This is a genomic window from Sulfitobacter sabulilitoris, assembly GCF_005887615.1.
GTDB classification, from domain to species: domain Bacteria; phylum Pseudomonadota; class Alphaproteobacteria; order Rhodobacterales; family Rhodobacteraceae; genus Sulfitobacter_E; species Sulfitobacter_E sabulilitoris.
This window is the reverse complement of record NZ_VANS01000002.1, coordinates 391808-449478: the sequence shown is the minus strand read 5'-3', so window position 1 is coordinate 449478 and position 57671 is coordinate 391808. Positions and strand designations below refer to the sequence as shown.

53 protein-coding genes and 1 tRNA gene (1 of these 54 cut by a window edge) are annotated in these 57671 nt (G+C 61.4%); 32 read left to right on the top strand and 22 right to left on the bottom strand.

Going from position 1 to position 57671, the window contains the following annotated elements; all coding sequences use genetic code 11:
• Nucleotides 1-47: 47 nt before the first annotated feature.
• On the bottom strand, nucleotides 48-791 hold the full coding sequence (gene mtgA / locus FDT80_RS10495) for a monofunctional biosynthetic peptidoglycan transglycosylase (RefSeq protein ID WP_138662230.1): 744 nt from the start codon (nucleotides 789-791) through the stop codon (nucleotides 48-50).
• A 123-nt stretch (nucleotides 792-914) separates the two neighbouring features.
• Between mtgA and FDT80_RS10490 the strand changes: the two genes are divergently transcribed.
• On the top strand, nucleotides 915-1430 hold the full coding sequence (locus FDT80_RS10490; protein WP_138662229.1) for a hydrolase: 516 nt from the start codon (nucleotides 915-917) through the stop codon (nucleotides 1428-1430).
• Nucleotides 1427-1876: a pyridoxamine 5'-phosphate oxidase family protein gene (locus tag FDT80_RS10485; protein WP_138662228.1), complete on the top strand. Its 450-nt coding sequence runs from the start codon at nucleotides 1427-1429 to the stop codon at nucleotides 1874-1876. Before FDT80_RS10490 ends, FDT80_RS10485 begins: the two co-directional genes overlap by 4 nt.
• Before the next feature lie 80 nt (nucleotides 1877-1956).
• On the opposite strand, the gene gltB is transcribed toward FDT80_RS10485, so the two are convergent.
• The 5 genes from gltB to FDT80_RS10460 all read right to left on the bottom strand — a co-directional run bounded on the left by gltB (nucleotide 1957) and on the right by FDT80_RS10460 (nucleotide 9543).
• Nucleotides 1957-6489, bottom strand: coding sequence for a glutamate synthase large subunit (gene gltB, locus FDT80_RS10480; protein WP_138662227.1), 4533 nt, complete (start codon nucleotides 6487-6489; stop codon nucleotides 1957-1959).
• Nucleotides 6489-6920: a GFA family protein gene (locus FDT80_RS10475; RefSeq protein ID WP_138662226.1), complete on the bottom strand. Its 432-nt coding sequence runs from the start codon at nucleotides 6918-6920 to the stop codon at nucleotides 6489-6491. The genes gltB and FDT80_RS10475 overlap by 1 nt, the downstream gene beginning before the upstream one ends.
• Nucleotides 6917-7351, bottom strand: a complete 435-nt coding sequence (locus FDT80_RS10470; RefSeq protein WP_138662225.1) for a GFA family protein — start codon at nucleotides 7349-7351, stop codon at nucleotides 6917-6919. Before FDT80_RS10470 ends, FDT80_RS10475 begins: the two co-directional genes overlap by 4 nt.
• Nucleotides 7344-8009 carry a hypothetical protein gene (locus tag FDT80_RS10465; RefSeq protein ID WP_138662224.1) on the bottom strand — a complete coding sequence of 222 codons (666 nt, stop codon included), beginning with the start codon at nucleotides 8007-8009 and terminating at the stop codon, nucleotides 7344-7346. Before FDT80_RS10465 ends, FDT80_RS10470 begins: the two co-directional genes overlap by 8 nt.
• Before the next feature lie 97 nt (nucleotides 8010-8106).
• Complete coding sequence (locus FDT80_RS10460) at nucleotides 8107-9543, bottom strand: NAD(P)-dependent oxidoreductase (protein ID WP_138662223.1); 1437 nt, start codon at nucleotides 9541-9543, stop codon at nucleotides 8107-8109.
• Nucleotides 9544-9771: 228 nt separating this feature from the next.
• Here FDT80_RS10460 and FDT80_RS10455 point away from each other — a divergent pair, with 228 nt between their 5' ends.
• Nucleotides 9772-10578 carry an undecaprenyl-diphosphate phosphatase gene (locus tag FDT80_RS10455; RefSeq protein WP_138662222.1) on the top strand — a complete coding sequence of 269 codons (807 nt, stop codon included), beginning with the start codon at nucleotides 9772-9774 and terminating at the stop codon, nucleotides 10576-10578.
• 3 nt (nucleotides 10579-10581) lie between these two features.
• On the opposite strand, the gene FDT80_RS10450 is transcribed toward FDT80_RS10455, so the two are convergent.
• Nucleotides 10582-11565 carry a complex I NDUFA9 subunit family protein gene (locus FDT80_RS10450; protein ID WP_138662221.1) on the bottom strand — a complete coding sequence of 328 codons (984 nt, stop codon included), beginning with the start codon at nucleotides 11563-11565 and terminating at the stop codon, nucleotides 10582-10584.
• 286 nt (nucleotides 11566-11851) lie between these two features.
• On the opposite strand from FDT80_RS10450, the gene FDT80_RS10445 reads away from it, so the two are divergent.
• From FDT80_RS10445 to wecB (FDT80_RS10435), 3 genes are all read left to right on the top strand, one after another.
• Nucleotides 11852-11937 (top strand) — tRNA-Leu (locus FDT80_RS10445).
• Nucleotides 11938-12670: 733 nt separating this feature from the next.
• On the top strand, nucleotides 12671-13708 hold the full coding sequence (locus FDT80_RS10440; RefSeq protein WP_138662220.1) for an NAD-dependent epimerase/dehydratase family protein: 1038 nt from the start codon (nucleotides 12671-12673) through the stop codon (nucleotides 13706-13708).
• Nucleotides 13709-13977: 269 nt separating this feature from the next.
• Nucleotides 13978-15072: a non-hydrolyzing UDP-N-acetylglucosamine 2-epimerase gene (wecB, locus tag FDT80_RS10435; RefSeq protein ID WP_138662219.1), complete on the top strand. Its 1095-nt coding sequence runs from the start codon at nucleotides 13978-13980 to the stop codon at nucleotides 15070-15072.
• A 60-nt stretch (nucleotides 15073-15132) separates the two neighbouring features.
• Here the strand turns inward: wecB (FDT80_RS10435) and glmM are convergent, their stop codons facing one another.
• Nucleotides 15133-16473 carry a phosphoglucosamine mutase gene (gene glmM / locus FDT80_RS10430; protein WP_138662218.1) on the bottom strand — a complete coding sequence of 447 codons (1341 nt, stop codon included), beginning with the start codon at nucleotides 16471-16473 and terminating at the stop codon, nucleotides 15133-15135.
• 373 nt (nucleotides 16474-16846) lie between these two features.
• Between glmM and wecB (FDT80_RS10425) the strand changes: the two genes are divergently transcribed.
• The 18 genes from wecB (FDT80_RS10425) to FDT80_RS10340 all read left to right on the top strand — a co-directional run bounded on the left by wecB (FDT80_RS10425) (nucleotide 16847) and on the right by FDT80_RS10340 (nucleotide 32911).
• On the top strand, nucleotides 16847-17992 hold the full coding sequence (gene wecB, locus FDT80_RS10425) for a non-hydrolyzing UDP-N-acetylglucosamine 2-epimerase (protein WP_342777646.1): 1146 nt from the start codon (nucleotides 16847-16849) through the stop codon (nucleotides 17990-17992).
• 51 nt (nucleotides 17993-18043) lie between these two features.
• Nucleotides 18044-19300 carry a UDP-N-acetyl-D-mannosamine dehydrogenase gene (wecC, locus tag FDT80_RS10420; protein ID WP_138662216.1) on the top strand — a complete coding sequence of 419 codons (1257 nt, stop codon included), beginning with the start codon at nucleotides 18044-18046 and terminating at the stop codon, nucleotides 19298-19300.
• 224 nt (nucleotides 19301-19524) lie between these two features.
• Entirely contained in the window at nucleotides 19525-20289 is a 765-nt protein-coding gene (locus FDT80_RS10415) for a hypothetical protein (RefSeq protein WP_138662215.1), read from the top strand.
• Nucleotides 20290-20403: 114 nt separating this feature from the next.
• Nucleotides 20404-21606: a 3-oxoadipyl-CoA thiolase gene (gene pcaF / locus FDT80_RS10410; protein WP_138662214.1), complete on the top strand. Its 1203-nt coding sequence runs from the start codon at nucleotides 20404-20406 to the stop codon at nucleotides 21604-21606.
• Nucleotides 21607-21619: 13 nt separating this feature from the next.
• On the top strand, nucleotides 21620-22618 hold the full coding sequence (gene paaA, locus FDT80_RS10405; protein WP_138662213.1) for a 1,2-phenylacetyl-CoA epoxidase subunit PaaA: 999 nt from the start codon (nucleotides 21620-21622) through the stop codon (nucleotides 22616-22618).
• Between the two features lie 5 nt (nucleotides 22619-22623).
• On the top strand, nucleotides 22624-22968 hold the full coding sequence (gene paaB, locus FDT80_RS10400; RefSeq protein WP_138662212.1) for a 1,2-phenylacetyl-CoA epoxidase subunit PaaB: 345 nt from the start codon (nucleotides 22624-22626) through the stop codon (nucleotides 22966-22968).
• Entirely contained in the window at nucleotides 22965-23720 is a 756-nt protein-coding gene (gene paaC, locus FDT80_RS10395) for a 1,2-phenylacetyl-CoA epoxidase subunit PaaC (RefSeq protein WP_138662211.1), read from the top strand. The genes paaB and paaC overlap by 4 nt, the downstream gene beginning before the upstream one ends.
• Complete coding sequence (gene paaD / locus FDT80_RS10390; RefSeq protein WP_138662210.1) at nucleotides 23714-24181, top strand: 1,2-phenylacetyl-CoA epoxidase subunit PaaD; 468 nt, start codon at nucleotides 23714-23716, stop codon at nucleotides 24179-24181. Before paaC ends, paaD begins: the two co-directional genes overlap by 7 nt.
• Nucleotides 24182-24184: 3 nt before the next feature.
• Nucleotides 24185-25249, top strand: coding sequence for a 2Fe-2S iron-sulfur cluster-binding protein (locus FDT80_RS10385; protein WP_138662209.1), 1065 nt, complete (start codon nucleotides 24185-24187; stop codon nucleotides 25247-25249).
• Between the two features lie 23 nt (nucleotides 25250-25272).
• A complete protein-coding gene (gene paaZ / locus FDT80_RS10380; protein ID WP_138662208.1) occupies nucleotides 25273-27315 on the top strand; it encodes a phenylacetic acid degradation bifunctional protein PaaZ in 2043 nt (680 codons plus the stop codon).
• Nucleotides 27305-28084, top strand: a complete 780-nt coding sequence (locus tag FDT80_RS10375; RefSeq protein ID WP_138662207.1) for a PaaX family transcriptional regulator C-terminal domain-containing protein — start codon at nucleotides 27305-27307, stop codon at nucleotides 28082-28084. The genes paaZ and FDT80_RS10375 overlap by 11 nt, the downstream gene beginning before the upstream one ends.
• Nucleotides 28085-28140: 56 nt before the next feature.
• Nucleotides 28141-28755, top strand: a complete 615-nt coding sequence (locus FDT80_RS10370) for a ribonuclease D (protein WP_138662206.1) — start codon at nucleotides 28141-28143, stop codon at nucleotides 28753-28755.
• Nucleotides 28752-29714, top strand: coding sequence for a KpsF/GutQ family sugar-phosphate isomerase (locus tag FDT80_RS10365; RefSeq protein ID WP_138662205.1), 963 nt, complete (start codon nucleotides 28752-28754; stop codon nucleotides 29712-29714). The genes FDT80_RS10370 and FDT80_RS10365 overlap by 4 nt, the downstream gene beginning before the upstream one ends.
• Nucleotides 29715-29720: 6 nt before the next feature.
• Nucleotides 29721-30329, top strand: coding sequence for an LPS export ABC transporter periplasmic protein LptC (lptC, locus tag FDT80_RS10360; RefSeq protein WP_138662204.1), 609 nt, complete (start codon nucleotides 29721-29723; stop codon nucleotides 30327-30329).
• A 24-nt stretch (nucleotides 30330-30353) separates the two neighbouring features.
• Entirely contained in the window at nucleotides 30354-30824 is a 471-nt protein-coding gene (lptA, locus tag FDT80_RS10355; RefSeq protein ID WP_138662578.1) for a lipopolysaccharide transport periplasmic protein LptA, read from the top strand.
• Nucleotides 30824-31582 (top strand): LPS export ABC transporter ATP-binding protein, encoded by a 759-nt coding sequence (gene lptB / locus FDT80_RS10350; protein ID WP_138662203.1) that lies wholly within the window; start codon nucleotides 30824-30826, stop codon nucleotides 31580-31582. Before lptA ends, lptB begins: the two co-directional genes overlap by 1 nt.
• A 252-nt stretch (nucleotides 31583-31834) precedes the next feature.
• Entirely contained in the window at nucleotides 31835-32401 is a 567-nt protein-coding gene (hpf, locus tag FDT80_RS10345; RefSeq protein WP_138662202.1) for a ribosome hibernation-promoting factor, HPF/YfiA family, read from the top strand.
• A gap of 45 nt (nucleotides 32402-32446) precedes the next feature.
• Nucleotides 32447-32911 (top strand): PTS sugar transporter subunit IIA, encoded by a 465-nt coding sequence (locus FDT80_RS10340; RefSeq protein WP_138662201.1) that lies wholly within the window; start codon nucleotides 32447-32449, stop codon nucleotides 32909-32911.
• An 8-nt stretch (nucleotides 32912-32919) separates the two neighbouring features.
• Here the strand turns inward: FDT80_RS10340 and FDT80_RS10335 are convergent, their stop codons facing one another.
• The 9 genes from FDT80_RS10335 to cysQ all read right to left on the bottom strand — a co-directional run bounded on the left by FDT80_RS10335 (nucleotide 32920) and on the right by cysQ (nucleotide 43173).
• Complete coding sequence (locus FDT80_RS10335) at nucleotides 32920-34347, bottom strand: nodulation protein NodH (RefSeq protein ID WP_138662200.1); 1428 nt, start codon at nucleotides 34345-34347, stop codon at nucleotides 32920-32922.
• 3 nt (nucleotides 34348-34350) lie between these two features.
• Nucleotides 34351-36048: a DUF5927 domain-containing protein gene (locus FDT80_RS10330; RefSeq protein WP_138662199.1), complete on the bottom strand. Its 1698-nt coding sequence runs from the start codon at nucleotides 36046-36048 to the stop codon at nucleotides 34351-34353.
• The gene (locus FDT80_RS10325) at nucleotides 36045-37055 is read right to left on the bottom strand and encodes a glycosyltransferase family 2 protein (RefSeq protein ID WP_138662198.1); all 1011 of its coding nucleotides are present in this window, start codon (nucleotides 37053-37055) and stop codon (nucleotides 36045-36047) included. Before FDT80_RS10325 ends, FDT80_RS10330 begins: the two co-directional genes overlap by 4 nt.
• A 43-nt stretch (nucleotides 37056-37098) precedes the next feature.
• Entirely contained in the window at nucleotides 37099-37965 is an 867-nt protein-coding gene (locus FDT80_RS10320; RefSeq protein ID WP_246039920.1) for a glycosyltransferase family 4 protein, read from the bottom strand.
• A 334-nt stretch (nucleotides 37966-38299) separates the two neighbouring features.
• Nucleotides 38300-39283, bottom strand: a complete 984-nt coding sequence (galE, locus tag FDT80_RS10315) for a UDP-glucose 4-epimerase GalE (RefSeq protein ID WP_138662196.1) — start codon at nucleotides 39281-39283, stop codon at nucleotides 38300-38302.
• Nucleotides 39284-39304: 21 nt separating this feature from the next.
• Complete coding sequence (gene galU, locus FDT80_RS10310) at nucleotides 39305-40198, bottom strand: UTP--glucose-1-phosphate uridylyltransferase GalU (RefSeq protein ID WP_138662577.1); 894 nt, start codon at nucleotides 40196-40198, stop codon at nucleotides 39305-39307.
• A gap of 148 nt (nucleotides 40199-40346) precedes the next feature.
• Entirely contained in the window at nucleotides 40347-41579 is a 1233-nt protein-coding gene (locus tag FDT80_RS10305; RefSeq protein ID WP_138662195.1) for a glycosyltransferase family 2 protein, read from the bottom strand.
• On the bottom strand, nucleotides 41576-42376 hold the full coding sequence (locus FDT80_RS10300; RefSeq protein WP_138662194.1) for a 3-deoxy-manno-octulosonate cytidylyltransferase: 801 nt from the start codon (nucleotides 42374-42376) through the stop codon (nucleotides 41576-41578). The genes FDT80_RS10305 and FDT80_RS10300 overlap by 4 nt, the downstream gene beginning before the upstream one ends.
• A complete protein-coding gene (cysQ, locus tag FDT80_RS10295; RefSeq protein WP_138662193.1) occupies nucleotides 42376-43173 on the bottom strand; it encodes a 3'(2'),5'-bisphosphate nucleotidase CysQ in 798 nt (265 codons plus the stop codon). The genes FDT80_RS10300 and cysQ overlap by 1 nt, the downstream gene beginning before the upstream one ends.
• Before the next feature lie 113 nt (nucleotides 43174-43286).
• Between cysQ and FDT80_RS10290 the strand changes: the two genes are divergently transcribed.
• Entirely contained in the window at nucleotides 43287-44111 is an 825-nt protein-coding gene (locus tag FDT80_RS10290) for an ABC transporter permease (RefSeq protein ID WP_138662192.1), read from the top strand.
• Between the two features lie 53 nt (nucleotides 44112-44164).
• Here FDT80_RS10290 and FDT80_RS10285 read toward each other — a convergent pair whose 3' ends face one another.
• Nucleotides 44165-44767 (bottom strand): alpha-ketoglutarate-dependent dioxygenase AlkB family protein, encoded by a 603-nt coding sequence (locus FDT80_RS10285; RefSeq protein WP_138662191.1) that lies wholly within the window; start codon nucleotides 44765-44767, stop codon nucleotides 44165-44167.
• 210 nt (nucleotides 44768-44977) lie between these two features.
• Between FDT80_RS10285 and dnaK the strand changes: the two genes are divergently transcribed.
• The 3 genes from dnaK to radC all read left to right on the top strand — a co-directional run bounded on the left by dnaK (nucleotide 44978) and on the right by radC (nucleotide 48987).
• Nucleotides 44978-46888 carry a molecular chaperone DnaK gene (gene dnaK / locus FDT80_RS10280; RefSeq protein WP_138662190.1) on the top strand — a complete coding sequence of 637 codons (1911 nt, stop codon included), beginning with the start codon at nucleotides 44978-44980 and terminating at the stop codon, nucleotides 46886-46888.
• Between the two features lie 74 nt (nucleotides 46889-46962).
• Entirely contained in the window at nucleotides 46963-48111 is a 1149-nt protein-coding gene (gene dnaJ / locus FDT80_RS10275) for a molecular chaperone DnaJ (protein ID WP_138662189.1), read from the top strand.
• A gap of 114 nt (nucleotides 48112-48225) precedes the next feature.
• A complete protein-coding gene (radC, locus tag FDT80_RS10270) occupies nucleotides 48226-48987 on the top strand; it encodes a RadC family protein (protein ID WP_138662188.1) in 762 nt (253 codons plus the stop codon).
• Here the strand turns inward: radC and FDT80_RS10265 are convergent.
• The 3 genes from FDT80_RS10265 to secA form a co-directional block, all read right to left on the bottom strand.
• Entirely contained in the window at nucleotides 48984-50543 is a 1560-nt protein-coding gene (locus tag FDT80_RS10265) for a substrate-binding domain-containing protein (protein WP_138662187.1), read from the bottom strand. The two genes, radC and FDT80_RS10265, sit on opposite strands and share 4 nt — an antisense overlap.
• A gap of 20 nt (nucleotides 50544-50563) precedes the next feature.
• The gene (locus tag FDT80_RS10260; protein WP_138662186.1) at nucleotides 50564-51556 is read right to left on the bottom strand and encodes a hypothetical protein; all 993 of its coding nucleotides are present in this window, start codon (nucleotides 51554-51556) and stop codon (nucleotides 50564-50566) included.
• A 251-nt stretch (nucleotides 51557-51807) separates the two neighbouring features.
• Nucleotides 51808-54504, bottom strand: coding sequence for a preprotein translocase subunit SecA (gene secA, locus FDT80_RS10255; RefSeq protein ID WP_138662185.1), 2697 nt, complete (start codon nucleotides 54502-54504; stop codon nucleotides 51808-51810).
• A gap of 172 nt (nucleotides 54505-54676) precedes the next feature.
• On the opposite strand from secA, the gene FDT80_RS10250 reads away from it, so the two are divergent.
• The 4 genes from FDT80_RS10250 (at nucleotide 54677) to FDT80_RS18885 (ending at nucleotide 57440) form a co-directional block, all read left to right on the top strand.
• The gene (locus FDT80_RS10250) at nucleotides 54677-55528 is read left to right on the top strand and encodes a peptidylprolyl isomerase (protein WP_138662184.1); all 852 of its coding nucleotides are present in this window, start codon (nucleotides 54677-54679) and stop codon (nucleotides 55526-55528) included.
• Nucleotides 55529-55533: 5 nt separating this feature from the next.
• Nucleotides 55534-56760 carry a bifunctional glutamate N-acetyltransferase/amino-acid acetyltransferase ArgJ gene (gene argJ, locus FDT80_RS10245; RefSeq protein WP_138662183.1) on the top strand — a complete coding sequence of 409 codons (1227 nt, stop codon included), beginning with the start codon at nucleotides 55534-55536 and terminating at the stop codon, nucleotides 56758-56760.
• Between the two features lie 3 nt (nucleotides 56761-56763).
• A complete protein-coding gene (locus FDT80_RS10240) occupies nucleotides 56764-57162 on the top strand; it encodes a (deoxy)nucleoside triphosphate pyrophosphohydrolase (protein WP_138662182.1) in 399 nt (132 codons plus the stop codon).
• Nucleotides 57163-57275: 113 nt separating this feature from the next.
• Entirely contained in the window at nucleotides 57276-57440 is a 165-nt protein-coding gene (locus FDT80_RS18885) for a hypothetical protein (RefSeq protein ID WP_170311843.1), read from the top strand.
• Nucleotides 57441-57491: 51 nt separating this feature from the next.
• On the opposite strand, the gene infB is transcribed toward FDT80_RS18885, so the two are convergent.
• Nucleotides 57492-57671, bottom strand: partial view of a translation initiation factor IF-2 gene (gene infB, locus FDT80_RS10235; protein WP_138662181.1) — the end only. Its footprint extends 2307 nt past the window's final position; the window shows 180 of its 2487 coding nt (coding positions 2308-2487); its start codon lies beyond the right edge, outside the window; its stop codon occupies nucleotides 57492-57494.

Sequence of the window (57671 nt, the reverse complement as noted above, 5' to 3'; positions counted from 1 at the left end):
GCTATTCTTGGGGTGTCGCCCTTCAATGCCTGTAAGCCGAAGCCAATTCAACTCTGGAAACAGTCCGCTCGTCCGTCCGCGCCGATTGTTGCCGCCCCTTCAAGTATCTGCCGCGCGCGCTTGCGCACATAAGATGACGGATCGCCGGCGGACCGTTTTTGCGGCGACGGAAGGATCGCGGCCAGGCGTGCGGCCTGCACATCGCTCAGTTGATCCGCCCGCACCCCGAAATAATGCTGCGCCGCCGCACTCACGCCGAACACGCCCTCATCGAACTCAGCCACGTTCAGATACACCTCTATGATGCGTCGTTTCGACCAGATCGCCTCGACGATCGGGGTCAGCAACGCCTCCATCGCCTTGCGGGTATAGGTGCGCCCATGCCACAGGTACACATTCTTCACTGTTTGCTGACTTAGGGTCGAAGCGCCACGAGTCCCGCCCTCTTCGATCGCCTTTTTTATCGCGGGAAGATCAAAGCCCCAGTGGTTGCAGAAATTTGCATCTTCTGCCGCGACAACCGCACGCGCCATGATCGGGGCGACATTGTCCAGCGGCACCCATGTCTGGGCCACCGCGCCCAAGCGGCGCTTTTCGGCCAGCATGTAGGCTGTTGTCGGCGGATTGATCAGCGCCCCCAAGACCACGGCCAGCACCGCAATCAAGAACACCGCCGACACAGCCCGCAGCGCCCAGCGCATCACCCAGCGGAGCGGACGCAGCCGCCTTTCGGGCGCGGGCTTGGCCTTTGCCTTGGGTTTGGTCTTGCGCGCTTTGCCGGCTTTGCTCATGGCTCAGCTATAGGGGCCGGGCCGCGACGTTCCAATCCAAAAAGGCCGACGCGTTTGAGATCGCTCAAGGGTGTGGCATGTCACCGCCGCTATGGTCGGACTGCGACAGCCAGGGGATCGACGATGCAAACCAACGCGCTTCCTGCCTATGACGACACCGATAACCTCACGGGGTGTTGTCCCCGGTTCAAGCCGCACTGCTGGGACAATCAGCACCTTCATTTCGAGGACAAGCGTTTTCTGCGTGCCGTCACTCACAGCGCGATGCACATCCCGATCGATATGGGCAGGGTGTTTTCCCGCGTCAACACGCATATCGAGGACCAGGACGCCTATGACCCGGACGATTTCATCGTACTGAGCCGCGATACATCCGCCTGGAACAGCGAGCATTTGTTTTCCGTCTCCAAGCCGGTCGCGGGCGAGGAAATGACAACGCTGTCGGGCGATTTCATCACCCGCGTGTTCGAAGGAGCGTATCGCAAGGCCCGCGTGTGGCAATCCGAAATGCAAAAGGCTGTCGAAAAGACGGGCAAAACGCCCGGACAGGTCTGGTTCTTTTATACGACCTGCCCCAGGTGCGCCAAAACCTACGGCAAGAACTACGTGATCGGCGTTGCAGAAGTGGAGGACGCATGATGGACAGCAGTCTGAAAGAAAAGATCATCGACATCATCGACAAGACCGACGACATGACAATCGCGACACAGCGGCCCGACGGCTTTCCGCAGGCGACGACGGTCAGCTACGTCAATGACGGCACGACGATCTATTTTGGGACCACCGACGATGCCCAAAAAGCGCGGAATATCGATAGGGACAACAAGGTTTCGGCAACGATCAACCGACCCTATTCCACCTGGGAAGACATTGTCGGCCTGTCGCTGGGCGGTCATGCGCATCGCGTCACCGACAAGGATGAATTCGACAGGATCGGCGCCTTGATGATGAAGAAATTTCCGCAGATCCAAAACTACGAAGGCTTCTCCGACACACCGCTTTCGATTTTCCGTGTCGATCCGGTGGTCTTTTCGGTTCTGGATTACACCCAAGGCTTTGGACACACGGAAACCGCCAAGGTCTGACAGACTGGGGTTTTTGGACGTCCGGCACACACGGGGCAGTTCGGTGATCGAACTGCCCCGATTTATGTCTGATACAGGCCCTATTCCGCAGGAACCGCCGTTTTCTCCAGGCTTAGGGGGTGCGGGATATGCACCAACATCTCCTTGGGACAGACCTGCAGGAAGTTCCCCTTTTCAGCGTCCCAATGTTGCAGAATATCAGCGGCCTTGCGGCTGCCGGTTTCCGCGAGATGCCGCTCCACCAAGGTCTTGAGCTGTTGCTCCCAATGGTCGACGGTGACCGGGCAGATCACCAGCGTTTCCAGATTCATCAACGGCTGCGACTTGCCGTCGGGGTCATACAGATAAGCCATGCCACCCGTCATGCCCGCGCCGAAGTTCGCGCCGATTTCCCCCAAGATCACGGCCACGCCGCCGGTCATGTATTCGCACCCGTTCGATCCGCAGCCCTCGATCACCACCGAGGCACCGGAGTTGCGCACCGCGAATCGCTCGCCCGCGCGACCGGCCGCGAAAAGATGCCCGGCCGTCGCCCCGTACAGAACGGTGTTGCCGATGATGGTGTTCTTGGACGCTTCGATCGGGCTGGCCATTGGCGGGCGCACGACGATCGTACCGCCCGACAACCCCTTGCCGACATAGTCGTTGGCATCGCCCGATACTTCCAGCTTGAGCCCCGGCGCCGCGAAGGCCCCCAGCGACTGTCCGGCCGAGCCTGTCAGCTTGACCGTCAGGTGATCGGGCTGCAACTGGTTGCGCATCCCGAACTTGCCGACGATATGGCTGCTGGTGCGGGTGCCCACGGTGCGGTGCGTGTTCTGCACCGCATAGCTCAGCTGCATCTTCTCGCCGTCTTTCAGGAAACGTTCCGCATCGCGCACGATCTCCGCGTCCAGCGTATCCAGCACCGCATTGCGCGGCTTGGACCGATCGTACCGGATTTCGGATGCCCCATCGACGGTGATCAGCAGCGGGTTCAAATCCAGATCGTCCAGATGCGCCGAGCCGCGGCTGACCTGCGTCAGCAGATCGGCGCGTCCGATGACATCGTCCAACGACCTGGCGCCGATGCTTGCCAGTATCTCGCGCACCTCGGTCGCGTAGAAGGTGATCAGGTTCACCACCTTTTCCGCCGTTCCTGTGAATTTGTCGCGCAACGCTTCATCCTGCGTACACACGCCCACGGGGCAGGTGTTCGACTGGCATTGGCGCACCATGATGCACCCCATGGCGATCAGCGCCGCGGTGCCGATACCGTATTCCTCGGCACCCATCATCGCCGCCATGACAATGTCGCGGCCTGTCCGCAGCCCGCCATCGGTGCGGAGCGTCACGCGTTCGCGCAGGTTGTTCATCGCCAGAACCTGATGCGCTTCGGTCAGGCCCATTTCCCACGGAAGCCCGGCGTATTTGATCGACGTCGCAGGTGATGCGCCGGTGCCGCCGTTGTGACCCGAAATCAGGATGATGTCCGCCTTGGCTTTGGCCACACCGGCGGCGATGGTTCCAACGCCCGAACTTGCCACCAATTTGACCGTGACCTTGCAGCGCGGATTGATCTGCTTGAGGTCGTAGATCAGCTGCGCCAGATCCTCGATCGAATAGATGTCGTGATGCGGCGGCGGGCTGATCAAGGTGACGCCCTTGGTCGAGTGACGCAGCCGCGCGATCAGGTCGGTGACCTTCATACCGGGCAACTGGCCGCCTTCGCCGGGCTTGGCACCCTGCGCGACCTTGATCTCAAGCTCTTCGCATTGATTCAGGTATTCCGCCGTCACACCAAAGCGGCCCGACGCCACCTGCTTGATCTTGGCGCTGGGGTTGTCGCCATTCGGCTCCGGCACGAAATGCGCCGGATCTTCGCCGCCTTCGCCGCTGTCGGACTTCGCGCCGATGCGGTTCATCGCCACGTTCAGCGTCTTGTGTGCCTCCGGGCTCAACGCCCCAAGGCTCATGCCGGGTGTCACGAACCGCTTGCGGATCGAGGTAATGCTTTCCACCTCCTCCAGCGCCACCGGCTTGCCCAGCGGCTTGATGTCCAGCAGGTCGCGCAGATGAATGGGCGGGTTGCTCTGCATCTTGGCGGAATACTGCTTCCACATCTCGTAGGAGGCTCTGTTGCACGCCATTTGCAGCATATGCATGCTGCTGGCTTCCCAGGCATGCGTCTCGCCGGATTTGCGCGCCTTGTAGAAACCGCCGATCGGAAGCACGGTCGACGGACCGGCCCAACCCTTGGCGTGCACTTCCTGTACCTTGCGCTGAATTCCCATGACACCGATACCGCTGATCCGGCTGGTCATGCCGGGGAAGTATTCGGCGCACATCGCACGGCTCAGACCCACGGCCTCGAAATTCAGGCCGCCGCGATAGGACGAGATCACACTGATCCCCATCTTTGCCATGATCTTGAGCAGACCCTGATCAATCGCGGTACGATAGCGGGCAATCGCCTGTGTCAGAGACACATCGAGCAGCCCACGATCAATTCGGTCGGCAAGGCTGTCCTCGGCAAGATAGGCGTTCACCGTGGTCGCGCCGCAGCCGATGAGCACCGCGAAATAATGCGCATCGACACATTCCGCCGATCGCACGTTCAGCGAGGTGAACGTGCGCAGGCCTTTCCGGATCAGGTGGCTGTGCACCGCGCTGGTGGCAAGGATCATCGGCATCCCGACGCGGTCGGCACTGCTGCGCTGATCGGTCAGCACCAAGTGCCCGGCCCCGGATCGCACCGCGTCCTCCGCCTCGTCACGGATGCGTTTGAGCCCGGCGCTCAACGCGCCGTCCCCCGGCTCGAACGTGCAGTCCACCGTGACAAGATCGGCATCGAAGTGCCGTGCCAACTCATCGAACTGGGCATTTCCGATGAACGGGCTGTCGAGCGTGATGATCTCGGTCTGGCTGCTGTCTTCATCAAGCACGTTCTTGAGGTTGCCAAACCGCGTCTTGAGGCTCATCACACGGAATTCACGCAGGCTGTCGATGGGCGGGTTCGTCACCTGGCTGAAGTTCTGGCGGAAAAAGTGGCTCAGGGGCCGATACTGTCCCGACAGGACCGCCGAAGGGGTATCGTCGCCCATGCTGGCCAGCGTTTCCTTTCCATCCTCGGCCATCGGCGCAAGGATCTGCTCCAACTCCTCGATGGAATATCCGGCCGCGATCTGGCGGCGGCGCAGCTCTTCTCCCCGGAACAGCGGCTTTTCCGACGCCCCCTGGAGGCCCTCATCCAGATCATTGATCTTTTCGACCCAGTCGCCAAAGGGCTGGCTGCCCGCCAGCTTGTCCTTGATCTCGGTGTCGTGGAACAGTTTGCCCTCGGCCATGTCCACGGCCAGGATCTGGCCCGGACCAAGCGCACCTTTCTCGATCACATGCGATTCGTTCAGCGGGACCATCCCTGCCTCGGACCCGGCGATCAGCATGCGGTCGTTGGTCACCACATAGCGCATCGGACGCAGCCCGTTCCTGTCCAACCCGGCACAGACCCAACGCCCGTCGGTCATGGCAAGGGCGGCGGGCCCGTCCCACGGCTCCATCACGCTGTTGCAATAGGAGTACATATCGCGCCATGCCTGCGGCAACTCGACCGCCTGCTTGGACCAGGTTTCGGGCACCAGCATGGTCTTGGCCATCGGCGCGTTGCGCCCCGCCCGCACCAGCACCTCGAACACCGCATCCAATGCGGCACTATCGCTGGATCCGGAGGCGACGATGGGCTTGATGTCTTCCGCCATCTCGCCGAACGTGCCCGACGCCATGCGAATTTCATGGCTCTTCATCCAGTTGAGATTGCCCTTGAGCGTGTTGATCTCGCCGTTGTGCGCCAGCATGCGGAAGGGTTGTGCCAGCCACCACTGCGGAAAGGTGTTGGTCGAATACCGCTGGTGATAGATCGCAAACGCGCTCTCGAACCGCTCGTCCTTGAGATCGGGATAAAATTCCGCCACGTCCTGGGCCAGCATCATGCCCTTGTAGATGATGGACCGGCAACTCAGCGATGCGATGTAAAGCGAGGGAACCTGCGCGGCCAGCGCGGCCTTTTCGATGCGGCGGCGGATCACGTAAAGTTCCCGCTCGAATGTTTCCTCGTCCACACCCTTGGAGTTCGAGATCAGGATCTGTTCGATCTCGGGGCGGGTCGCGTTCGCCTTTTCGCCCAACACCGAAATATCGACCGGCACATGACGCCACCCATAGATGTAATAGCCCATGCGCAGCACTTCGGTTTCCACGATCGTTCGGCAGGTTTCCTGCGCCGCGAAATTCGTGCGCGGCAAGAACACCTGACCCACGGCGATCAGCTCATCCATCTTCGGGCTATGGCCGGTGCGTTCGATCTGATCATAAAAGAACGGCACCGGGATCTGCACATGGATGCCGGCGCCATCGCCGGTCTTTCCATCCGCATCCACGGCGCCACGGTGCCAGATCGCCTTGAGCGCCTTGATCCCGTTTTCGACCACGCCGCGGCTGCGCGACCCGTCGATCGACACGACCAACCCGACACCGCACGAGGAATGTTCCTCCTCCGCGGAATAGAGACCATTTTCGGCCACGTAGGCCCGCTTGGCTTCCTCGCGGGCCACCCATGCATCGTCATACTTGGTCATCACGCGTCTCCTTCGACAAATTTGTTGCGTGCTTCATAATCCGCACCTGTGGCGCGGGGGTGATCCCCGGCCAGTGCGACCATGGCACTATCCACATAGATCTCCGACCGCAGCGGCCAGTCGCGCGCGGCATCGAAAAGGCCGGGCATCAAGTCATATGACGCATCCGGCTGGTCCGTATCGCGCATCCAAAGATGCGACCCGCAGCGCGGGCAGAACGCGCGCTCGGAAAAAGAGGAGGATGCATAACACGCCACCTCACCCTCGACGGCAACGGCGTCGGCCTCCGCCTCGAAACACAGGAAAAGCCCGCCGGACCACCGCTGGCACATGCGGCAGTGGCAGGCACCCGTGCGCGGATCATGCTTGCCCGCAACGGTCACCGTCACCGCGCCACACAGGCATCGGCCTGTCAGTTTCGCCTCTGTCATGCGTCACCCCCAGACCCGCCGGCGAACATCGCAATCGCCTCTTCGCCCGTCATCTTCCGGTGTGCCCCCGCAAGCGCATACCCCTGGGGGCACTTGTCAGCGAAAAACTCCAGCTTCAGCGGCGCGTCAGCGGCATTTTCGAACAGGCCCGCCGCGAAGTTGCGCGCACCTTCCTGAATGGCGCCATACCACAGCGTCGACCCGCAGGTGCCGCAAAACCCCCGCTCGGCCCAGTCCGAGGATCGGAAGCTCTGCGCGGGGCCTGTGACCGCGCCCGTCCCCGGCACGGTCGCCAGCGAAATGAACATGCCGCTGGTGTGGCGGCGGCACATATCGCAATGGCAGGCGCGCAGGATCGGGTTGTCCACCTGCACACTCACCGTCACCGCGCCGCACAGGCATCGGCCATGAACCGTCCGCGCATCACTCACAACCGACCTCCGGCCGTGTCGCCATGAACCCGGCGTCGCCCGGCCAGGCAATGCTGACGGGCGCCTGGTCAAAGGTCTCAAGGTTGTTGCCGAAAATACTACGCTGCCAGCTTGCCTCGAACATCAGGTCCCGTTCGGGCGACACGTAAAGATCGACTTCGAATTCCAGCCCGCCCGCGCCGGGCTTGAGGGCAAAGGTCCGGTAAATCCGTCCCTTCTTGAAGGTCGCACCGCCAATATCCACGTCCTCGCCCGTCAGTTCGACACGGCCTTCCAATGTGTATTTGCGATCGCGGATCACGCCGGTGTTCAGCAAGAAAACCCCGTCCTCCTCGGAGGATCCGGTTTCCAGCAATTCGGAGAGCCGGATATTCGATCCGGTGTCCGGGACGGCGGTCATCCGCGCGCCGCCCATCTCGGCAAAGCGGAATTCGGTCATTTCCCAATCCGGTTTGTACACATGAATCACGCGGTAACCACCGTCCTGAAACGTGTGAGCCTCCTTGCGGTCTCCGCAGTCCAGCACCGTCGTTGCATGGCACTGGGACTTTTGAACCGTCGCAATCGCGGTACATCCCGCCGGCAGAACCATCTGGTCGTCCGCGGACGCCCCACTCGCCAAAAGGCCAAAGGCCAAAGCCGTCATTGTCGTTTTCATCTTGGCCTCCCTTCGTGGCTTTCGGGGCAAATGACCCTGCGGTCGTGGTGCCGGAAACTTTGGTCGATCCGGCGCCGCGCCCCGTGGATATCGCCCGTTATTCTGCTGCAATCGCCCCTGCCTCGGCGTCGAACGTGGCCAGGATCGCCTCGGCGCAATCGCGGCCGTCCTTGATCGCCCAGACCACCAACGACGCACCGCGTACGATGTCGCCTACCGCGTAGACGCCCGGCACATCGGTGGCGCCCGTGGTGAATTCGGTCTTGATGGTGCCCCAGCGCGTGACCGGCAGATCTGGCTCGTCCCACAATGTCGGAAGCGCCTCCGGCTCGAACCCGAGCGCCATGATGACAAGATCGGCGTCCTCGACATAGTCGGCGCCCTCAATCAGCTCGGGGGCTTGCCGACCGGTCACGTCGGGCGCGCCAAGACGCATCTTCTGCACCATGACGCCAGTTACGGGATCACCGGCAAAGCCCTTGGGCGCGCTCAACCATTCAAAGATAACACCTTCTTCTTCCGCGTTCTGCACTTCGCGCTGGCTGCCAGGCATATTGGCACGGTCCCGCCGATACAGGCACTTGACCGATGTCGCGCCCTGCCGGATCGACGTGCGCACGCAGTCCATCGCGGTATCTCCGCCACCGATCACGACCACGCGCTTGCCTTCGGCGTTCAACTCGCCGCTGTCGAATTCCGGGATTGCATCGCCAAAGCTCTTGCGGTTGCTTGCGGTCAGAAAATCAATCGCGCGCACCAGGCCCGTTGCGCCCACGCCGGGCGCTTCGATCTCACGGGTCTTGTAGACACCCGTGGCGATGATCACCGCGTCGTGCTGCGCGCGCAGATCGGCAAAGCTGACGTCTTCGCCCACATTCGTATGAAGCTTGAAGGTGACGCCGCCTTGTTCAAGCTGTTCGTTGCGCCGCATGACGACGTCTTTTTCCAGCTTGAAGCCGGGAATGCCGTAGGTCAGCAACCCGCCTGCACGGTCGTACCGGTCATAGACCGTGACCTGCACGCCGGCGCGCCGCAGTACATCCGCCGCCGCCAGCCCGCCGGGGCCCGCGCCGATGATGCCCACGGATTCGGCACGTTCCTGCGTGGGGCTGATTGGCAGGACCCAGCCTTTGTCCCATGCCGTGTCGGTGATATATTTTTCGACCGCGCCGATCGTGACCGTGCCGTGACCCGACTGCTCGATCACGCAGTTGCCTTCGCACAGGCGGTCCTGCGGGCAGATGCGACCACAGATTTCGGGAAAGGTATTGGTCGCCTGGCTGACTTCATAGGCTTCTTGCAAACGCCCCTCGGCCGTCAGGCGCAGCCAGTCGGGGATATTGTTGTGCAGCGGACAGTGGCTCTGGCAGTAGGGCACGCCGCACTGGCTGCACCGGCTCGACTGCTCCTTGGCCTTGGCTTCGGCGTATTCGGCATAAATCTCGTGGAAATCCTCGCGGCGCACGGAGGCATCACGCTTCTGAGGCATGTCACGCCCGATACTTACAAATTTCAACATAGGTTGATCAGCCACTGCAGATATCCCTTTTTCAAACGCCGGTCCGGTGCCTTTACGCGAGTTTCCGCACCAATAAAAGGCAGCAGTATTGACCTATTTAAAGATAAATTGGCCAAAAGGAACAAGTACGCAATGATTCTTGAGCTATTTTAGGTCCGTATCGGGACTAATTATTAGAATTTTGATTTCCGGGCAATCGCTTATACCACTCACAAGAACTATAACATTGGGGCAGCCACCAGTATGAGTATTTTCTACCTCTTTGTTATTGCAGCGATTCAGGGCCTGACCGAATTCCTGCCGATCTCCTCGTCGGCGCATTTGATTCTATTGCCCGCCTTGTCGGGGAACGCGGATCAGGGCCTCGCCATCGACGTGGCCGTGCATGTCGGCACGCTGTTCGCGGTCATCCTCTACTTCCGCGTGCAGGTGGCGCTCGCGGTCGCGGGCACGCTTCGCCTTGCGCGCGGGCGCGTGGACACGCCCGGCGCCTTTCTCGCGCTTTGCCTGCTGATCGCGACGATCCCGGTGATTCTGGCGGGCCTCGCGCTCAAGCTCAGCGGTCTGGACGAGGCTTTGCGCTCGGTGGCGGTGATCGGCTGGGCCATGCTGATCTTTGGGCTGGTGCTGTACTGGGCCGACAAGACCGGCACCACGCACCGCAGAGACGATCAATGGACGATGAAGCATGCTGTCTGGATGGGTGTCGCGCAGGCTGTCGCGCTGATCCCCGGTACATCGCGGTCGGGCATTACGATCACGGCCGCTCGCGCCCTGGGGTATGACCGGCAAAGCGCCGCGTCGCTGTCCATGCTGATGTCGATCCCCACGATCATCGCCTCTGGCGTTCTGCTGGGGGCGGATGTCGTGGGGGATGCCGATTGGGCGCTGGCCCGCGCCGGGCTGATCGCGGCCGCCTTTGCCTTTGTGGCAGCCTTTGCGGCGCTGGCCATCATGATGCGTCTGCTGCGCAGCGTCAGCTTCACACCCTACGTGATCTACCGGGTGATCCTTGGACTGATCCTGTTGTGGATCGCCTACACTCCCTGAGGATCAGGTCCGCAGGTTCTTGGCCGATTCCTTGATCGCGTCGTACTGGCCCGACGGGCGGAACGGCCAAAGATACTCCGGCAGCACCGACCCCATCGACACCGGCTCGATTCCCAGTTCCGCGAACCCTTTGGCGCCGTCGGCCACCACGTTGTCATGTGCAAGGTTGCGCACCTGATCGCGGGTGATCATGCCGTTGGTAAACAGCCCGAATGTCACCGACTGCAGCAGATCCAGGAAAAAGGCCATGATCTTTGCTGCGAAAAACGGAATGCCGACGATCATCCGGCGACGGTGGATCACCCCCAGCATGCGCTGCATCAGCTCGCGGAACGTTTCGACATCCGGCCCGCCAAGTTCGAAAACGCCAGTCACGTCGTTCCGCGTCAGGGCCGCTTCGGCAGCGCGGGCCACGTCATCGACATACACCGGCTGAAACCGGGTCTTCGCGCCGACCACGGGCAAAATCGGGCTAAGCCGCGTCATTCCCGCGAACCGGTTAAAGAACTGGTCCTCGGGGCCGAATACGATCGACGGGCGAAGAATGACGGCATTCGGCATATGCTCGAGCACGGCTTTTTCGCCTTCGGCCTTGGTGCGGGCATAGTCGCTACCGGAGTCCGGATCCGCGCCGATCGCGGAAATCTGGACCATCCTTGCCACACCCTGTTGCGCAGCGATACGCGCGATACGCGCCGCACCGTCCGCCTGGATTGCATCAAAGCTGTTCTTGCCGCTTTCCGCCAGAATACCCACGCAATTGACGACCGCATCGGCCCCCTGCATCACCTGTGCGACCGACGCATCGTCGCGGATATTGCAGAACACCGGCTCCACCTGACCGACGACACCGTAAGGCTTCACGAAAATGGCCTCGTTCGGTCGCCTCACAGCCACCCGCACGCGCCACCCCTGCTTGGCCATGCGCCGGGCGATGTATCGCCCGACGAACCCCGAACCGCCGTAGATCGTGACCAGCTTTGCCATCTGCGCCTCTCAACTCTGTCTTTCAGTCCGGATGTACCTGTGGGCACACCATGAAACAAGGCGCAAAAGCACGCAAGGCACTGCCGGTCATGGCTGTACGTGATCCCGGACACCCGTTGGCAGGTGTGAAAAGGCCGCGGCAAGAGCCCCTGAAAAGCGCAGGCGCCCGGCCCGATCAGGCCATCCGCCACACTGCGCGCGGAGCCATTCAAAAACCGGCGAAAAGGCGTCAAATACCGTTTGACACCACCACGCGATCCCCTTAAGTGCAGGCCTCACGACACTGGCCCAGGTGGCGGAATGGTAGACGCGCTAGCTTCAGGTGCTAGTACTCGCAAGGGTGTGGAGGTTCGAGTCCTCTCCTGGGCACCAAATTTTCGGATAACACATTGGTATGACCCCAGCTTTCAACTTGAGCTAGGGGCCGGAGACCATGTCACCCACGGTCACGGTCGTGAATGACGAGCTTTACGACCCAAGTCGTTGCATCCCAAAAGAACCCCACCACCACTGTTCCTGGCCGCGGGTCGCCTTCTCTCTGGGCAAAAGCTCCGCAAGGGTGGCTGACGCCAGAGCATGAAAAGCTGCTGACCAACTTGATGGCTACTGGTTGGTCCTGAGGTCTCAAGGTGCTTCTTTGCCGGGTAAGCATATTCTGCGGCTGCGCCATGGGTGACATCTTCGCCAGGCGCGGCGTCCACCCGGCACCGTTGTCTGCCCCGAAAGTCCGCCGCGAGCCTTTGACACCTCGCCTCGTCGAAACGATGTATGACACTCCAAAGCCGAAACCTGTGCTTCTCGAGGCTGGAGCGTTGATGCTTCATGCTGGAGCACGGAACGCGGAACGCGGAACGCGGAACGCGGAACGCGGAACGCGGAACGCGGAACGCGGAGAGACTTGGGCTTGGGCATCCCGACGCAACACCGGGCTGGCCTCGGCTTCGATTGCGCTGCTCCGGGCGCATGGCATCAAGAGCGCGGATCCGCGCGGCCCATCCCGACTTCGCCTGTCGGTCACGCTTGCCCCTCGGGCCAATTTTGTCCATGACCGGCCCCAATGCCGCGGGCCCAGCCCCCCGGGCCCCGAACGCAAGGATGAGATACCGTGACAAACCCTACCGCATCCCGCACCGCGCTTGTCACCGGGGCGGCGGGTTTCATCGGATTTCACGTCGTCCAGCGGTTGCTGGAGGATGGGTTTCAGGTGGTCGGCCTGGATGCGATGACCGAATATTACGACGTGACGCTGAAGCAGGCCCGGCTGGCGCAAATCGCCGATCACCCGGCGTTTCGCTTTGTCGAAACGCGCCTGGAGGCCCCCGGCGCCCTGCGAGGCCTGTTTGCCGCAAACCGGTTTGACGTGGTTGTGCACCTTGCCGCGCAAGCCGGGGTGCGCCAGTCGATCGACACGCCGCAGTTGTACCTCGACAGCAATATCACCGGAACGTTTGCGCTGCTCGAGGCGGCACGCGCTCACCCGCCGTCACATATCCTGCTGGCGTCCAGTTCGTCGGTCTACGGCGCCAATACCGCCATGCCCTACCGCGAAACCGACGCCGCCGATACGCCCATGTCGTTCTATGCCGCGACCAAGAAGGCAGGCGAGGCGATGGCGCATTCCTATGCCCATCTTTATGATCTGCCGACGACGGTCTTTCGGTTCTTTACCGTCTACGGCCCCTGGGGGCGGCCTGACATGGCGCCCTTCAAGTTCACCCGCGCGATCCTGAACGGTGCATCGATCGACGTCTACAACAACGGCGAAATGCGCCGCGATTTCACTTATGTCGATGACCTCGTGACCGGTATTCGTCTGCTGGCCGACACTCCGCCACAGCGCCCGGCCCTGACCGTCGGGTCTTTGGCCGGGGACAGCCTGTCGCCGGTCGCACCTTACCGGGTGGTCAATATCGGCAATGGAAAAGCCGTGCCCCTGCTGGATTTCATCGAGGCGATCGAGACCGCCACGGGCCACCGCGCTACCCGCAACCTGATGCCGATCCAACCGGGCGACGTGCCCGCGACATGGGCCGACATCACGCTGCTGCAGCGCCTCACCGGCTATGCGCCACGGGTCGATATCCAAGACGGCATAGCGCGCTTTGTCTCCTGGTATCGCGCATATTACGACACCGGGCGCTGATCCGAAAAATTCGGTCGAACTTACTTGCCGGCACTGACAGCATTGACAGCACATTGGGTAAATCACTGTCTGATGGCGCGTCGAGCCCCCGAGGAAGGGGCGCGACGACGCCTTTGACATAGCCGCAGCGATCCCCTTGGCGGGCAGGTCTTGCAGCTCTCTGGGCGGGGGTGCCTTTTTCCGCTAGGAAGGTCCAAAGACGCGCCTGGACCTCGTTTTTTGTACCAGTGGCGCGCGATGACCGGGCGGCCCGAACAGGAGAGACCACAATGAGAAAAATCTTGCTCGTGGCGGCGACACGTCCGAATTTCATCAAGATAGCGCCGCTATATCTGTGCCTGAAGGATCAGGATTGGTGCGACGTGAAGCTGGTCTATCTTGCGCAGCACCCGCCCGGGCCCATGACGACGGAAATCGCGGCCTCGCTCGGGATTGCGTCGTTCGACAAGGAAATTCTTGTCGAGGACACGCGCTCGCCCATGCATCGTCTCGGCGTTCTGGCCGAGACCTTCGCCGAATACCTGTCAGAGGAAAAACCCGACATTGTCGTCGTTCCCGGCGACGTGGATGCGTCTCTGGCGGCGACGATCGCGACCAAACGTGCGGGCATTGCCGTTGCGCATCTCGAAGCGGGCCTGCGATCCTTCGATGCGTCCATGCCGGAAGAATTGAACCGCGTACTTATCGATTCGATCGCGGACCTTCATCTGACACCTTCCAAGGCGGCGTGGGACAACCTGGTCTATGGCGAGGGCCGGTCGATCGAAACGGTGCATTTCGTCGGCAACATCATGATCGACACGCTCCGGTCCATCCACGATCCGTCATATCACCCGCAGGTGCTTGCGGAATCCGGGCTGGAACGGTTCATTTTGTGCACGTTTCACCGGCCTGCAAATGTCGATGCACCCGATGCCCTTGACCGGCTGGCGGCGATGCTGGGTCAGTTGACATCGCATCATCCCGTGCTTTTTCCGATGCATCCGCGCACCCGCCAATCCATCGAAACACATGGTCGGGGGGCCGCGTTTTTCGACCGGCCCGACCTGCATATTTGCGATCCCATCGCCTATATCGATTTCATACACCTGATCGGCCTGTCGCAATGCGTCGTGACCGATTCAGGCGGCGTTCAGGAAGAAGCCGCGTTTCTGAAACGGCACTGCTTTACCTTCCGCAACAATACCGAGCGGCCGCAGACGGTGGAATGCGGGTCGAACCACCTGATCAGTGACGCGGATTACGCACCTATCATCGCAAAGGTAACCGGGCGCCCGCACACGATCATCCGCGATATTCCGCTTTGGGACGGATTGACGTCCGAACGCGTGGCCAGCGCGTTGCGGCTTCATCCGCTGTCGTGATCCGCGCGCGGTCGCAGGCAAGGCAGTTTCGATCGGGCGCCATGCCCGGGGCGGTGCGCGTCAGCCGACCTTTCGGATCGCGCCCGATATGTCTTCGATGACGGCACGCAAAAGGTCCGCGTCCTCGCTTTCGCCCATCACACGGATCAACGCTTCGGTCCCGGACTTGCGGATCAGCAACCGGCCACCATCGCCCAGCCGCCGCGTTCCGCCGGCGATTGCATCCTGCACCGCGGCCTGTTCCAACGGCGCCGTCCCATCCGTGTAGCGAACGTTTTCCAGCATCTGCGGCACAGGGTCGAAACAGCGCACCAGCTTGCTGGCCGCTTCGCCGCTTTCCTTGAGCATCGCCAGAAACTGCAGGCCGGCGACAAGCCCGTCGCCCGTGGTCGAGAAATCGGTCATCACGATATGGCCCGATTGTTCGCCACCCATATTGAACCCCCCGGCGCGCATTTCCTCGACCACATATCGGTCGCCCACCGACGTCCGCTTCAGCGTGACACCCTGCGCGGCCAGATACCGTTCCAGCCCGAGGTTGGACATGACGGTCGCCACCAGCGTGTTGTGGTTCAGCCGCCCCTCGCTCGCCCAGCGCGTCGCCAAAAGCGCCATGAACTGATCGCCGTCGGCAACGATGCCGTTCTCGTCAATGATCACGATCCGGTCGGCATCCCCATCCAGGCAGATGCCCACGTCGGCGCCGGTTTCCAGAACTGTCTTTGCGGCCAATGCCGGGCTGGTCGATCCGCAGCCCTCGTTGATATTGTACCCGTTGGGCGAGACGCCAACCGCGACAACCTCGGCGCCCAGCTCCCACAGGACCTCGGGCGCGGCCTTGTACGCGGCACCATTGGCGCAATCCAGCACGACCTTTAGACCGCGCAGGCGCAACCGGGGCGGCATCGTCGTCTTGGCGTATTCGACATAGCGCCCGCTGGAATCGTTCAGGCGCGTCACCCGACCGATCAATTCGCTGTCCACGGACAATTCCGGGGCTTCCATCATGGCTTCGATCTCTTCCTCGACCGCATCCGACAGTTTGTAGCCGTCGGGGCCAAAGAACTTGATACCGTTGTCGTAATAGGGGTTGTGCGACGCCGAGATCATGACACCCAGGTCCGCGCGCATTGAATTGGTCAGGCGCCCGACCGCGGGCGTCGGCAGCGGCCCCAAGGCAAAGACGTCCATGCCCGCGGCGGTAAAACCGGCCGTCAGCGCGTTTTCGAGCATGTATCCCGAGCGGCGCGTGTCCTTGCCGATCACAACGCGGTGACGCTTGTCATCCTTGCTGAAGTATTTGCCGACCGCCGTGGCCAGACGAACGATGTTCGGCGCCGTCATCGGCGCGACATTGGCCCGCCCGCGCACGCCGTCAGTTCCAAATATTCTACGCGCCATTTACGGTCTCCAGATCACATCGCCAAGAATCGGACGTTCAGGGTGCAAGTCGTATCATACGTCCGCCGCCCGCTGCCACCAGTGACCGCGTGATCCCCGGGCGGCATCCCGTGATCGGCCCTTGCCCGCGGCGACGCAGGACACCGTCAGATCATCTTCCGCACCGACGGTATCGCGCCATCGCAAGGCCCAAAGTCCACGGCAGATCCGGCAGACCGCCAAAGACCTACCCCGGTGGAAGACGTCGCCGGTCTGCAGGGCGCCAAAGCGAATTCGCAAGCGACCTGCCGCATGCCGCCAGGCGCGCACCCGGCGACACCTGCGAAGCTTTTGATTTGCAATTGCATCTCAAATCCGTAACCACGGCTACATCTTGCCGGACAGGCTGTGGAAGGTCGCTGCATTGAAAATTCTTGTTGTCTTCGGGACACGCCCGGAAGCGATCAAAATGGCGCCTGTCGTGCAGCGCCTGAAGGACACGCCGGGCATTGTCACCCATGTCTGCGTGACAGCGCAGCACCGTGAAATGCTCGATCAGGTCCTGACGCTCTTTGATATCGTGCCCGATTTCGATCTGAACATCATGAAGGCCGGGCAGGACCTGACCGACATCACCACCAATATCCTTCTGGCGCTGCGCGATATTCTCATGGACGCCGGCTACGACAGGCTTTTGGTGCACGGCGACACGACCACGACCATGGCCGCGTCGCTTGCCGCGTTCTATGCAAAGGTCACCGTGGGTCATGTCGAGGCGGGGCTGCGCACCGGCAATATCAATGCGCCCTGGCCGGAGGAAATGAACCGGATGATCGTCGGGCGTGTCGCCCAGCACCATTTCGCGCCGACGCAAACGGCACGGACCAACCTGCTGGCCGAGAACGTGGACGACGACAAGATCGTCGTCACGGGCAATACCGTGATCGACGCCTTGCATCAAGTCGTTGCGCGGCTCGATGCCGATCCGGCGCTGGATGCAAAGATGCGGTCGCTCTTTCCTTTTCTTGACGCCGACAAGCGCATGGTCCTGGTCACCGGCCACCGCCGCGAGAATTTCGGCCGCGGCTTCGAAGACATCTGCAAGGCGCTCAAGGAGATCAGCCGGGAACCCGGCGTGCAGATCGTGTACCCAGTGCACCTCAATCCCAATGTACAGGGGCCGGTGAACCGCATTTTGGGCGATGCCGCGAATGTACATCTTGTGCCGCCGCAGGATTACCTGCCCTTTGTGTGGCTGATGCGCCATGCCCATATGATCATCACCGACAGCGGCGGCGTTCAGGAAGAAGCCCCCAGCCTTGGCAAGCCGGTGCTGGTCATGCGCGACACAACCGAACGCCCCGAGGCCGTGGCGGCAGGGACGGTGCGGCTGGTCGGGACCGACACCGCCACGATCCGTGACGCGGCACTGCTGCTGTTGCGCGATGCCGAGGCCCATGCCGAAATGGCCCATGCGACAAACCCCTACGGCGACGGGCGCGCGGCAGAGCGGATTGCCGCCGCGCTGCGTGCGTCCTGACCCGGGGCACGCGGGTGCAAACCATGACACCGATGCAAGGACAGTCTTTGGATGTTTGAACGAATTTCGATGATCGGGCTGGGATATATCGGCCTGCCGACGGCGGCGGTTTTCGCGGCCTATGGCACCAACGTGATCGGTGTGGACATTGACCCCCACGTGGTCGACACGATCAATGCCGGCAAGGTTCCGATGGTCGAACCCGAACTGGACGGGATCGTGCACAAGGCGGTGGCCGGCGGCATGCTGCGCGCCACCCTGACACCGGAACCGGCCGAAGCGTTCATCATCGCCGTGCCGACGCCCTTCAAGACGGCGCACGAGCCCGACCTGAGCTTTATCCAATCCGCGTGTGCCATGATCGCACCCGTTCTCGAGGCCGGCAATCTGGTCATACTGGAGAGCACCTCGCCCATCGGCGCCACCGAACAACTGGCTGGCTGGCTGGCCGAGGCCCGCCCCGATCTGAGCTTTCCGCAGGACGCAGGCGACGAAGCGGACGTACAGGTCGCCCATTGCCCTGAACGGGTGCTGCCCGGTCGCGTGGTGCGTGAACTTGTGGACAATGACCGCATCATCGGCGGCATGAGCGCACGCGCCAGCGAAATGGCCGTGGCGATGTACAAGCAGGTGGTACGCGGCGATTGCGTCGTGACCGATGCGCGCACCGCCGAGATGTGCAAGCTGACGGAAAACAGCAGCCGGGATGTGCAGATCGCCTTTGCCAACGAATTGTCCATCATCTGCGACAAGGTCGGCATCGACGTCTGGGAACTGATTTCGCTGGCCAACCGGCATCCGCGCGTCAACATCCTGCAACCCGGTGCGGGCGTGGGCGGACATTGCATCGCGGTCGATCCGTGGTTCATCGTGGCGTCCGCCCCGGACGAGGCCAAGCTGATCCGTGCCGCACGCCTGCGCAACGACGACAAGCCGGAATGGGTGCTGAAGAAAGGCCGCGACGCGATACTGGATGTGCTGTCGGGCGCGCCATCGCGGTCGATGTCGGATATCAAGGTGGCCTGCCTGGGCCTTGCCTTCAAACCCGATATCGACGATCTGCGCGAAAGCCCCGCGGTGCAGATCGTTCGGGGGTTCGGCGATCTTGGCTGTCAAGTGCTCGCGGTGGAGCCGCATATCACCGCCCTGCCCGCCGGTTTCGACGGAAAACCCGTGGTCCTGACCCCTCTGGATCAGGCGCTTGAACAGGCCGATGTGGTCTGTGTTCTGGTCAGGCATACGGTCTTTGCCGGGCTGCGAGACCGCTTGCCGGACGGCGTCACATTGGTGGATGTGGTCGGGCTTTGACCGGATTGGGCGGCGTCCCAAACAGATGTCGCAACCGCAAGGCGCAGCGCGGATCCAGTTCAACCGATACGCCGCGTTTTGCGCAAGGCCCGGCACGCGTGCGTGTTCCTTCGCCTTGGGAGGATCGACGCCCTGAAGTCGAGAAGCAGCGCCTTTACCTCGAATTTTTGGCGATTTTTGCTCGGGTTTTCGGAAGCCTGGCAAGAAAATCGTAAGAGTTTTGAGTGCACATTCCGTCAACAGTTTTTGGAGGCCTCATGTTCGACACTGATTCTCCCAGTGATCTGGCGCAGTTATTCGACCATTTTTCGGTGCCGATGTTTGCCGCCGAACGCCCAGCGTCAGATGCGGAATTTTCCCTTCTGTGCATCAACAAGGCCCATGAGAAAGCGTCCGGCTTCCGGTGTTCCGACCTTAGGGGGAAAACACTCGGTCAACTTTTGTCAGCGGAAGAGGCATTGGAGGTGAACCGGAGATATGCCGCCTGTGCGGATGCGCGCGCCGATCTGCGTTACCGCGAAACGCTGAGCATGGGAAAGGGTCCGCAGAACTGGGACACATCGCTGCAACATATCGCGATGCCCGGCGGACGGGACCGGGTCATCGGCACATCTTTGTTGGTGACGCATCAGTCGGTGCAGCCATCCAACCCGGCGGCGTTTGACGATATCCAGTACTTTTCCTCGATCGCGGACCTGCAATTGCAAAACCTGATCACCGTCTTCGAAGGGGCGACCCAAGGCGGCATGTTCACCGACGAGAACACACAGCGTGTCGCCAAGCTGAACAGCATTTGCCGCACCGTTCAACGTGCGGTATATGATATCAAGGATGTGATCAAAAAGACCAAGATGAATAGCAAATACGCGCCCGCAGGCGCTTTGATCAACGAAACCTCGCCAACGGTCGAGGGTCTTGAGGGGATCGGCGAAAACACCCTGAGGGCGCTGTACGAATATGCCGTTGATGACACCGCGCAGCACAATTGACCACCGCCCCGGCGCAGATGTGTTACGGATTTTCGCGCCAATCCTAAAAACGGTAACATTTACGTTGATCTGCCGATCAGAATGAGCTAGTTTTCCCGCAAATGGGAGAACGAAATGCAAGCTTTTATCTGTGATGCGCAGCGAACGCCAATCGGGCGCTATGGCGGCGCTCTGTCCACTGTTCGCGCCGACGATCTGGCCGCCGTGCCGATTGCCGCCCTGATGGCGCGCAATCCCGACGTCGATTGGTCGCGTATCGACGATGTGATCATGGGCTGCGCCAACCAGGCCGGCGAAGACAACCGCAACGTGGCGCGTATGGCGTCCCTGCTGGCGGGGCTGCCCACGGATGTGCCGGGTGCCACGATCAACCGCCTTTGCGCCTCCGGCATGGATGCGGTCGGCTCGGCCGCGCGGGCCATCCGCGCGGGCGACATGGACATCGCGATTGCAGGTGGCGTCGAAAGCATGAGCCGTGCGCCCTTTGTGATGCCGAAATCCGAAACGGCCTTCGGCCGCGCGAACGCGGTCTATGACACCACCATCGGCTGGCGGTTCGTGAACCCGCGGATGAAGGCGGACTACGGCGTCGATTCGATGCCGGAAACCGCCGATAACGTCGCCGAAGACCACAAGGTCAGCCGCGCGGATCAGGATGCTTTCGCGTTGCGCAGTCAGCAGCGCTGGGATGCCGCGCACAAGGCCGGTGTCTTTGCCGAGGAAATCACCCCCGTCACCATCCCGCAGCGCCGCGGCGATCCGGTCATCGTGGACACCGACGAACACCCCCGCCCCGACACGTCGCCAGCGGCCTTGGCCAAGTTGCGCGCGATCAACGGACCCGATCTGACCGTGACGGCCGGCAACGCGTCTGGCGTGAACGACGGCGCCGCCGCGATGCTGATCGCCACCGAGGACGCCGCCAAGCAACACGGCCTGACACCGATGGCCCGCGTGGTCGCCATGTCGGCGGCGGGCGTTGCCCCGCGCGTCATGGGCATCGGCCCCATCCCGGCCAGCGAAAAGGTTCTTGCCCGCGCCGGACTGACTATCGACCAGATGGACGTGATCGAACTGAACGAGGCATTCGCCAGTCAGGGGCTTGCCACGCTGCGCGCCCTTGGCGTGGCCGACGATGCCCCCCATGTTAATGCCAACGGCGGCGCCATCGCGATCGGGCACCCCTTGGGCATGTCGGGGGCGCGTCTGGTCATGTCGGCGGCCTACCAGCTCAAGCGCACCGGCGGTCGCTATGCGCTGTGCACGATGTGCGTCGGCGTCGGGCAAGGCGTCGCCCTCATTCTGGAACGTGTGTGAAGGAGACCCTGAAATGTATGCGCAAATGATCAAATCGACCGGCGAGGGTGTCAAATCCCTCGACGAGATGGACCCGCAGGAGCGCGCCTTTCAGGAGCGCATCAATGCCAACGACAAGATCGAACCGAAGGATTGGATGCCCGACGGCTATCGCAAGAACCTGATCCGCCAGATCGGCCAGCACGCGCATTCCGAAATCGTCGGTCAATTGCCCGAAGGCAACTGGATAACCCGCGCGCCCACGCTTGAGCGCAAGGCGATCTTGCTGGCCAAGGTGCAGGACGAGGCGGGGCACGGGCTTTACCTCTATTGCGCGGCCGAAACACTGGGCGTGAGCCGCGACCAGATGACCCGCGATCTGTTGTCGGGCAAGATGAAATACAGCTCGATCTTCAATTATCCAACGCTCACCTGGGCCGACATGGGTGCCGTTGGCTGGCTGGTTGATGGTGCGGCGATCATGAACCAGGTGCCGCTGCAACGAACGTCCTATGGCCCCTATGCGCGTGCGATGGTGCGTATCTGCAAGGAGGAATCGTTCCACCAGCGGCAGGGCTACGACATCATGATGAAGATGGCGAACGGTACAGAGGCGCAGCGCAAGATGGCGCAGGACGCGCTTAACCGGTTCTGGGGGCCGTCGCTGATGATGTTCGGGCCGTCGGACGAAAATTCGGTCCATTCGGCGCAGTCGATGGCATGGAAGATCAAGATGAATTCGAACGACGAATTGCGCCAGAAATTCGTCGATCAAACAGTGCCGCAGGCCGAATACCTGGGCCTGACCGTGCCGGATGACACTCTCAGGTGGAACGAAGAGCGCGGGCATTACGATTTCGCGCAGCCCGATTGGGATGAGTTTTTTGACGTCCTCAAGGGCAACGGCCCGTGCAACACCGAACGGCTCGAGGCGCGCAACAAGGCATGGGACGAAGGCCGCTGGGTCCGTGAGGGCCTGTTGGCCCACGCGGCGAAAAAGCGCGCCGCGGCGGCCCAAGTGGCAGCGGAGTAACTGACATGAGCAGCCCGGAATCCAGTTCATACGATGGCACCGAAAATGTCGAGCACGGCAAGGCACGCCCGACCGAATGGCCGCTTTGGGAAATCTTCATCCGTGGTCAACACGGGCTGAGCCATCGCCACGTCGGCAGCCTGCATGCGCCCGACGCCGAAATGGCGATCAAGAACGCTCGCGATGTCTATACCCGCCGCAACGAGGGCGTCAGCATCTGGGCCGTCGAGGCCTGCAAGATCGCTGCGTCCTCGCCCGAGGAAAAAGGCCCGCTATACGAGCCCGCGAACGCCAAGGTGTACCGCCACCCGACGTTTTTCGACATCCCCGATGACGTAGGTGCGATGTGACCCAGCCGCAGTTCGAATTCCTGACCCGGCTCGGCGACAACACCCTCGTCCTGGGCCACCGCGTGTCCGAATGGTGCGGCCATGCCCCGGTGCTCGAAGAGGATATCGCCCTCGCCAACACGGCGCTCGACCTGATCGGCCAGACGCAGCTTTGGCTTGGCCTCGCCGGTGAGGTCGAAGGCAAGGGCCGCGATGCCGACACGCTGGCCTTTCACCGCGATGTCTGGGATTTCCGCAGCCTTCTTCTGGTGGAACAGCCAAACGGTGATTTCGGTCAGACAATGATGCGGCAATTCCTGTTCGATGCGTGGCATTCGAACTACCTCGCTCAGTTGATGGACAGCAGCGACAGCAGGATCGCGGCCATCGCCGAGAAATCCACCAAGGAGGTCACCTATCATCTTGAGCGGTCTTCAGACACGGTGATCGGGCTGGGCGACGGGACCGAGGAAAGCCACGTGCGGATGCAAAAGGCGCTTGACCGGTTGTGGCCCTTCGTCGGCGAAATGTTCGTTTCGGATGAAGTCGATGCCGCGATGGTCGCCGAGGGGATCGCCCCTGACCCGGCAAGCCTTCGGGGTGAATTCGACACGCTGGTGAACAACGTCCTGACCGCCGCGACACTGACCCGTCCGCAAGATGATTTCGCCCACAAGGGCGGCAAGACCGGTGGGCGGCACACCGAACACCTGGGCCATATGCTGACCCAGATGCAGTGGCTGCAACGCGCCTATCCGGATGCGTCATGGTAACCGATCACCCCAGCGTGCAAACGATCTGGACCTGGCTCGACCAAGTGCCTGATCCGGAAATCCCGGCGATTTCGCTCGTCGATCTGGGTATCATCCGCGATGTCGCATGGGTGGACGACACGCTTGAAGTGACCGTGACGCCGACCTATTCGGGCTGCCCCGCCACCAGCATCATCAACCTCGATGTCGAAGCCGCCCTGCGTGAACATGGGATTCAGCACCTGAGGCTGAAACGGCAGTTGTCGCCCGCCTGGACAACCGACTGGATGACCGAAAAGGGCCGTTCAAAGCTTGAAGCCTATGGAATTGCACCGCCGCAGCCCTCTGGCGGGCCCAAGCAATGCCCGCGCTGCAAATCACCCCATCTCGAGCGGATAAGCCAATTCGGCTCGACTCCGTGCAAGGCGCAATGGCGCTGCACCGACTGTCTGGAACCCTTTGACTATTTCAAGTGCCACTGACTCATGAGCAAATTTCACCCCCTCACCGTCACCGATATTCATCACACCATCCGCGATGCCGTGGTGCTGACCCTTGAACCTCGGGATCCGGAACCATTCGATTTCATCCAGGGGCAATACCTGACCTTCAAGCAGGATTTCGACGGGACCGAATTGCGCCGCAACTATTCGATCTGCGCGGGCCTTGACGATGGCGTGTTGCAGGTCGGGATCAAACGGGTCGAAGGCGGGGCGTTCTCGACCTTTGCCAACGAACGGCTCAAGGTCGGCGATACGCTGCAGGCGATGCCGCCGATGGGCAAGTTTCACACCCCGATCGAACCGGAGCGCGCCAAGAATTACCTGGGCTTTGCGGGCGGGTCGGGGATCACCCCGGTGCTGTCGATCCTGAAAACAGTGCTGAAGCGCGAGCCGAAATCGACCTTTACGCTGGTCTATGCCAATCGCGCGGTGAACACGATCATGTTCCGCGAGGAACTCGAAGATCTCAAGAACCGCTACATGGGGCGCCTGACCATCATTCACATGCTTGAATCCGGTCAGGACATGGAACTGTTCACCGGTCGCGTCGATCAGGAGAAATGCGACCAGTTGTTCAAGCACTGGGTCGATATCCAAGGCATGGACACCGCGTTCATCTGCGGGCCAGAGCCGATGATGCTGGCCATCGCCGAGGCTCTGAAATCGCACGGCCTGACCGAGGATCAGATCAAGTTCGAACTGTTCGGCGAAAGCCAGCAGGGACGGCTGGCCAAGCAGGCCATCACCGACCGCGCCGCGGACACAGCCGGAACGGACGCCCGGGTGACCGCCGACGGCGTGACCCGGTCGTTCAAGATGCCGCGCAACCAGTCGGTGCTCGAAGCGGCGCTGGAAAACAGCCTCGAAGCGCCGTTCGCCTGCAAGGCGGGCGTCTGTTCGACCTGCAAGGCCAAGGTGCTTGAAGGCGAGTTCGAAATGCTCTCCAATCACGCGCTGGAGGATTACGAGGTCGAGGCCGGTTATGTCCTGACCTGCCAGTGCTACCCGCTGAGCGATACCATCGTCGTGGATTACGACACCCACTGACCCCAACCGACCGGAGCCCCCCCATGCCCAAAGACGCCGCAGCCCGCGACATTCACAGCTTTGCCGCCGGGCAATGGGTCGCCCCCGGTTCGGGCGCGCGCAGTATCGCCAGCGCCATTACGGGCGATGTGATCGCGCAGGCCGGTAATGACGCGCTCGATGTCCAGGGAATGCTGGGTCACGCACGGGATCTGGGCGGGCCGAACCTGCGCAGGCTGACCTTTCATGACCGCGCTCGCATGCTCAAGGCGCTGGCGCTGCATCTGAAAGAACATCGGCAAACGCTCTATGATCTGTCATTCGATACCGGCGCCACCCAGGCCGATCACATGATCGACATCGACGGCGGGATCGGCACGATGCTTGTCTTTGCCTCCAAGGGTCGGCGCGAAATGCCGGACGGGCATGTGTTTCTCGATGGCCCGCCAGAGCAGCTGGGCCGGTCCGGTGCGTTCATGGGCCGGCACGTCGCGACGCCCCTGCGCGGTGCCGCCGTACACATCAACGCCTTCAACTTTCCGGTCTGGGGGATGCTTGAGAAACTTGCTCCCGCCCTGCTGGCCGGCATGCCCGCCATCGTGAAGCCCGCCACCGCGACATCCTATGTCACCGAAGCCTGCGTGCGCCTGATGCTCGAAAGCGGCCTGTTGCCCGAGGGCGCGCTGCAACTGGTCAGCGGTGGTTTGGGCGACATGCTCGATCACCTCGATTGCCAGGACGTTGTCGGCTTTACCGGATCTGCCGATACCGCGCTGAAACTGCGGTCCAACCTGCATCTGTTGAAAAACAGCGTGCGTTTCATGGCCGAGCAGGACAGCCTGAACGCGACCGTGCTGGGCCCCGACGCCACAGCCGGCACGCCGGAATTCAATCTGTTCGTCAAGGAAATCACCCGCGAGATGACTGCCAAGGCCGGGCAGAAATGCACCGCCATCCGGCGCATCATGGCCCCGGCACCCCAGATCGACGCGCTGATCGCCGCACTTGGCGAGCGATTGGCCAAGACCCGTATCGGCGACCCCCGGCTTGAGAGCACGGGCATGGGCGCGCTGGTGTCGAATGGCCAAAAACGCGATGTGCTTGAAAAAGCCGCCCTGATCCACGCCGAAGCGGAGCGTGTCTTTGGCGACCCGAACCAATTCGAGGTGGATGGGGCGGACGCGGCAAAGGGGGCATTCCTGCCGCCGATGCTGTTTCATTGCGCCGATCCGGACACTGCCCAACGCGTGCACGATACCGAGGCTTTCGGCCCCGTATCCACGATCATGCCCTACCGCGATCCGGATCATGCGGTCGCGCTGCTTAATCGTGGCAAGGGGTCGCTGGTGGCCTCTGTCATCACTCGTGACGGCGACATGGCGCGCCAGATGGTCGAGGGCGCAGGCGCGTTTCACGGGCGCCTGTATTTCAATAACCGCGACAGCATGGCCGAGGCGACAGGCCACGGCGCCCCCCTGCCGCACATGGTTCACGGCGGCCCCGGTCGCGCGGGCGGTGGCGAGGAACTGGGCGGGATCCGCGGCGTGATGCATTACATGCAACGCACCGCCGTACAGGGCAGCCCCGATATCCTGACCGCGGTCGGCGGACAATGGGTTCCCGGCGCAACCGAAATCACCGACCGCGCCCACCCCTTTACGCGCACCTTTACCGCGCTGGACATCGGCGAGACGTTCCATTCGCCCAGCCGCGAGGTCACACTGGACGACATAGAGACATTCGCCCATTTCACCGGCGATACCTTCTATGCCCATATGGATGATACCGCGGCGGCCGCAAACCCGTTCTTTCCCGGCCGTGTCGCCCATGGGTACCTGCTGCTCAGCTTTGCCGCCGGCCTGTTCGTGCAGCCCGATCCCGGCCCTGTTCTGGCCAACACCGGCCTTGATAACCTGCGCTTCAAGGCCCCTGTCCAAGCGGGCGACAGCGTCAAGGTGCACTTGACGGTCAAGGCCAAGACCCCTCGGAAGGACGACTATGGCGAGGTCCGCTGGCACGTGACGCTGACCAATCAGAACGACGAAGCGGTGGCAGAGTACGAACTGCTGACGATGAATGCAGTCTGACGCCTTTCAAGATGTGACCGCCGCGCTGGCCCGTCTGGGCGGACAAAGGGTCTGGTCGCTTCTGGTGTCGGTCTTTGGTGATCTGGCCCAGGCGCGGGGCGAGGCGATCGACGGGCCGGTGTTGTCAGCGATCATGTCCGAGATGGGCATCCGCCCCGAGGCGACGCGCGTGGCATTGCACCGCTTGCGCAACGATGGCTGGATTGCGTCCGAGAAATCCGGCCGTACCAGCCGCCACAGCCTGACCGCGCTTGGCCGGACCGAAAGCGCCGCCGCCAGTCCGCGCATCTATGGCACACCTGTGGAAGACGCGGACGATTGGCACATGGTGCTCACTGAAAACGGCGATGCGAACATGCGGGCGCAGATGCACACAAAGGGCTTTGTCCTTGTCATGCCCCGGCTTTATATCGGGGCCGCCAGCGCGACGCCGCCCAACGACGCGATGGTGCTGACCGGCGAAACCGTTCCCGACTGGCTGCGCGCGCAGATCACGCCCCAGAACCTGACGGCGGACTACGAGGCGCTGGCGCCGATCCTCGCCGACATCGACGAACGTCTGCCTCGCTCCGCCGGGATCTCGCCGCTGCAAAGTGCCGTTCTGCGCTGTCTGATTGTCCACAACTGGCGGCGTATCGCCCTCAAACATCCCAGATTGCCGCGCATACTCTATCCCGAAAACTGGGCCGGGACCACCTGTCACGTCCTCGTCGCGCGCCTTCTGTACCGGTTTCCGCGCCCACACATGAGCCAGATCACCGGCCCGTGACACATCAGGCGCAAGCGACGCTTTCCCAGATGGAAAAGGCGCTATATAGGGATGCAATGACAAATCATCTATATCAGAACGACCTTCCCGACGGCGTTGACCTTGGGCCCGTCGTGGCCATCGATTGCGAAACAATGGGGCTGCATCCGCACCGCGACAGGCTGTGTGTCGTGCAACTTTCCGGCGGTGACGGCAACGCGCATATGATCCAGATCGCCAAGGGTCAGACGCAGGCGCCTAATTTGTGCGCGCTGCTGGAAAATCCCGATGTGCTCAAGCTGTTTCACTTTGGCCGGTTCGACATTGCCGCGATGCTGAATGCCTTTGGCGCGACCGCAACGCCGGTCTATTGCACCAAGATCGCCAGCCGATTGATCCGCACCTACACGGATCGGCACGGGCTGGCCAAGTTGTTGCAGGAGCTTTTGGGCATCGACATCTCAAAGCAGCAGCAAAGCAGCGACTGGGGCGCAGAGACCCTGACGGACGCGCAGCTCGACTATGCGGCGTCGGACGTCTTGTACCTGCATCGCCTGCGCGACGAGTTGAACAAACGGCTGGACCGCGAGGGCCGTATGGAGATCGCTCAGGCCTGTTTCGATTTCCTGCCGATGCGGGCGCGCCTTGATCTGGAAGGGTGGCCCGAGACGGACATCTTTGCCCACGCATGAGCACCCCGTTTCTTGACACCGCCCGCCGGGTGATCCGCATCGAAACCGATGCCTTGCGCCAACTCGAAGCCGCCCTCGACCAAAGCTTTGACCGCGCCGTCGAATTGATGCTGGGCGCAAAGGGCCGGATCATCGTCTGCGGCATGGGCAAATCTGGCCATATCGCCCGCAAGATCGCGGCAACGCTGGCCAGCACCGGAACGCCCGCGCATTTCGTGCACCCCGCCGAAGCCAGCCACGGCGACCTGGGCATGCTGAGCCCCGGCGACGTGGTTCTGGTGCTGTCAAATTCCGGCGAGACGCCCGAACTGGCCGATGTGATCGCCTATACCCGACGCTTTTCGATCCCGATGATCGGAGTGGCCAGCCGCCCCGACAGCACGCTGTTGCGCCAATCCGACGTGGCGCTTGTGCTGCCACAGGCCGAGGAAGCCTGCGGAACCGGGATCGTGCCGACCTCTTCGACAACGATGACGCTTGCGCTGGGCGATGCGCTGGCCGTGGCCCTGATGGAGCATCGCGCCTTTACGCCTGAACATTTCCGCGAGTTTCATCCCGGTGGCAAACTGGGTGCGCGGCTAAGCCGGGTCGCCGATCTGATGCACATCGGCAAGGCGCTGCCGCTGGTGCGTCAATCCACTCAGATGTCCGACGCCCTGATCGAGATCAGTCAAAAGGGGTTCGGCGTTGTCGGTGTCACCGATGATGACGGCCTGCTGCGGGGGATCATCACCGATGGCGACCTGCGCCGCCATATGGATGGGCTGCTGTCGCTGACGGCCGCCGACGTGATGACGCATGCACCGACCACCCTGCCGCCGCACGCCCTGGCAGAGCAGGCCGTCGGCGTGATGAACACCCGCAAGATCACCTGCCTTTTCGTGGTCGATCCCGATGGGCCGGCAACACCGCAAGGGCTGCTGCATATCCACGACTGCCTGCGCGTCGGGCTGGGGTGACCCGCCATGAGGGGGGACAGGTATTCGCGGATCGTCGCCTTGCTCAAGGTGGTTCTGCCGCTGATGGCGCTGGCGCTTTTGTCCACGCTCTTTTTGCTGTCGCGCCGCATTGATCCGACTGCGTCCATCCCGTTCGCGGATACCGAAGTGCAGGACAGGCTAAGCGGTCAGCAGGTCACCGGACCCTATTTCGCGGGAACGACCGCAAATGGCGACCGGCTGTCATTTGCCGCCGATACGCTGACATCGCCGCAAGGGCAGACCGGCGGGCACGACGCCCGACAGGTCATTGCACAGGTCGATCTGGTGACCGGTGCCCAGATCAACCTGAAATCCGATCTGGGCAAATTCGACCTGGGGCGCGATGTGACATCGCTGTCCGGGAACGTCGTCGTCACGACGTCGACAGGTTACCGGATCGAGACCGACGCCTTGCAGACCAAGATGTCGGAACTGGACATCAGGACACCCGGCGAGATCAGGGCAAACAGCCCGATTGGCACCGTGACCGCCGGGCAGATGCACCTTTATTCGCCTGCGCCAAACGACCCCGCCCAATTGATTTTCACAAACGGCGTGAAGCTGATATACGTTCCCAAACAGGTGAAAGAATAAGCCGTGGCCTTTTTGCGTTTTCTCATGATTTCGGTCGTTCTGTCGCTCCTGGTCGGACAGGTATCCGCACAGGGCACGCAGGTTGCCTTTGGCACGATCCAGCAGGACACGACCCTGCCCGTGGAAGTGACGGCAGACAACCTGTCGGTCGATCAATCCTCGGGAACCGCGATTTTCACCGGAAACGTGCTGATCGGTCAGGGCGAAATGCGGCTGTCTGCGCCGCGCGTTCTGGTCGTTTACCGCGCGACCGCCGAAGGTATCGCACGGCTTGAGGCCACAGGCGGTGTGACGCTTGTCGCGGGTGCCGATGCCGCCGAGGCAGAGCGCGCGGATTACAGCATCGATGACGGCACGATCGTCATGACAGGCAACGTATTGCTGACCCAAGGCCGTAATGCGCTGACGGCGGACAAGATGACCGTGCGCCTGTCCGATGGAACCGCGCGCATGTCAGGCCGCGTCAAGACGATCCTGCAGACGGGCGATCAGTAATGCCGCCCCCGACGCTGACAGTGGCCGAAGGCTCTCCAGGGTTGCGGATCGACCATTTGCGCAAATCCTACCGCAAAAAGACCGTGATCCGTGATTTTTCCATGCATCTCGATCGGGGCGAGGTCGTGGCCCTTCTGGGCCCCAACGGGTCGGGCAAGACGACGACCTTTTATGCGGTTGCGGGGCTTGTCACGCCCGAAGGCGGCCGCGTTACCGTCGATGGCACCGACGTTACAACGCTTCCCATGTACCGCAGGGCGCAATTGGGAATCGGATACCTGCCGCAGGAAATGAGCATTTTTCGCGGTCTCACCGTCGAGGACAACATCGCGGCGATCCTCGATATTTCGACGCCGCACCGCCATCAGCGTCGCGAACGGCTCGAAGAGTTGTTGTCGGAATTCTCGATCGAACACCTGCGCCGTGCGCCTGCTCTTGCGCTGTCGGGGGGTGAACGCCGGCGGGTCGAAATTGCCCGTTGCCTGGCTGCCAATCCGAAGTATCTGCTTTTGGACGAACCTTTCGCAGGGGTCGACCCGATTTCGGTGGGCGACATCAGGCATCTGGTCGCGGACCTGAAAAAACGCGGAATTGGCGTGCTGATAACCGATCACAACGTGCGCGAAACGCTCGAAATCGTTGACCGCGCCTATATCCTGCACGAGGGCAAGGTTCTGATGTCGGGCACACCCGATGAAGTGGTCGAAAACGAAAACGTTCGCCGCGTGTATCTGGGCGACAACTTTCGCATTTCATGAAAGATCGCAACAAACCGGTTCCGGATATCGCGCATGATCGCACCGCTTTCGTTTGACAGACGACAGTGTTTTCAGGCTCAATAGACGAATGGCGACCCTGTTGTTCCTGTCTGTCTGCGTCGCGGCCTTCATGCCAAGGCCCGGCAGATCACAACCAAAGGGTACGTCACTTTCTGCGAGACCTATGTGAAACCGACGCCGCACTTGCGGACCCGTCGGCATAGTCGGATCGCGTGACGCAAAGGAGAAACTATGCGGTACCAAATCAGCGGCAAACAGATCGACATCGGCGAAGCCCTGCAAACCCACGTGCGCACAGAATTGGGCGAAGTCATCGAGAAATACGCCCAGCGCCCGACGGATGCGCAGGTTGTTTTCTCGAAGTCGGGTCATGAGTTTGTGTGCGAATCAACGGTACATCTGTCCACCGGCCTGACAGCCCAGGCCAAGGCCCATCAGACCGAGATCTACGCCGCGTTCGACGCCTGCTGCGAAAAGATGGACAAGCAACTGAGGCGCTACAAGCGTCGGTTGAAAGATCATCACAAGGACCGGTCAGAGCCGGTTGAAATCTTCGGCGCGTCCTCGTATATCCTCGCTTCGGGAGTAGAGTCGGACACGCAGGAACCAGATACACTTCAGCCGATTATCGTCGCAGAGATGGAAACCAAAATTCCGTCCTTGTCCGTCGGAGAGGCCGTGATGCAGATGGAACTTGCCGGGGCGCCGGTGTTGATCTTCCGAAATGAGAGCAAGGACGGGCTCAACGTCGTGTATCGCCGCGAAGATGGCAATATCGGATGGATCGATCCGAAATAAACAGGAACGACGGCCCAAGATGCCGTCACAACAGTGCGGGCAGCCATGGATTTTGCAAAACTCCTCAAACCAGAGGCCGTGAAGGTTTTGACATCGGCATCCAGCAAGAAGCGGCTGTTGCAGGAACTGGGTGAACTGGCGCATTCGGCCTATGGGCTGGATGCGTCGCGTGTGGTCGAAGCACTCCAGACCCGCGAAGCCCTGGGCCCGACTGGTGTTGGGCATGGTGTTGCGCTGCCGCATGCCCGGCTAGAAGGTCTCGACGAAGTCGTCGGTGCCTTTGTCCTGCTCGACAAACCGATCGATTTCAATGCGGTGGACCGGCAGCCGGTTGATATCGCATTTGCGTTGTTTGCACCCGAAGAAGCAGGTGTTGAACATCTCAAGGCGCTGGCCTTGGTATCACGGACGCTGCGCGCGCCGTCGATCTGCTCGAAATTGCGGGCAAATCCAAATCCTGCGACGCTTTACACCATCCTGACCTCCGCTCAATCCGAACAGGCGGCCTGACGGGGCAATCAGCGCCAGCTGGTAAATCCGAACATCATGTAGTCGCGTTGGTAGACATCCGTCACCTTGGCTTCGATCTCGCTGTCGTAGATCTCGGACAGGGCAAACGGGGTATCCGGGGCCGCCGGTTTCGGCGGGGTGACATCGCTGCGCCCGACGGCCGCGGCCAGATCAACCAATTCAGAAGCGATGTCGGCCTCGCGGATCACGCGATCCGGCAAGGCGAAGTCACCGAAGCCCTGCAAGGCCTGCGCCTGGGTGCACCACGTGGCATCGACGCGAATTGCCGTCTGTCCTGCAAGATTGCCCTTGAGAAACGCGATGAATGCCAGAAACGCGGTCTTGTGCGCAGCCCGATCATAGCTGTCATCGGCGCCATGTTCGGGCACGGGCAAACCGTAGCGTTTGATCAGTGTCCGGCGGATCGGCCCATAGGCGTCTGGACCGTTTGACAGGATGCGCGTGCAAAATGCGTCATGCGCGCGTGCCACAGGGTGCCGCAGCACCGTAAAGCTGCGGTGCCCCTTGTGCTTGCGTTTCCATTGCCGCAGATCCTTTTGCGACATCTTCGTCAAAAGCTCGGTCGGCTCGACTCCGTCCAGGGACGCCAGCCAGTCGGACACGCTCTGCTCAGGGCCGCCCTTGATGGGCAGATACATGAGCGCCGCCTTGGCCGCCGCAACATAGCTGGGCGCAGTTGGCCCGCGACGCGGTTCGAAATTCGGCGTGCGCGTCAGGTTGAACCGATCCAGCCCAGAGAGGGACCGCTCCATCTCGATATAGTTTCTGACCTTTCCCGAGATCGGGCTTGGGTTCTGCTTTTTCAGGCTCTTGTCCAGTTCGTCCAGCTGCGAACTCACGCCCAGATACCTGGCCAAGCCATTCATGACCTCGACGCTCTGAAGGTCTTCATAGGCAATATAGAACGCTGTCTGCCCGCTGGTCTGAAGCCGGTTGAGAAGCCTGACCTGAAAAGCCTGCAACGCGTCCAGATGGGCCGTAAACTCCGCCCCGTCGAACACGGCCTGCCCGTCCTTGCGCCGTTTGACATCCGTCAGTTTCCACTGTCCGGTGGATTGCGCGATTTTCCAGCTGACGTAGCTGTCGACGGGATTACGGGTCAGGATGACCTTGGCGCAACGCGGATCATCCAGAACCATGTCCAGCACCCGCGGATCGTGATCGTGGAAATACCGAAACCCGCCGATCGTTCCATCCTGATCGCGAATGGCCCTGACCAACCTGGCGGGCGACGCATCCCGAGCCGCCTGGTCGATGCCAAGAATGTCGGTGCTGTTGGGGTAGCCGATGAAATGGGGATTGAACGCCTCGCCATGACACGCCAGCCCATCGAATGCGTTTATGTTCGCCTCAAGAAAATTCGATCCGGTGCGCATTTCCGCAAACACCACGAAATAGTCGAATTGCGCAGCCATGGCTTATTGCACCAGATAGGGTTTGCGAGGCGGTTTGTGCGTCGGGACGGCACCATGTTCGACCGGGAAATCCCCCATCAGATAGGGATGCATGCCCTGGTTCTTGAGGTTCTGGAGGAACTGCCCAAACCCCTTGAGGTCAACCATTCTGGGTGCCTCAGACAACCGGCGCAGATTGGATTGACCGATCTCGTCCAGGATACCTTGCAATGGCTCCATCGGCGCCTCGATGAATTCCGCCATCGTCCAGATGCGGACACGGGCCTTGGTATAAGGTGATCTGAGCACGTCCAGGTGCTCGCTTTCGACCTTTTGCAGGGTTGCGGCGATCTTGCGCAGGTCCATGAAGTTCCGGTTCGACCGGAACAGCGGCACGGCCCAGGCGCCACTGATGACCGACACCTGCGCATTCGGATCCTTGGCGACGCGCCAGTTGATTTCCTGGTTGTCGGCCGGACCGAATTGAAAGCACTGCCGTTCGCCCCGCGTGTTCCAGATCAAATTGGTCAGAAACGTGCTGGGGTTATAATCTCGCGCAATGGCGCTATCGCTGATCGCGCCGTTTATCGCGGCCTGACCATCGGCAAACTGAACCTTGTCCGGCGCAAACAGGTGCCCATGCACCCGCGCACCCGTCGCCTTTGCCAGCCAGGGTTCAAAGTTTTCGAACAGTTCGGAAAACCCCTGAAACATGGAATAGGGGGCGGCGGTCACACCGTTTTCCCAATCTTCGTTCGGGAAACGGCTTTGCATATAAAGCCCGGACCGCCCACGGGTACGCCGCTCGACCGCCTTGGCGAAAATCCGGTCGATCTTGCCTGGGTTGGGCTCTGTCTTTTTCATCGCGCCGGCGGCATCGGTCAAAAACGCCTGATAAAGACGGTCCGCATGCGGCCAGATCTTGCGCGCGACAAAGCAATCCGACCGGCGCAGCAATTGCAGGTGATCGTCGTAGAAAATGTGCGGTTTGCCCTGAAAGTCGAACTTGGACAGGGTCAGCGACCGGCTTTCGATATTGATCGAATATTGTCTGGCCAATGTCTGAAAATAGGATTCATCGGGAATCCAGACATGGCGGAAATAGGTGTCATAAGTGCTGCGGTCCGGATCCTGCAGGATCGCCGACAGGGTTTGCCGGGTCAGACACCACCATTGGGAGCCCATGTGCGGCACCAACCCGTTGGGCACCTTGCGCTTGAGACCCAGCTTGCGCTGGATCTGAACCGTCTTGTCGAACAGATACCTGTTCCGCTTCCACGAAAACGGGAACCGCATGGTAAAGCGTTCCTCGTCCAGCCCACCGACCGTCCAGGGCACGTCGGAGGTGGTCGCGCTTTCGATGAAATCGGTGCGCGGACGCGCCGCAAGATAGTCGATCAGTTCCTGCACCGGGCGCAGCGGCAGGCAGGACCCGGATGCCAGATACACATGCCGCACCTCGGCGAACCGGTGCAGCATAAGCTCGGACGCGGCTTGCGAGGCGGAAACGATACCCCATGTCCCCCACTCGCAGCGATAGCGCCGGCTGAACGCAAGGTTGGGTACATTCGACAGCGCCGCGACAAACGCGTCATGCGTGCGCTTGGGGACGCTCTTGTCCACGTGAATCACCACAGGGCACCCGGCCTGCGACCAATGGCGCGCGACCTGTTCGGCACGGCCCAGCGCGGTATGCACCAGCATGACGATTCCGACGCTCACGCCCAGTTCCCCTTGGACATGAGCCCCAGAATTTCGAGTTGGCGCCAGTTGATGTATTTTTCGGACCACTTGCACCAAAGCTGCGGATCGTCTTTCAGCGTTTCGGCATAGGCCTTGTATTCAACCGACCCGGCATAATGCTGGGCCCGGTCCAGCTCTTCCTCGGCCTTTTCGCTGAACGTGTTCAGGAACTTGGCATGCAAGAGCACGCCAGACGCTTTTTCCCCGCCCCATTCGTCGTACACCTGGTTCAGGCCGCGCGGCAGCAACATATGGGTCGAACTGACATAGGTGTAGCGGCGATCCCACTTCACCAAGGGAACCTTGTTCAGCGCCGGCGCCTTTTCCGGCGTTTCGCGAAAGAATACCCGTGCCCGCGGCCCACCTTGTATCCACAGGTTCGTAAACAGGTGATTGCGTGCGATGGAGTAATTGCCGCTGTCGAACCATGACGCGATCTCGATCGGGTTCTGCCCTGCGCAATAGGGTTGCTCGTCCAGCCGCCCCTTGGGGTACATATCCAGCAACATCGCACTGAACGACTTGATCGACGATGCATCCAGCCAGTCGGTCAGCGCCCGCAAGGGGCGCGTGTCACAGAACGGATAGACCAGGAATTCATCAGGATCGACCGTCAGCGTCCAATGCCCGTGTGCGTATTTGCGTTGCAGCCAATTCAGCCAATCGACCCCGAACCGGGACCGGCGATAACTGGCCTTGGTCGACCACACCGATACATCGGGCTGATCGGCCAGATATTCGCGTGATCCGTCGTTGCTTCCATTGTCGACAATGACGAAATGGCCGACACCCATTTCCCGGTAATACTCCAGGAAATACGGCAGCCGCACCTTTTCGTTGCGCAGGGTTGAGAACAACAGGATATCTTCGGGCCGGATCTGTCCGGTCCGGTTCGCGACCTGTTTCAGTTCGCGACGCTTGCGGAACGCACGGATGCGCCAACGCTTTCGCTGAAGCCGAAGTCGATATGACTGCCAGACGCCCAAACCCTGTCCTCTGCCGCAATAGCTCTGTGTCAGCCTGCGCCTATCATCTTAACCTTAACACGATCTTGAAGTGATCTTGCCATGTCGTAGGTTGAAATCGCGGCATTTGCGGGGCGAACGGTGGCTTTGCGGCCATACTTTTTACTTTTGTTGCCCACAGATAACGATCTGTCACAGGTGCGTAAACGGCATTGTCACCCAAAACCTCGCGTAAAACGGGCAAATCATTACACAAAACCGGGATCTGGAGGCGCGCCGCCTCGACCGGCGGCAGACCGAAGCCCTCCGCGAGGCTGGGAAAGACAAGCGCGGATGCCCCCTGCAGCACCGCCGCAACCGCGCCATCCGACATGACACCGAGTTCCCGAACGGAGCCATTGACGGGCAGGGCATCCAACCGGTCGAACACCGCGCGGTTGTTCCACCCCCGTGCGCCACAGATCAGAAGCGGCGGCGCATCGGCGCCCAGATCCTGCCAGACATCCAGTAGGAACCCGATATTCTTTCGGGGCTCGATCGTGCCTATTGCAATGAAATAGGGTCTTGCGGGCGGCAACTCCGGTGGCAATCGGGTGGCATCTGGCGTGACCGGATCCACACCAAGATGCGCCACGACACCGGGAGGAATCCGCGCCTCGGCGGCCATGGCCCGTTCGGCCCGCTCATGGGTGTCCCGCGAATTGTAGATCAGCATATCCGCATGGGCGAACGCGCGGCGCAATTTGTCACGAAAAGGCGCCACAGTGCCTTGGCGCTGAAACTGCGGAAACTCCAGCGGGATCACATCATGCACGAAAATAGCGATGCGCGCATCTGGCAGGTCACGGACGGTGGACAGGACCCGGTCGGTCAGATTGGAATGCCCGACATTGAAATACAATGTTCCGGCAGGAAGATGGTCGCGCAACATCGCCCCCAAACGACCCGGACGCGCCCGCGCGATCGCCCAGCGTCGGAGGCTCGCCTCGGCGATTTGCACCTCTGGCGAGCGGCCCCGCGGCAAGCGCGACAGCAGGTCACGCGCCCCCCACCCCGATGCACCGCTCAGCGCGCCGTGAAACCGCTGCATCCCGTCACGATCCAGCAAAAGGTATCCGTAGGCTGTCCGCACCAGTCCGAAAACAGGCTCTACCTGGCCGATCAGACACCTTAGATAGGCACGTTCAACCCGGTCCACGCCGGTCGCAACACGCCCTGCGCGGCGCAGGCTGCGCGTCAGGTCCAACATCCGCGCGGGACAGGGGTTATCGGCTATAGTGCCCAGTTTGATGCCATCTCCAAGCGTCGGTTATCATGTCGCGCAGGGTTGAACGATGCGGCGACCACCCCAATTCCGCCTGCGCGCGGGTCGACCCCGATACAAGCTTGGTGCAATCGCCGGGGCGACGCGGGCCATCTCGATGGGGCACCTCGAGGTTCGTGATCTCGCGGGCATGGGCCAGAACGTCCCGCACCGAAAATCCGGTCCCTGTGCCCAGGTTGAACACCCGGCTGCCGCGACCGTCCAGAAGCCATTTCAACCCGAGAACATGCGCATCCACCAAGTCACAGACGTGCACGTAATCCCGAATACAGGTGCCATCCGGAGTGTCGTAATCGGTGCCGAAAATGGTCAGTTCATCGCGTTTTCCATCAATGGCATCCAGCATCAAAGGCACCAGATGCGTCTCGGGTTGATGAAATTCGCCGACCTCGCCCATCGGATCGGCCCCCGCCACGTTGAAGTAGCGAAAGATGACATGCCGAAGCCCGTGTGCGGTTTCGAAATCGGTCAGGATGTTTTCGACCGCCCGTTTCGATGCGCCGTAGGCATTGATGGGATATTGCGGGCTCTCTTCGTCCAGCACGATGTTGTCCTGATCGCCATAGGTCGCGCAGGTCGATGAAAAAACGATATCAAGGCACCCCGCCGCCGCCGCCGCCTCGATCAGGGTCAGCGATCCGCCGACATTGTTGCGCCAGTACCGGCCCGGGTCGGCCATGCTTTCGCCGACCTGGCTCAGGGCCGCGAAATGCATCACGGCAACAGGTTCGTATCGCTTGAACACCGCGTCCAGGCGTGCACGATCCGACAAGTCGCCATGCTCGAACGGGCCGAATTTCACGGCCTCTTGCCATCCGGTCACCAGGTTGTCGTAGGTGACGGGCACGTACCCCGCGTTTCGCAGCGCCTTGCACGCGTGCGACCCGATATAGCCCGCCCCGCCGGTGACCAGTACGCTGTTCACGTCCGCCCTCTCCTAAACTGCTTATTCTGCTGCTTTGTTGGTGGCCATGATGTCGCGCAGATAGCTTGACAGATCGTCGCGCAGGTCGTCACGGGCCAGACCAAAAGCCACCGTCGCCTGCAAAAACCCCGATTTAGAGCCGCAATCGAAGCGTTGGCCACTGAAGCGATACCCATAGACGCTGCGATCCTGCTCGATCTCGGCGGAGATCGCGTCGGTCAGCTGTATCTCGCCGCCCGCTCCGGATTTCAATCTGTTGAGATTGGTGAACACCGTAGGTGAAAGAATATAGCGACCGATCACCGCGAGGTTCGACGGGGCTTCGCCTGCTGCGGGCTTTTCGACCATTCCCTTGACGCGCACCATGTTCTTCATGTCCTCGGCCACGTCCAACATCCCGTAAGAAGATGATTTTTCTGGTGGCACTTCCATGGCTGCGACCATGTTGCCACCGGTTTCCTGGTAGGCTTCGGCCATCTGTTGCAGACAGGGTTTCTCGGCCGCGATCACATCGTCGGGCAGGATCACGGCAAAGGGTTCGTTTCCGACAAGCCGCCGGGCACACCACACCGCATGGCCCAGACCAAGCGGCTTGTGCTGGCGGATATACGCGATCGCGCCACTGTCCATGTTCGTGGTCTTGAGAACCTCCAGAAGGTCTTCTTTGCCCTTTTTGCGCAGCTCCTGTTCAAGCTGCGGTGCGTGATCGAAGTAATCCTCGAGCGCGCCTTTGCCGCGCGAGGTCACGAAGATGAACTCCTTGATGCCGGCGGCACGGGCCTCGTCGATGGCGTACTGGATCAACGGGCGATCCACCAAAGTCATGATTTCCTTGGGGACCGACTTCGTGGCGGGCAAGAAACGCGTGCCCATGCCGGCAACAGGAAAAATGGCCTTGGTGACTTTTCTCTTCATCTTGAACCTGCGCTGTGCCCCTTGGGCGATTGAAAAACCTGGATCTGGTGAAAACCATAGCCGCTTTGCATCCCGAGGGCACGTCATTCCACCAAAATATTCAGATCTAGCGTATAGACCGTGTCAGCCCGGTGCCACTTGAAGCAGATCAATCGGCAAGCAAACGCTGGCGCGCTACTCTGTCGCGTTCCCGTTCGATGCGCCTTGCATGGCTGACGAACCGCACCAAAGGATCGGACCGGTCGCTTTTGCCGAACATTCCGCCCTGGTGCAGCCAGTAACCGTCAGGATGAAACGAGATCCGGTGGAACAGCGCCGTCGGAGACAGAATGATAACCGTCACGATATTCCCCGCGCGCACCTGTGCCGCCGCCTGCGACATCAATCGTTTGCGCGACCAGATACGCCCTGCGAACAACAGGCTGCGGCGCACCGCACCCGGAAACCTCTTGAAGGGCGCAGCAGGGTGGCGGGCAATCGGAGTGCGGGAAATCGTTCGCTCGCGTCCTGCATCATACCCTGCGTCCAGCCGCGCCATCAGACGCCGCAGGTCGCGCGGCTCCAGCGTGCCCGCGATCAAGTGCCGGACCAGTCGATCTCTCTGTTCCAGCCGCAATCCGGACCACTGCGCCGCGTGCAGGACATCCGGCACGTGTTTGCGCTGAAACACCGCCCAGCTTGCGCCGATATCGAACAGGTCGCGTGGCGTACGATCCGATCGGCGCAGCAGGCTGGGGGCAAATCCGTGATGCACTTCGGCCAGTGGCACCAGCGCCGTGCGGAGCCCCGCCTGTCCCAAGCGCATGTTCAGATCCGTTTCATCCAGGTAGAAATGGAACGCCGCATCGAAACCGCCCAAGCGCACCAAAGCGTCGCGCCGCACCGCCATGTTGGTGCCTTCGGTCTTGACCCCATGGCCCGTTGGCGGCGTCAGGACGGTCGGTCGGATCGGGTCCAGGTCGATCCGCCTGGCCGCGCCCAGCGCATCCAGCACGCGCGCACCCCATTGCAGGCTGATGCCGTTGCGCCCGCGCACGAACCCGCCCGTCGCCGCCACATCGCAGCGCGCCAGCGGCGCGACCAGATGGCCAAGCCACGAGGGTTCGGCCACGGCATCGTCATCGATAAAGGCGATCACCTCTCCGGCGGCCTGCTCGATACCCCTGTTGCGGGCGGCGGAAATATTGGGCTGGTCGAATTCGAGCGTTTTCAGGTGCTGCCCAAAGTCGAGGTTTCCAACAGCCTCGATCCCGGACGGATCCGCGACAACGACGATTTCAAAGCGGGGGTGGTCTTGCTGCGTCAACGCGGTCAGGCATCGGGTCAACGCGGCGGGCCGCCCTCGGCTGACCACGACCACGCTGACCGCACAATCGGTCATTCCAGACCCATCTCCGCCATCATCGCCTCCAGCTTGGGAACGTCCTGCGGATTGTTCAATTCCCAGAACTGCCGCCCGCGGGCTTCGACCTCGACACACAGAACACCGCGCCCGTTTTCCATGAAGCGCAATTGCTCCAGCCCCTCCAGTCCTTCGAGCGGACCGACCGGCCACGTCGGATAAGCGGCCAGCGCATCGGGCCGGTAGGCATAGACGCCGACGTGATGAAAGACCGGTGTAGGCTCTGCTTCAAGGTAGGTTTTCGACGTGAACGGCACGACTTCCTTGGAGAAGTAAAGCGCCTTGTGCGCACGGTCGAACACGGCCGTTGTGCCGCCTACGCGCCCCGCTTTGCGATCCGACAAAAGACTGTTCAACGCGGCGCCGTCGCATCGCAGGACGGGCGTGGCGATGTCCGCCTCGGGGGCCGCGCGCAGGCCTGCGATCAGATCCTCCACGAACCAATGCGGAGTCAAAGGCGCGTCGCCCTGCAGGTTCACGACGATCTCGAATCCACCGCCCAATGCAGCGTGCGCTTCGGCGCAGCGCTCGGTCCCGTTGGCGCAATCGGGCGAGGTCATCACCACCTCGGCCCCGAAGGTTTCGGCGGCGTACCGGATACGATCATCGTCGGTGGCCACCACGACCCGGTCAACGCCCTGCACCGCCATCGCCGCGCGCCAGCTGCGTTCGATCAGGCTTTGGGATTTGCCGGTGGCACCGCGCAGATCCGCCAGCGGCTTGCCCGGATAGCGGGTCGATGCGTATCGCGCAGGAATGGCAATCAAAACAGACATCAGGGCGCCTTCAACTCGACGCCGGGCGAGAGCGCGATAAAGAACGGGTTTTCGAAATTCGGCTTTCCGTAGATGAGCGGCATGTGATCGTCGAACCGGACGACGGAACCGCCCGCCCCCCGCAAAACGGCGTCGCCCGCGGCAGTGTCCCATTCCATCGTCCGGCCCAGCCGCGGATAGAGATCCGCCTCGCCGGTCGCGATCAGGCAGAACTTGAGCGACGATCCGGCGCTGGTCATGTCGCGGACGGCATATTTGGCGATGTAGTCGTCGGTCGCCTGATCGCGGTGCGATTTCGAGGCCACCACCATGAGAGCCGAATTATCCACGTCAGAGACGAAGACCGCCCTGGTCTTTCCGATCCGCTCCTTGTCGAAGGGGCCTGCCTCCTCGACGGCGCGCCCTTGGGCATCGGTAAAGAACATCCGCTCCCTGGCGGGGGCATAGACCACGCCGCGCGTGGGAATGCCGCCCTCGACCAGCGCGATGTTCACGGTGAAATCGCCGCGCCGGTTGACGAATTCCTTGGTGCCATCCAGCGGGTCCACGATCAGGAACGTATCGCCCTCCAGCGAATGCGTGGCCGATTGCTCTTCTGTGACAAGCGGCACATCCGGGAACGCGGCGCGCAGGCCTGCGGAAATGATCGCATCGGCGGTTTCATCGGCCTGCGTCACGGGGCTGTCGTCGGACTTGACCCTCACGTCGAAATCCTCCGAGGCATAGACCGCCATGATCGCGTCCCCCGCCTCTAGCGACAACCGGCGCATCACTGCCACAAGTCTTTGGTAATCCAAGCCGCGCACTCCACGGTTTTGTTGATAAAAAAGCTGGCTCCCTTATGGTGCGACACTAACGGAACAGCAAGAAGTCCGTGCGACACTGAATTTCCCAAGAGGGCACGGGCAAGATGTTTCAACCGACGCGAAAACCCCGGACTGGCTTCGGTACGGCGCTGGCGATGGCGGAGCTGGTGTATCATTCGATCGTGCGTTCGGTGCGCAAGACGCACAACAACGCCTTTATCGCGATCGGCGTCAACATGTTGCAGGCCATCATGTTCGTGATGGCTTTCTACGTGATGTTTTCAATCCTGGGCCTGCGCGGTGCCGCGATCCGGGGCGACTTTCTGATCTACATCATGTCGGGCATTTTTCTCTACATGACGCATACCAAAACGCTGGCCTCGGTCGTTGGCTCCGAAGGGCCCGCCAGCGCGATGATGAAACACGCGCCGATGAACACGATCATCGCGATCCTGTCGGCGGCACTTGGCACCCTCTATATCCAGACTCTGTCGCTGTTGCTGATCCTGTTCATTTATCACATGGTTCTGACGCCCGTCGTGATCGAACAGCCGATTGCGGCCTACAGCATGCTATTGCTGGCATGGTTCACGGGTGGCGCACTGGGGTTGGTGCTGCTGGCGGCAAAGCCCTGGTTTCCGACGGTGGTTGGTATCTTTGCGACGATCTATCAGCGTGCGAACATGATTGCCTCGGGCAAGATGTTCGTGGCCAACACCCTGCCCGGCTTCATGCTGGCGATGTTCGACTGGAACCCGCTGTTTCATTGCATCGACCAGGCGCGCGGCTTTGCCTTCATCAACTACAACCCGCATTACAGCAGCATCGAATACCCGTTTTACATCGGCCTCGTGCTGGTGATGATCGGCTTGATGGGAGAATTCTACACCCGGCGTCATGCCTCCGCGAGCTGGGGCGCGCGACGCTGAAGCCTGGCCGGAAATTTCGAAGTTCCCGGTCCGTGGTCTGTGCTAGAAAACGGCTACTCGACCACGCGCAGTGTAAGGTTGATACGACCGCCCTTGGGCAAAAGCTTGGATGACCCCGCGCGTATCCTGTCCACGCCGTGATAGACCAGCCGCGCGTCACCGCCCATCACGGCCACATCCCCCGATTGCAACCAGATCGACTGCGTGGTGCCGCCGCGCGTCAGGTTCCCGATGCGAAACAGACCGTCATCGCCAAGGCTCACCGACACAACCGGCCAGCCGAAATCGGCTTCGTCGCGATCCTGGTGCAGACCCATCCGCGCATCGGCATCGTAATAGTTGATCAGACAGCACTCCGGGGCGCGGTCCAATCCGGTCACCTCGCGCCACAGCGTCAGCACCTGTTCCGGGATATCCGGCCAGTCCCGGCCAGAGGGGTGCGTCCGTGAATACCGGTATCCTTTCGCGTCGGATATCCACCCGTAGCGGCCCGCCGCGCTCATCCGGACCGACATCGCCTTGCCGCGCGGCGTGGTCGGCCGAAAGAACGGCGCGGCGCGCACCACCGTGCGCACCGCCTCGAAAAGGCTCTGCTGCGCCTCCGGCAGCAGATAGCTCTTGTGAATCGCCACCCCCCGCAGCATCAGCGGCGCCATATTCCCCCGCATTGTCGCGAACTCCTGAAAATTTCCCGCAAGAATCCCCATATCAGCGTCATTGCAGCGGTTGCAGGGGTCCCGACCGGTCCTTATATACCCTCCGAACCGCATGGAGTGGAGCGTTCCATGTGTCAACAGATCGGGGTGTGGGTGCCACAACGGGCCTCTGCTCCGTGTCATCGCCTTTTTTAGATGAGGGATCAAAACATGGCCAAAGTCATTGGTATCGACCTGGGAACCACCAACAGCTGCATTGCCATCATGGATGGCAGCCAACCGCGCGTGATCGAAAACGCCGAAGGCGCGCGCACGACACCATCCATCGTTGCCTTTACCGACGAAGAGCGTCTGGTCGGCCAGCCCGCCAAGCGGCAAGCCGTGACCAACCCCGAGAACACGATCTTTGGCGTCAAGCGCCTGATCGGGCGCCGGTTCGACGACCCGGATCTGGCCAAGGATCGCAAGAACATGCCCTTTACCGTCATCGACGGCGGCAACGGCGACGCATGGGTCAAGGTCCGGGACGAGAAATATTCGCCAAGCCAGATCTCGGCATTCATTCTCGGCAAGATGAAAGAGACGGCTGAAAGCTACCTGGGCGAGGAAGTCACTCAGGCCGTGATCACCGTACCCGCCTATTTCAACGACGCCCAGCGTCAGGCGACCAAGGATGCGGGCAAGATTGCCGGCCTTGAAGTGCTGCGTATCATCAACGAGCCGACTGCGGCCGCACTGGCCTATGGCCTCGACAAGAAAGACACCCAGACGATTGCGGTCTATGACCTTGGCGGCGGTACGTTCGACGTGACCATCCTCGAGATCGACGACGGCCTGTTCGAAGTGAAATCGACCAACGGCGACACTTTCCTTGGCGGCGAAGATTTCGACATGCGGATCGTCAATTATCTCGCTGACGAGTTCAAGAAAGAGCACCAGGTCGACCTGACCAAAGACAAGATGGCGCTGCAGCGTCTCAAGGAAGCCGCGGAAAAGGCAAAGATCGAACTGTCGAGCTCGAGCCAGACCGAGATCAACCAGCCGTTCATCTCGATGGGCTCCACCGGGCAGCCGCTGCACATGGTGATGAAGCTCACGCGCTCCAAGCTGGAAAGCCTCGTGGGCGATCTGATCAAGGCCTCGATGAAGCCCTGCGCCGCCGCGCTCAAGGATGCGGGCCTGTCCGCCAAGGACATCGACGAGGTCGTTCTGGTGGGCGGCATGACCCGCATGCCCAAAGTGGTCGAGGAAGTGACCAAGTTCTTCGGCAAGGAGCCGCACAAGGGTGTGAACCCCGACGAGGTCGTGGCCCTGGGCGCCGCCATTCAGGCGGGCGTTCTGCAGGGCGACGTCAAGGATGTTGTGCTGCTCGACGTGACGCCGCTGTCGCTTGGTATCGAAACACTGGGCGGCGTGTTCACCCGCCTGATCGACCGCAACACGACGATCCCGACCAAGAAAAGCCAGATCTTCTCGACCGCCGAGGACAACCAGAATGCCGTGACGATCCGGGTGTTCCAGGGCGAGCGGGAAATGGCGGCCGACAACAAGATCCTCGGCGCCTTCAACCTTGAGAACATTCCGCCGGCACCGCGCGGCATGCCCCAGATCGAAGTGACCTTTGACATCGACGCCAACGGCATCGTGTCGGTCGGCGCGCTCGACAAGGGCACAGGCAAGGAACAGAAGATCACGATCCAGGCGTCGGGCGGTCTGTCCGAGGAGGACATCGAAAAGATGGTCAAGGACGCCGAGGAAAACGCCGAGGCCGACAAGGAGCGTCGCGCGCTGATCGAGGCCAAGAACCAGGCGGAAAGCCTGATCCATTCGACCGAAAAGTCGATGGAGGAGCATTCCGACAAGGTTGATCCGACCACGATCGAAGCAATCGAACTTGCCATTGCCGCGCTGAAGGACGAGCTGGAGAACGACAACGTCGAAAAGATCAAGTCGGGTATTCAGAACGTCACCGAAGCCGCGATGAAGCTGGGTGAGGCGATTTACAAGTCCGCGCAGGAAGAAGGCGAAGAAGCCCCGAAAGCGGCGGATGAACCGCGCGGTGAAGACGATGATATCGTCGATGCCGAGTTCGAGGACCTTGACGACGACAAGCGCGCGTAAACGGTACCCGGAACCAATGACAGGGCCGGCCCACACCGGGTCGGCCCATTACGTTCCAAAGGGGAAAGTAATCCATGTCGAAACGTGATTTTTACGAAGTCCTTGGCATCGGCAAAGGTGCCTCGGCCGACGAGATCAAAAAGGCCTATCGCGGCAAGGCCAAGGAACTGCACCCAGATCGCAATTCCGACAACCCCAAGGCCGAAGCCCAGTTCAAGGAAGCCAACGAGGCGTATGAAATCCTCAAGGACGCCGAGAAAAAGGCGGCCTACGATCGGTATGGTCATGCGGCCTTTGAAGGCGGTATGGGCGGCGGGCGGCCCGGTGGCGGCTTTGGCGGCGGTCAGGGCGATTTTTCGTCTGCGTTTTCGGATGTGTTCGACGACCTGTTCGGTGACTTCATGGGTGGCCAGCAGCGCGGCGGCGGTCGCCGTGCCGCGCGCGGGGCCGACCTGCGCTATAACCTGCGTGTCACGCTCGAAGAGGCCTACTCCGGCCTGCAAAAGACAATCAACGTACCGACCTCCGTGGCCTGTTCGTCCTGTTCGGGCTCAGGGGCCGAGGGCGGCGCGGAACCGACCACCTGCCCCACATGCTCCGGCATGGGCAAGGTCCGTGCGCAACAAGGCTTCTTCACGGTCGAGCGGACCTGTCCGACCTGTTCAGGGCTGGGCCAGATCATCAAGAACCCCTGCACCACTTGCCGCGGTGCCGGACGGGTCGAAAAGGACCGCGCGCTGTCGGTGAACATCCCGCCCGGTGTCGAGACCGGGACGCGTATCCGGCTTGCCGGCGAAGGCGAAGCCGGGATGCGCGGCGGTCCGTCGGGCGACCTGTATATCTTCATCGAGGTCGCGCAGCATGCGCTTTTTGAGCGCGACGGCGCCAGCCTGTTCTGCCGCGTCCCGGTGTCCATCGCCAAGGCCGCACTGGGCGGCAGCATCGAAGTCCCCACGATTGACGGCGGTCGTGGCCGCGTCCAGATCCCGGCGGGCAGCCAGTCGGGCCGTCAGATGCGACTGCGGGGCAAGGGCATGCCCGCCCTGCGCGGCGGCGGTGCCGGTGATATGTTCATCGAACTTGCCGTGGAAACACCGGTCAACCTGACTGCACGGCAAAAGGAACTGCTGCAGGAGTTCGACGAACTGTCCGAGAACAACAACCCCGAAGGCACCAGCTTCTTCTCGTCCGTCAAATCCTTTTGGGACAGCATGAAGGGCTAAGCGGGCCTGCCATCATGTGAAACAGGTACAGGGCGGGGCATGTTCCCAGCCCTTTTTCACGTCTGCGCGCAGTCATTAACCAAATATCAACCAAGCCACCGGCACCTTGGTGGTATGAGCGCAAACCCCAAAGCCTTTGCGGACCCGACACTGCCCTTCCTGTTGGACGAGGCCGAGCCCGTGGCGCTGCCATCCGGCAAGCCACCCTCCTACATCGCGGACCATCGCCAACGCCTGCGCGCGCGTTTCATGGCAGGCGGTGCGGCCGCCATGCCGGACTACGAATTGCTGGAGCTTGTGTTGTTCCGCGCTATTCCCCGACGGGATGTAAAGCCGCTGGCACGGGCGTTGCTGGACCATTTCGGCGACTTCAATCGCGTTCTGACCGCGCCCGAAAGCCGTTTGCGCGATGTGTCCGGCGTTGGCGATTCCGTGATCTGCGAGTTGAAGATCATCGAGGCCGCCGCGCACCGGCTTGCCCGTTCCAAGGTGCTGCGCCAGCACGTTCTGTCCAGCTGGGACGCCCTCCTGGATTATTGCCACACCACGATGGCCCACCGCGAGACGGAACAGTTCCGCGTGCTTTACCTCGATCGCAAGAATGTTGTCATCGCGGACGAGGAACAGGCAAAGGGCACCGTTGATCACGTGCCCGTCTATCCCCGCGAGGTTGCCAAACGCGCGCTGGAACTGAATGCCAGCGCGATCATTCTGGTGCACAACCATCCATCGGGCGATCCGACACCGTCACAATCGGACATCACCATGACGGATCAGATCAACGCCGCCTGCCTCGCCCTGGGTCTGACGCTGCACGATCATCTGATCATCGGAAAATCGCGCGAGATGAGCTTTCGCAGCGAAGGGTATCTTTAGCGCACCCAGACCTCGACCCGGCGATTGGCCTGACGGCCCCATGCGCTGTCGTCGCAGGCCATCGGCATCGCTTCGCCAAAGGCATCCGTCTCAAGCTTCACACGGTCCAGATTGGCGGCTTCCGCGGCGCGCACGACTGCGCGCTGAACCGCCTCGGCGCGGCGCAGGGCAATGTCACGGTTGGCATCCGCCGGACCTTCACCATCGCTGAAACCGACGAACAGGATACGCCGCGCGTCGTACCGCCCCTGCTCCAACGCGCGGGCCAATTGCTGCACGTTGGACCGCGATTGCGCATCCAGCCTGATCGATCCCGCCTCGAACCGGAACGATGTCGTCAGCCGCGCCATCGGTGTCAGCGTGGCCGTCATGCGCTGCAATTCCTCCAGCGTGGTCTCGACCCCCGCCGCGGTGATCGCGTTGGCAAAGCGGTTGCCCTGCTCATCCACCGGCACTTCTTCGGGGGCCTGATCGACGAACCCGGCGCGCCGGATAACGATCTGGGCCGAGGGATCGCGCGTATAGGCCAGAAATTCGCGGGCAATCGCCGGCAATCGCCGTGCCGGCAGATACAGAAACATCGGCGCGGTCAAAGGATAGTCCTCTGTCTTGATGCTGCGCCGGGATGCCATCATCGAAAACGTGCAGTTCCCGGTCAGTGTCAGAACCGACGCATTTCCGGTCTCGGCATAACTTGCCAGCCCAATCGCAAAGGGGTCCTTGGCCACAGCATCCGCCACCGCCGGTCCGGTCCGATGCGAAATGATGTCGCTTGTCAGGGCCAGCTTGGCCGGCGTCAGCACCTGATCGACCAGCGCCTGCCCCAGTCCGGACCCGGCATCGGGCGCATGCCGCGTGATCGGAGCGTCGGGACCGCCCAGATCGGTCCAATTGTCGATGTCCCCGGCAAAGACGCGCGCCAGATCCAGCGGCGAAATAGACCGCACGGGGTTGCCGGGGGACACGATCGGCACCATCGCATCAAGGGCCAGAACCCGGCTTCGGTTGCTGCCGGTCAGGTCCCCCATTCCCGCATCGCGGGCGCGGGCGCGTTCTTCGGGCCGGATTTCCCGCAGGGCCATCACGAGATCCGCCTCGTTGACCAGCAGATCGGCAAATCCCTCGTCGGTGTTCGTGACGCGAAACCGAAATCGGGCGGCCATCTTGCCGGTGCGCTTGTCGGTCAGGGTATAGGTGAAATGCGTGGCATCCACGGGCTCGCGGGCCACGACATAACCGTTGCGCTGGGCAAACCCTTCGACCAGGGCGGGCATCAGAACCGCGCCCATCGTGGCCGACCCGGACAACGCCACATCTGCCACGAAATCAACGAGATCAGGGCAACCGGGGCCCTCGCAAAGAACGCCGGACCCGTCGACCGTCAACTCGCCATAAAGCGTCTCGACCCTATAGAATTCGCCGTCGAACCCCAAAAGCGTGCCATTGAGTTCGACACGCCCGTCACGCGACGTCAGGGTGACATCCTGTGCCAGCGCCACGCGCCAGCCCGCAAAAAGAAAAAGTGCGACGAAAACCGCCGCACGTTTCAAGCTCATAAGGAGACCTCGACCCGGCGTTAGTTGCCGGCGACTTTCAGGTCTTGGAGCAGATTATTCAACACCAGAAAGTTCCCGATCGCATCGCAATCGGGCACCGACAAGATCAGATCCTGCGTCCTGATGCTGTCACTGCGCAGCTCAAGCGACTGCGCTTCGATTTCCTGACCGCAGTTTCCGGGCGTCACCTCTGCCTCGACGCTCAGTTCGACGGTGCCAAAGGATGTATTGGCCGCAATCGGAAAGCTGTAGACCTCGGCAAGCAGGGGATCGGGCGCGGACATATCGCCATGCTGGGTCAGGAACCCGGTTTCACCATTGATGATGGAGTCGGCTTTGCCATCCGCACCGGACCAGACATGCCCTTTGTCGCCGTAGCCGGCGCCGAATTCGCGTGCATGAATTTGAAACCCGCTATCGCCCTTCCATTGCAACACAACACGATTGAAAAGCGCGAGGGTATCAACCGAGGCCTGTGCCACGGCACCATCACCGTTCGAGAACGCCATGACAAAAACCGCGTCCTTGTCGAGCGCGGGAACCTTTGCCGTCATCTTGCCGTTGGCAGAAGTCGTTTCGGTGAACATCATGCCACTGTGATGGACGGTGACGCGTTCGTTCGGCAGGCATGGCGCGGACAGCACCAGATCGACCATTGCCGCCTCGGCGACATCTGCTGTTGCGCTGACCTGGCAATCGGGTGACGGGGCACGCTCTGGAACATCGGGTGCGGGCAATCGGCTGGAGGGCGCTGCCACGGTTTTGACCGGATCGTCGAACACCGGCAATTCCGATACCCCCTGCACTCCGGCAGAGGTCAGCGTGATGCCTTCGACTTCGAGCATCGCTTCGCCTTGCAACAGAACAGGCGCGTTCGCCGGCGATACCGCTATCGCGGTGGCGTCAGACCCATATCGGCTGTTGGCGGCATCTCCGCTTTGCATCACGAAACCGATCCCGATGGCACAGGCCAACGTGCCGGCAGCCGTCAGGATTTCCTTGCGATGTGACATTGATCCCGTTCCTTCCACGCATTGCGTCAAGCTAACCTGTCGCAATGAATCGGGGCCGGGATGTGGCGAACGGGGGGAGTCTTTCGGGCAAGAACCGGGCAGCGCCTTGTTGTTGACACATCCCCGGGCGACCGGCCGCGCGAAGATTTGCCAATGAACACGCTACCCTGTCGCGAAAACCGCGGCGTCGGGACTGCCCCAATCAGGTCGTGGGACGAGCGAGAAACACCGCGAGGTCGCCCGGATCGGCGTTACAGCCGTCCGTGGCAGTGCTTGAATTTTTTGCCCGATCCGCAGGGACAGGAATCGTTTCGGCCCGGGTTGCCCCATGTCGCCGGATCATTTTCATCAAAGCCCGCAACTGCGTCTTCCGATACCTCGTCGGGCGAGGTCGCCGCCTGCGCGGCTTCCTGCATCTTGGCTTGCTGGGCTTTCATCTCGTCGATCATCTGCCGGCGCTCGTCCTCGGTCATAGGACGGATCTGTGACAACTTCTGGGTGACGTCCTCGCGCAGACTGTCGAGCATCGTCTCGAACAACTGGAAGGATTCGTTCTTGTATTCGTTCAGAGGGTCGCGTTGCGCGTAACCGCGGAAACCGACCACCGACCGCAAATGCTCAAGCGTCAGCAAGTGATCACGCCACTTGCCGTCGATTGCCTGCAACAGCATCTGCTTTTCGATGTTTCGCATGTTTTCGGCGCCGAAGGCCTCGGTTTTCTCCGCCATCATCTTGTCTGTCGCCTCGATCAGGCGCTCACGCATCACGTCTTCGTCGACGCCTTCCTCCTGCGCCCACTGCATCACCGGAACATCGACGCCAAGCTGCTCGATCACGGCGGCATACATGCCTTCGGTATCCCATTGGTCGGCATAGGTGTTGGGTGGCATGTAGGTGTCGATCATGTCGTCGATGACCTGATGACGCATGTCGGTGACGATCTCGTTAAGGTCCGCGGCTTCCATGATGTCGCGCCGCTGGGAAAACACCACCTTGCGCTGTTCGTTCATCACGTCGTCGAATTTCAAAAGCTGCTTGCGGATATCGAAGTTTCGGCCTTCGACCTTGGCCTGCGCGCGTTCGAGCGACTTGTTGACCCAGGGGTGAACGATCGCTTCGCCTTCCTTGAGGCCAAGCGTCGTCAACACCTTTTCCAGCCTGTCTGACCCGAAAATGCGCATCAGATCGTCCTCGAGGCTCAGGTAGAAGGACGACCGGCCCGGATCGCCCTGACGGCCGGAACGACCGCGCAACTGGTTGTCGATCCGGCGGCTCTCGTGACGCTCGGAGGCCAGAACGTACAAGCCGCCCGCCTCGATCACCTTTTGCTTCTCTTCCGCATGCTCCGCCTCGATCTGGGCGCGCAGCGCCTTGGGGTCGGCATCGGGGTTCTTGTCCAGCGCCTCGAGCACCTGAAGATCGACGTTGCCGCCCAGTTGGATGTCGGTGCCGCGCCCGGCCATATTGGTCGCGATGGTCACCGCGCCCAGCTTGCCGGCATCGGCGACGATCTGCGCTTCCTGTTCGTGCTGGCGCGCGTTCAGAACATTGTGCGGAATACCTTCGGCGGCCAGCATCTTGCTGAGCATCTCCGACTTCTCGATGGACGTGGTGCCCACCAACGCAGGCTGCCCCTTTTCGTGGCTTTTCTTGATCTGGACGATCATCGCCTCGTATTTCTCGCGCGCGGTGCGGTACACCTGATCGTCTTCGTCGACACGCGCGATGGGGCGGTTGGTCGGCACCTCGATCACGCCAAGACCATAGATCTGGCCAAATTCCTCGGCCTCGGTCAGTGCGGTGCCGGTCATGCCCGCCAGCTTGTCGTAAAGGCGGAAATAGTTCTGGAATGTCACCGATGCGAGGGTGACGTTCTCGGGCTTGATATCAAGCCCCTCCTTGGCCTCGATCGCCTGGTGCAGGCCGTCGGACAACCGCCGGCCCGCCATCATGCGGCCGGTGAATTCGTCGATCAGCATCACCTCGCCGTCGCGTACGATATAGTCCTTGTCGCGCAGAAACAGTTTATGCGCCCGCAGGCCCTGGTTGATGTGGTGAACGATGGTCGTGCTTTCGGGATCGTAAAGCGACGCACCCTCTTCCAGCAGCCCGTGCGCCCGCAAAAGATCTTCGAGGTATTCGTTTCCCTCTTCGGTAAAGGTCACGTTTCGGGTTTTCTCGTCGAGTTCGAAGTGGTCTTCGGAAAGTTCGGGGATCAGCTTGTCGATGGTCAGATACATATCGGACCGGTCGGTGGACGGACCCGAGATGATAAGCGGCGTGCGCGCCTCGTCGATCAGGATGCTGTCGACTTCGTCGACGATGGCAAAGTTGTGATAGCGGTGAAAAATCTGGCTCAATTCGGACTTCATGTTGTCGCGCAGATAGTCAAAGCCAAGTTCGTTGTTGGTGGCGTATGTGATGTCACAGGCATAAGCCGCGCGCTTGTCGTCTTCGGTTTGCCCGCTCCAGGCGACGCCGGTCGTAAGGCCAAGCGTCGCGAACACCTTGCCCATCCAATCCGCATCGCGTTTCGCCAGGTATTCGTTGACGGTGACGATGTGCACACCCTTGCCGGTCAACGCGTTGAGATACGCGGCAAACGTCGCGGTCAGGGTCTTTCCCTCACCGGTCTTTTGCTCGGCAATGTTGCCCTGGTGCAAAAAGATCGCCCCCATGAGCTGCGTGTCGAAGGCGCGCAGGCCAAGCGCGCGGCGCGCGGCTTCGCGGCAGTTGGCAAAGGCTTCCGGCAAAAGATCGTCCAGCGCCTCTCCGTCTATGGCGCGGCGCTTGAACTCTTCCGTCTTTTCCTTCAGCCCCTCGTCGCTGAGTGCCTCGAAATCGGGCTCAAGCGCATTGATCTGGTCGATCAACGGGCGGGTCGCCTTTATCTTGCGATCGTTTGGTGTCCCAAAGACCTTTTTGGCGATTGTTCCGATACCCAGCATGCGTTCTCCAGCCGAAGATTAGTTGATTGGGCCGATCTGCTTGCCCGTATCGGACACAGCCCATAAGTAGAGTGGGAACACCGGCCCTCGCCGCGCCCATAGGGCGATGTAAGGTCCGCGTCATACCGTGTCAATGTTGCGCCCCGTCGTGACCAACCCATAGGACCGATTCATGCATAAACACCTCAAGATTCTCGCCTGTGCCGCGCTTGCCGTCAGCCTGACAACCCCTGTCGCCGCGCAGGACGAAACGCCCGATGCGCAGACCGTCGTGGCCACGGTGAACGGCACCGAAATCACGCTGGGGCACATGATCATCGCCCGTGCCACCCTGCCCGAGCAGTATCAGCAACTGCCCGACGAGGTGCTCTTCAAAGGCATCCTCGACCAACTGGTTCAGCAGACCGCGTTGTCGCAATCCTTTGACGGCGATCTGCCGCCGCGTGTCGCGCTGTCGCTGGAAAACGAACGTCGATCCCTGATCGCCGGCGAGGTTGTGGAAAGCGCGTTGAAATCCGCCGTCACCGAAGAGGCGATCAAGGCCGCCTATGACGCGAAATATGCCGAAGCCGAACCGACAGAGGAATACAACGCGTCGCATATCCTGGTCGAAAGCGAGGAAGAGGCAAAGACGATCAAGGCCGAACTGGACGGCGGGGCGGATTTCGCGCAATTGGCCCGCGACAAATCCACCGGTCCGTCCGGGCCTGGCGGCGGGTCGCTGGGGTGGTTCGGTCCCGGCATGATGGTGCCCTCCTTCGAGGCGGCGACCATCGCGCTGGAGCCGGGAACGGTATCTGATCCGGTCGAGACGCAGTTCGGCTGGCATGTGATCAAGCTGAACGAAACCCGCAAGGCCGATGTGCCCGCGCTGGACGCCGTGCGCGCCGAGCTTGAGGGAGAGGTCAGCAAGGCCGCCGTTCAGGAAACAATTGACGCCGTGACAGCCGCGGCGGATGTTGATCGCAGCGGCGCCGAAGGCATCGACCAATCGCTGCTCAAGAACCTCGATCTTCTGGACTGACGCATATGGCAAAAACCTCCGCCCTGTCTCCGCTCGCGCCGGCGCGGTTTCCGGATCTTCCGGTGATCGACGGCGTGACCTTTTCCACGATTGCGGCGGGGGTGCGGTATCAGGGCCGCACGGACGTCATGCTGGCGCATCTCATCCCCGGCACGACAATCGCGGGCACGTTTACGCGGTCCGCAACCCGCAGCGCGCCGGTGCTCGATTGCGAAGCCAAGATCGGCGGCCCATCGGACGATGCGGCAGCCATTCTGGTGAATTCGGGAAATTCCAACGCGTTCACCGGCAAAGGCGGAGTCCAGGCGGTGGACGCCATCACCGCCGCTGTGTCCAAGGCCTGCGGCGTGCCGCAAAACCGTGTGTTCACATCCTCCACCGGGGTGATCGGCGAACCGCTGCCGTACGAGCGGATCACCGAAAGCCTGACCGGCCTGACCACGGCGCTTGATGCCGGCGGGATCGAAGCCGCCGCACATGCTATCATGACCACCGACACCTTTCCCAAAGGCGCTGCGGCGTCGGTCGATATCGACGGCAAGACGGTCTCTATCGCAGGGATCGCCAAGGGCTCGGGCATGATCGCGCCGGATATGGCCACGATGCTGGTCTATCTGTTCACCGACGCCCGGATCGACCAGACCGAGCTGCAATCCATTGTCAGCGCGGGCACCGACAGGACCTTCAACTGCATCACGGTCGATAGCGATACCTCCACATCCGACACTCTGCTTATGGCGGCCACGGGCGCCTCTGGCGTCGATGTGACCGGCAGCGCGGGTTTTGCCACAGCGGTCCACGACGTCATGCGCGATCTGGCCCATCAGGTCGTTCGCGATGGAGAGGGCGCGACGAAGTTCGTTGAAATCCAAGTCACCGGTGCCGCGTCGGACAAAGATGCACATACGCATGCAATGTCGATCGCCAACTCGCCGCTGGTCAAGACCGCGATCGCCGGAGAGGACGCCAACTGGGGCCGGATCGTCATGGCGGTCGGAAAATCCGGCGCTGCCGCCGATCGTGACACCCTGTCGATCCGGTTCGGCGATATCGTCGTCGCGGAAAACGGCTGGCGCAGCCCCAATTACAACGAAGACGATGCCGCGGCCCACATGAAAGCGCAAAACCTGGTGATTGGCGTCGATATCGGAATCGGATCGGGGCAGGCCACCGTCTGGACATGCGATCTGACCCATGGGTACATCGACATCAATGCCGATTATCGGTCGTAGGCCATGAAAACCGTTCTTGTGTCTGCCGTCGCCCTGATCGACGTGGATGGCCGTGTGCTGCTTGCGCAGCGGCCCGAGGGGAAATCGATGGCCGGGCTTTGGGAATTTCCCGGCGGCAAGGTCGAACCGGGCGAGACCCCCGAAGCCGCCCTGATCCGCGAGCTTGAGGAAGAGCTGGGCATCAACACCTGGGCGTCGTGCCTTGCGCCACTGACATTCGCAAGCCACAGCTACGACGAATTTCATCTGCTTATGCCACTGTTTGCCTGTCGCAAATGGGAGGGAACGCCGATGTCGCGCGAAAACCAGTCCCTGAAATGGGTCCGGCCCAATGCGTTGCGTGACTATCCCATGCCAGCGGCCGATATCCCGCTGATCCCGATTTTGCGCGATTGGCTGTAAGCGGGGTGTCCGCACTTAGGTTATGGTGGCGGGATTTCGTGCACAATACACGTGACAGGCGAATGTCGCCCGCGTAACAGTAGGCATGTCACTATCTCGGGGGAGGATGAGACATGCTGAGAACCATTACACTGGGAAGCTGCGTTTCGGTGCAAGGCACATATCTGGGCGATCTGCCCGATGGGCGCATCGCCGTGAAAGTGGATCAGACGGTTTATGCCGGCTCTCCGGTCGTTTCAGCACGTCAACCACATCCTGACAGCATGCTGACGATATGAAAAAGGGGACAGCAGCTTGCTGTCCCCTTTTCTTCCTGCGGTCAGGAAAATTTACTTCAGCGTCCGCGTGACCTCTTCACGTTCGAAGATTTCGATCACGTCGCCGGGGCGAATGTCATCGTAATTCTCGAACGCCATGCCACACTCTTGGCCTGACTGAACCTCGGCCACTTCGTCCTTGAAGCGCTTGAGCGTCTTGAGCGTCCCTTCGTGGATGACCACATCGTCACG

Excerpts from the sequence above, each read along its gene's own strand:
- FDT80_RS10485 (WP_138662228.1), top strand. The coding sequence starts at position 1,427 with ATGATGGACAGCAGTCTGAAAGAAAAGATCATCGACATCATCGACAAG.
- FDT80_RS10290 (WP_138662192.1), top strand. The coding sequence starts at position 43,287 with ATGTTTCAACCGACGCGAAAACCCCGGACTGGCTTCGGTACGGCGCTG.
- gltB (WP_138662227.1), bottom strand. The coding sequence starts at position 6,489 with ATGACCAAGTATGACGATGCATGGGTGGCCCGCGAGGAAGCCAAGCGG.
- FDT80_RS10450 (WP_138662221.1), bottom strand. The coding sequence starts at position 11,565 with ATGGCAAAGCTGGTCACGATCTACGGCGGTTCGGGGTTCGTCGGGCGA.
- FDT80_RS10465 (WP_138662224.1), bottom strand. The coding sequence starts at position 8,009 with ATGAAAACGACAATGACGGCTTTGGCCTTTGGCCTTTTGGCGAGTGGG.
- dnaK (WP_138662190.1), top strand. The coding sequence starts at position 44,978 with ATGGCCAAAGTCATTGGTATCGACCTGGGAACCACCAACAGCTGCATT.
- FDT80_RS10475 (WP_138662226.1), bottom strand. The coding sequence starts at position 6,920 with ATGACAGAGGCGAAACTGACAGGCCGATGCCTGTGTGGCGCGGTGACG.
- lptA (WP_138662578.1), top strand. The coding sequence starts at position 30,354 with ATGATTTCGGTCGTTCTGTCGCTCCTGGTCGGACAGGTATCCGCACAG.
- FDT80_RS10320 (WP_246039920.1), bottom strand. The coding sequence starts at position 37,965 with ATGTTGCGCGACCATCTTCCTGCCGGAACATTGTATTTCAATGTCGGG.
- pcaF (WP_138662214.1), top strand. The coding sequence starts at position 20,404 with ATGCAAGCTTTTATCTGTGATGCGCAGCGAACGCCAATCGGGCGCTAT.
- radC (WP_138662188.1), top strand. The coding sequence starts at position 48,226 with ATGAGCGCAAACCCCAAAGCCTTTGCGGACCCGACACTGCCCTTCCTG.
- FDT80_RS10260 (WP_138662186.1), bottom strand. The coding sequence starts at position 51,556 with ATGTCACATCGCAAGGAAATCCTGACGGCTGCCGGCACGTTGGCCTGT.
- wecB (WP_138662219.1), top strand. The coding sequence starts at position 13,978 with ATGAGAAAAATCTTGCTCGTGGCGGCGACACGTCCGAATTTCATCAAG.
- FDT80_RS10385 (WP_138662209.1), top strand. The coding sequence starts at position 24,185 with ATGAGCAAATTTCACCCCCTCACCGTCACCGATATTCATCACACCATC.
- hpf (WP_138662202.1), top strand. The coding sequence starts at position 31,835 with ATGCGGTACCAAATCAGCGGCAAACAGATCGACATCGGCGAAGCCCTG.
- mtgA (WP_138662230.1), bottom strand. The coding sequence starts at position 791 with ATGAGCAAAGCCGGCAAAGCGCGCAAGACCAAACCCAAGGCAAAGGCC.
- FDT80_RS10300 (WP_138662194.1), bottom strand. The coding sequence starts at position 42,376 with ATGTCTGTTTTGATTGCCATTCCTGCGCGATACGCATCGACCCGCTAT.
- FDT80_RS10250 (WP_138662184.1), top strand. The coding sequence starts at position 54,677 with ATGCATAAACACCTCAAGATTCTCGCCTGTGCCGCGCTTGCCGTCAGC.
- paaZ (WP_138662208.1), top strand. The coding sequence starts at position 25,273 with ATGCCCAAAGACGCCGCAGCCCGCGACATTCACAGCTTTGCCGCCGGG.
- FDT80_RS10265 (WP_138662187.1), bottom strand. The coding sequence starts at position 50,543 with ATGAGCTTGAAACGTGCGGCGGTTTTCGTCGCACTTTTTCTTTTTGCG.
- FDT80_RS10285 (WP_138662191.1), bottom strand. The coding sequence starts at position 44,767 with ATGGCGCCGCTGATGCTGCGGGGGGTGGCGATTCACAAGAGCTATCTG.
- argJ (WP_138662183.1), top strand. The coding sequence starts at position 55,534 with ATGGCAAAAACCTCCGCCCTGTCTCCGCTCGCGCCGGCGCGGTTTCCG.
- wecC (WP_138662216.1), top strand. The coding sequence starts at position 18,044 with ATGTTTGAACGAATTTCGATGATCGGGCTGGGATATATCGGCCTGCCG.
- paaB (WP_138662212.1), top strand. The coding sequence starts at position 22,624 with ATGAGCAGCCCGGAATCCAGTTCATACGATGGCACCGAAAATGTCGAG.
- FDT80_RS10365 (WP_138662205.1), top strand. The coding sequence starts at position 28,752 with ATGAGCACCCCGTTTCTTGACACCGCCCGCCGGGTGATCCGCATCGAA.
- paaA (WP_138662213.1), top strand. The coding sequence starts at position 21,620 with ATGTATGCGCAAATGATCAAATCGACCGGCGAGGGTGTCAAATCCCTC.
- FDT80_RS18885 (WP_170311843.1), top strand. The coding sequence starts at position 57,276 with ATGCTGAGAACCATTACACTGGGAAGCTGCGTTTCGGTGCAAGGCACA.
- FDT80_RS10455 (WP_138662222.1), top strand. The coding sequence starts at position 9,772 with ATGAGTATTTTCTACCTCTTTGTTATTGCAGCGATTCAGGGCCTGACC.
- FDT80_RS10340 (WP_138662201.1), top strand. The coding sequence starts at position 32,447 with ATGGATTTTGCAAAACTCCTCAAACCAGAGGCCGTGAAGGTTTTGACA.
- FDT80_RS10375 (WP_138662207.1), top strand. The coding sequence starts at position 27,305 with ATGCAGTCTGACGCCTTTCAAGATGTGACCGCCGCGCTGGCCCGTCTG.
- FDT80_RS10335 (WP_138662200.1), bottom strand. The coding sequence starts at position 34,347 with ATGGCTGCGCAATTCGACTATTTCGTGGTGTTTGCGGAAATGCGCACC.
- lptC (WP_138662204.1), top strand. The coding sequence starts at position 29,721 with ATGAGGGGGGACAGGTATTCGCGGATCGTCGCCTTGCTCAAGGTGGTT.
- FDT80_RS10240 (WP_138662182.1), top strand. The coding sequence starts at position 56,764 with ATGAAAACCGTTCTTGTGTCTGCCGTCGCCCTGATCGACGTGGATGGC.
- galU (WP_138662577.1), bottom strand. The coding sequence starts at position 40,198 with ATGAAGAGAAAAGTCACCAAGGCCATTTTTCCTGTTGCCGGCATGGGC.
- lptB (WP_138662203.1), top strand. The coding sequence starts at position 30,824 with ATGCCGCCCCCGACGCTGACAGTGGCCGAAGGCTCTCCAGGGTTGCGG.
- glmM (WP_138662218.1), bottom strand. The coding sequence starts at position 16,473 with ATGGCGCGTAGAATATTTGGAACTGACGGCGTGCGCGGGCGGGCCAAT.
- secA (WP_138662185.1), bottom strand. The coding sequence starts at position 54,504 with ATGCTGGGTATCGGAACAATCGCCAAAAAGGTCTTTGGGACACCAAAC.
- paaD (WP_138662210.1), top strand. The coding sequence starts at position 23,714 with ATGGTAACCGATCACCCCAGCGTGCAAACGATCTGGACCTGGCTCGAC.
- dnaJ (WP_138662189.1), top strand. The coding sequence starts at position 46,963 with ATGTCGAAACGTGATTTTTACGAAGTCCTTGGCATCGGCAAAGGTGCC.
- FDT80_RS10370 (WP_138662206.1), top strand. The coding sequence starts at position 28,141 with ATGACAAATCATCTATATCAGAACGACCTTCCCGACGGCGTTGACCTT.
- FDT80_RS10305 (WP_138662195.1), bottom strand. The coding sequence starts at position 41,579 with ATGACCGATTGTGCGGTCAGCGTGGTCGTGGTCAGCCGAGGGCGGCCC.
- FDT80_RS10490 (WP_138662229.1), top strand. The coding sequence starts at position 915 with ATGCAAACCAACGCGCTTCCTGCCTATGACGACACCGATAACCTCACG.